51 protein-coding genes and 5 tRNA genes (1 of these 56 cut by a window edge) are annotated in these 57,671 nt (G+C 55.2%); 24 read left to right on the top strand and 32 right to left on the bottom strand.

All coding sequences use genetic code 11. From position 1 onward, the window contains the following. The 19 genes from cpoB to sdhC all read right to left on the bottom strand — a co-directional run. On the bottom strand, positions 1–467 hold the 5' portion of the coding sequence (cpoB, locus tag QMN93_RS06115) for a cell division protein CpoB (RefSeq protein WP_048976319.1). It extends 328 nt beyond the left edge of the window; 467 of the gene's 795 nt are visible here — the first part of the coding sequence; its start codon is at positions 465–467; the stop codon falls past the left edge of the window. Positions 468–476: 9 nt separating this feature from the next. Next, complete coding sequence (pal, locus tag QMN93_RS06110) at positions 477–998, bottom strand: peptidoglycan-associated lipoprotein Pal (RefSeq protein ID WP_003858578.1); 522 nt, start codon at positions 996–998, stop codon at positions 477–479. 35 nt (positions 999–1,033) lie between these two features. Continuing rightward, entirely contained in the window at positions 1,034–2,326 is a 1,293-nt protein-coding gene (gene tolB, locus QMN93_RS06105) for a Tol-Pal system beta propeller repeat protein TolB (RefSeq protein WP_008501103.1), read from the bottom strand. 134 nt (positions 2,327–2,460) lie between these two features. After that, positions 2,461–3,747 carry a cell envelope integrity protein TolA gene (tolA, locus tag QMN93_RS06100; RefSeq protein ID WP_029740419.1) on the bottom strand — a complete coding sequence of 429 codons (1,287 nt, stop codon included), beginning with the start codon at positions 3,745–3,747 and terminating at the stop codon, positions 2,461–2,463. Positions 3,748–3,775: 28 nt separating this feature from the next. Further along, a complete protein-coding gene (gene tolR / locus QMN93_RS06095) occupies positions 3,776–4,204 on the bottom strand; it encodes a colicin uptake protein TolR (protein WP_003858589.1) in 429 nt (142 codons plus the stop codon). Positions 4,205–4,207: 3 nt separating this feature from the next. Continuing rightward, a complete protein-coding gene (gene tolQ / locus QMN93_RS06090; protein ID WP_008501101.1) occupies positions 4,208–4,900 on the bottom strand; it encodes a Tol-Pal system protein TolQ in 693 nt (230 codons plus the stop codon). Continuing rightward, positions 4,897–5,301: a tol-pal system-associated acyl-CoA thioesterase gene (ybgC, locus tag QMN93_RS06085; protein ID WP_003858593.1), complete on the bottom strand. Its 405-nt coding sequence runs from the start codon at positions 5,299–5,301 to the stop codon at positions 4,897–4,899. Before ybgC ends, tolQ begins: the two co-directional genes overlap by 4 nt. Positions 5,302–5,449: 148 nt before the next feature. Continuing rightward, positions 5,450–5,740 carry a cyd operon protein YbgE gene (gene ybgE / locus QMN93_RS06080; RefSeq protein ID WP_010428735.1) on the bottom strand — a complete coding sequence of 97 codons (291 nt, stop codon included), beginning with the start codon at positions 5,738–5,740 and terminating at the stop codon, positions 5,450–5,452. Then, entirely contained in the window at positions 5,740–5,853 is a 114-nt protein-coding gene (gene cydX / locus QMN93_RS06075; protein ID WP_003858598.1) for a cytochrome bd-I oxidase subunit CydX, read from the bottom strand. The genes ybgE and cydX overlap by 1 nt, the downstream gene beginning before the upstream one ends. A 14-nt stretch (positions 5,854–5,867) precedes the next feature. Then, positions 5,868–7,007 (bottom strand): cytochrome d ubiquinol oxidase subunit II, encoded by a 1,140-nt coding sequence (cydB, locus tag QMN93_RS06070; RefSeq protein WP_047061368.1) that lies wholly within the window; start codon positions 7,005–7,007, stop codon positions 5,868–5,870. 15 nt (positions 7,008–7,022) lie between these two features. Next, the gene (gene cydA / locus QMN93_RS06065) at positions 7,023–8,591 is read right to left on the bottom strand and encodes a cytochrome ubiquinol oxidase subunit I (protein WP_023310795.1); all 1,569 of its coding nucleotides are present in this window, start codon (positions 8,589–8,591) and stop codon (positions 7,023–7,025) included. Positions 8,592–9,324: 733 nt separating this feature from the next. Further along, positions 9,325–10,194 (bottom strand): succinate--CoA ligase subunit alpha, encoded by an 870-nt coding sequence (gene sucD, locus QMN93_RS06060; RefSeq protein WP_008501094.1) that lies wholly within the window; start codon positions 10,192–10,194, stop codon positions 9,325–9,327. Continuing rightward, on the bottom strand, positions 10,194–11,360 hold the full coding sequence (gene sucC / locus QMN93_RS06055; RefSeq protein ID WP_023310791.1) for an ADP-forming succinate--CoA ligase subunit beta: 1,167 nt from the start codon (positions 11,358–11,360) through the stop codon (positions 10,194–10,196). Before sucC ends, sucD begins: the two co-directional genes overlap by 1 nt. 83 nt (positions 11,361–11,443) lie before the next feature. After that, positions 11,444–12,664 (bottom strand): 2-oxoglutarate dehydrogenase complex dihydrolipoyllysine-residue succinyltransferase, encoded by a 1,221-nt coding sequence (odhB, locus tag QMN93_RS06050; RefSeq protein WP_008501093.1) that lies wholly within the window; start codon positions 12,662–12,664, stop codon positions 11,444–11,446. Between the two features lie 14 nt (positions 12,665–12,678). Then, positions 12,679–15,486: a 2-oxoglutarate dehydrogenase E1 component gene (gene sucA / locus QMN93_RS06045; RefSeq protein WP_193138923.1), complete on the bottom strand. Its 2,808-nt coding sequence runs from the start codon at positions 15,484–15,486 to the stop codon at positions 12,679–12,681. Between the two features lie 219 nt (positions 15,487–15,705). Next, positions 15,706–16,422, bottom strand: coding sequence for a succinate dehydrogenase iron-sulfur subunit SdhB (gene sdhB, locus QMN93_RS06040; protein ID WP_008501090.1), 717 nt, complete (start codon positions 16,420–16,422; stop codon positions 15,706–15,708). Positions 16,423–16,437: 15 nt separating this feature from the next. Beyond that, on the bottom strand, positions 16,438–18,204 hold the full coding sequence (gene sdhA / locus QMN93_RS06035) for a succinate dehydrogenase flavoprotein subunit (RefSeq protein ID WP_023310789.1): 1,767 nt from the start codon (positions 18,202–18,204) through the stop codon (positions 16,438–16,440). Beyond that, a complete protein-coding gene (sdhD, locus tag QMN93_RS06030) occupies positions 18,204–18,551 on the bottom strand; it encodes a succinate dehydrogenase membrane anchor subunit (protein ID WP_008501088.1) in 348 nt (115 codons plus the stop codon). The genes sdhA and sdhD overlap by 1 nt, the downstream gene beginning before the upstream one ends. Beyond that, complete coding sequence (sdhC, locus tag QMN93_RS06025) at positions 18,545–18,949, bottom strand: succinate dehydrogenase cytochrome b556 subunit (protein WP_020684965.1); 405 nt, start codon at positions 18,947–18,949, stop codon at positions 18,545–18,547. The genes sdhD and sdhC overlap by 7 nt, the downstream gene beginning before the upstream one ends. Before the next feature lie 639 nt (positions 18,950–19,588). On the opposite strand from sdhC, the gene QMN93_RS06020 reads away from it, so the two are divergent. After that, the gene (locus tag QMN93_RS06020) at positions 19,589–20,872 is read left to right on the top strand and encodes a citrate synthase (RefSeq protein WP_023334930.1); all 1,284 of its coding nucleotides are present in this window, start codon (positions 19,589–19,591) and stop codon (positions 20,870–20,872) included. A gap of 152 nt (positions 20,873–21,024) precedes the next feature. On the opposite strand, the gene nei is transcribed toward QMN93_RS06020, so the two are convergent. The 7 genes from nei to QMN93_RS05985 form a co-directional block, all read right to left on the bottom strand. Beyond that, a complete protein-coding gene (gene nei / locus QMN93_RS06015) occupies positions 21,025–21,816 on the bottom strand; it encodes an endonuclease VIII (protein ID WP_182383186.1) in 792 nt (263 codons plus the stop codon). Positions 21,817–21,835: 19 nt separating this feature from the next. Further along, complete coding sequence (gene pxpA, locus QMN93_RS06010; protein ID WP_069303826.1) at positions 21,836–22,576, bottom strand: 5-oxoprolinase subunit PxpA; 741 nt, start codon at positions 22,574–22,576, stop codon at positions 21,836–21,838. Further along, positions 22,563–23,495, bottom strand: a complete 933-nt coding sequence (gene pxpC, locus QMN93_RS06005) for a 5-oxoprolinase subunit PxpC (RefSeq protein WP_073000811.1) — start codon at positions 23,493–23,495, stop codon at positions 22,563–22,565. The genes pxpA and pxpC overlap by 14 nt, the downstream gene beginning before the upstream one ends. Further along, the gene (pxpB, locus tag QMN93_RS06000) at positions 23,489–24,145 is read right to left on the bottom strand and encodes a 5-oxoprolinase subunit PxpB (RefSeq protein ID WP_045887708.1); all 657 of its coding nucleotides are present in this window, start codon (positions 24,143–24,145) and stop codon (positions 23,489–23,491) included. Before pxpB ends, pxpC begins: the two co-directional genes overlap by 7 nt. Before the next feature lie 14 nt (positions 24,146–24,159). Then, positions 24,160–24,903, bottom strand: a complete 744-nt coding sequence (locus QMN93_RS05995; protein WP_023310783.1) for a type 2 GTP cyclohydrolase I — start codon at positions 24,901–24,903, stop codon at positions 24,160–24,162. 10 nt (positions 24,904–24,913) lie between these two features. Further along, positions 24,914–26,326, bottom strand: coding sequence for a deoxyribodipyrimidine photo-lyase (gene phrB, locus QMN93_RS05990; RefSeq protein ID WP_182383185.1), 1,413 nt, complete (start codon positions 26,324–26,326; stop codon positions 24,914–24,916). A gap of 598 nt (positions 26,327–26,924) precedes the next feature. Next, entirely contained in the window at positions 26,925–27,131 is a 207-nt protein-coding gene (locus QMN93_RS05985; RefSeq protein WP_023310781.1) for a YbfA family protein, read from the bottom strand. A 308-nt stretch (positions 27,132–27,439) separates the two neighbouring features. On the opposite strand from QMN93_RS05985, the gene kdpF reads away from it, so the two are divergent. The 9 genes from kdpF (at position 27,440) to potE (ending at position 39,372) form a co-directional block, all read left to right on the top strand. Continuing rightward, positions 27,440–27,529, top strand: a complete 90-nt coding sequence (gene kdpF / locus QMN93_RS05980; protein WP_014069365.1) for a K(+)-transporting ATPase subunit F — start codon at positions 27,440–27,442, stop codon at positions 27,527–27,529. After that, positions 27,529–29,208: a potassium-transporting ATPase subunit KdpA gene (kdpA, locus tag QMN93_RS05975; RefSeq protein WP_193138920.1), complete on the top strand. Its 1,680-nt coding sequence runs from the start codon at positions 27,529–27,531 to the stop codon at positions 29,206–29,208. The genes kdpF and kdpA overlap by 1 nt, the downstream gene beginning before the upstream one ends. 18 nt (positions 29,209–29,226) lie before the next feature. Next, on the top strand, positions 29,227–31,275 hold the full coding sequence (kdpB, locus tag QMN93_RS05970; RefSeq protein ID WP_023310779.1) for a potassium-transporting ATPase subunit KdpB: 2,049 nt from the start codon (positions 29,227–29,229) through the stop codon (positions 31,273–31,275). A gap of 12 nt (positions 31,276–31,287) precedes the next feature. Beyond that, positions 31,288–31,863, top strand: coding sequence for a potassium-transporting ATPase subunit KdpC (gene kdpC, locus QMN93_RS05965; RefSeq protein ID WP_064673652.1), 576 nt, complete (start codon positions 31,288–31,290; stop codon positions 31,861–31,863). Then, a complete protein-coding gene (kdpD, locus tag QMN93_RS05960) occupies positions 31,864–34,551 on the top strand; it encodes a two-component system sensor histidine kinase KdpD (protein ID WP_193138918.1) in 2,688 nt (895 codons plus the stop codon). Beyond that, the gene (kdpE, locus tag QMN93_RS05955) at positions 34,548–35,225 is read left to right on the top strand and encodes a two-component system response regulator KdpE (protein WP_008501074.1); all 678 of its coding nucleotides are present in this window, start codon (positions 34,548–34,550) and stop codon (positions 35,223–35,225) included. Before kdpD ends, kdpE begins: the two co-directional genes overlap by 4 nt. A 279-nt stretch (positions 35,226–35,504) precedes the next feature. Next, entirely contained in the window at positions 35,505–35,609 is a 105-nt protein-coding gene (speFL, locus tag QMN93_RS05950; RefSeq protein WP_003858645.1) for a leader peptide SpeFL, read from the top strand. Positions 35,610–35,863: 254 nt separating this feature from the next. Next, positions 35,864–38,062 (top strand): ornithine decarboxylase SpeF, encoded by a 2,199-nt coding sequence (speF, locus tag QMN93_RS05945; protein ID WP_094934383.1) that lies wholly within the window; start codon positions 35,864–35,866, stop codon positions 38,060–38,062. Beyond that, the gene (potE, locus tag QMN93_RS05940) at positions 38,059–39,372 is read left to right on the top strand and encodes a putrescine-ornithine antiporter (RefSeq protein ID WP_014831099.1); all 1,314 of its coding nucleotides are present in this window, start codon (positions 38,059–38,061) and stop codon (positions 39,370–39,372) included. Before speF ends, potE begins: the two co-directional genes overlap by 4 nt. Positions 39,373–39,476: 104 nt before the next feature. Here potE and pgm read toward each other — a convergent pair whose 3' ends face one another. Further along, the gene (pgm, locus tag QMN93_RS05935) at positions 39,477–41,117 is read right to left on the bottom strand and encodes a phosphoglucomutase (alpha-D-glucose-1,6-bisphosphate-dependent) (RefSeq protein WP_032649535.1); all 1,641 of its coding nucleotides are present in this window, start codon (positions 41,115–41,117) and stop codon (positions 39,477–39,479) included. Positions 41,118–41,141: 24 nt separating this feature from the next. Next, positions 41,142–41,690, bottom strand: coding sequence for a replication initiation negative regulator SeqA (gene seqA / locus QMN93_RS05930; protein WP_008501070.1), 549 nt, complete (start codon positions 41,688–41,690; stop codon positions 41,142–41,144). Between the two features lie 183 nt (positions 41,691–41,873). Between seqA and ybfF the strand changes: the two genes are divergently transcribed. The 4 genes from ybfF (at position 41,874) to fur (ending at position 44,486) form a co-directional block, all read left to right on the top strand. Continuing rightward, positions 41,874–42,647 (top strand): esterase, encoded by a 774-nt coding sequence (gene ybfF, locus QMN93_RS05925; RefSeq protein ID WP_193138917.1) that lies wholly within the window; start codon positions 41,874–41,876, stop codon positions 42,645–42,647. Positions 42,648–42,775: 128 nt separating this feature from the next. Further along, positions 42,776–43,063, top strand: coding sequence for a LexA regulated protein (ybfE, locus tag QMN93_RS05920; RefSeq protein ID WP_028019455.1), 288 nt, complete (start codon positions 42,776–42,778; stop codon positions 43,061–43,063). Between the two features lie 155 nt (positions 43,064–43,218). After that, positions 43,219–43,749 carry a flavodoxin FldA gene (fldA, locus tag QMN93_RS05915; protein WP_008501067.1) on the top strand — a complete coding sequence of 177 codons (531 nt, stop codon included), beginning with the start codon at positions 43,219–43,221 and terminating at the stop codon, positions 43,747–43,749. 290 nt (positions 43,750–44,039) lie between these two features. Beyond that, the gene (gene fur / locus QMN93_RS05910; protein ID WP_014169146.1) at positions 44,040–44,486 is read left to right on the top strand and encodes a ferric iron uptake transcriptional regulator; all 447 of its coding nucleotides are present in this window, start codon (positions 44,040–44,042) and stop codon (positions 44,484–44,486) included. A gap of 140 nt (positions 44,487–44,626) precedes the next feature. Here fur and chiQ read toward each other — a convergent pair whose 3' ends face one another. The 4 genes from chiQ to nagE form a co-directional block, all read right to left on the bottom strand. Next, complete coding sequence (gene chiQ, locus QMN93_RS05905) at positions 44,627–44,953, bottom strand: ChiQ/YbfN family lipoprotein (protein WP_182383956.1); 327 nt, start codon at positions 44,951–44,953, stop codon at positions 44,627–44,629. 47 nt (positions 44,954–45,000) lie between these two features. Beyond that, positions 45,001–46,398, bottom strand: a complete 1,398-nt coding sequence (chiP, locus tag QMN93_RS05900; RefSeq protein ID WP_023310769.1) for a chitoporin — start codon at positions 46,396–46,398, stop codon at positions 45,001–45,003. Positions 46,399–46,844: 446 nt separating this feature from the next. Next, a complete protein-coding gene (gene glnS / locus QMN93_RS05895; protein WP_029740147.1) occupies positions 46,845–48,512 on the bottom strand; it encodes a glutamine--tRNA ligase in 1,668 nt (555 codons plus the stop codon). Between the two features lie 169 nt (positions 48,513–48,681). After that, positions 48,682–50,703, bottom strand: a complete 2,022-nt coding sequence (gene nagE / locus QMN93_RS05890; protein WP_193138916.1) for an N-acetylglucosamine-specific PTS transporter subunit IIBC — start codon at positions 50,701–50,703, stop codon at positions 48,682–48,684. A gap of 328 nt (positions 50,704–51,031) precedes the next feature. Here nagE and nagB point away from each other — a divergent pair, with 328 nt between their 5' ends. The 10 genes from nagB to QMN93_RS05840 all read left to right on the top strand — a co-directional run bounded on the left by nagB (position 51,032) and on the right by QMN93_RS05840 (position 57,669). Beyond that, on the top strand, positions 51,032–51,832 hold the full coding sequence (gene nagB, locus QMN93_RS05885) for a glucosamine-6-phosphate deaminase (RefSeq protein ID WP_023310765.1): 801 nt from the start codon (positions 51,032–51,034) through the stop codon (positions 51,830–51,832). Between the two features lie 55 nt (positions 51,833–51,887). Continuing rightward, a complete protein-coding gene (nagA, locus tag QMN93_RS05880; protein WP_193138915.1) occupies positions 51,888–53,036 on the top strand; it encodes an N-acetylglucosamine-6-phosphate deacetylase in 1,149 nt (382 codons plus the stop codon). An 8-nt stretch (positions 53,037–53,044) separates the two neighbouring features. Beyond that, positions 53,045–54,265 (top strand): N-acetylglucosamine repressor, encoded by a 1,221-nt coding sequence (locus QMN93_RS05875; RefSeq protein ID WP_021242995.1) that lies wholly within the window; start codon positions 53,045–53,047, stop codon positions 54,263–54,265. A gap of 45 nt (positions 54,266–54,310) precedes the next feature. After that, complete coding sequence (nagD, locus tag QMN93_RS05870; RefSeq protein ID WP_023310763.1) at positions 54,311–55,063, top strand: ribonucleotide monophosphatase NagD; 753 nt, start codon at positions 54,311–54,313, stop codon at positions 55,061–55,063. Positions 55,064–55,312: 249 nt separating this feature from the next. Beyond that, positions 55,313–56,977 carry an asparagine synthase B gene (gene asnB / locus QMN93_RS05865; RefSeq protein ID WP_023310762.1) on the top strand — a complete coding sequence of 555 codons (1,665 nt, stop codon included), beginning with the start codon at positions 55,313–55,315 and terminating at the stop codon, positions 56,975–56,977. A gap of 226 nt (positions 56,978–57,203) precedes the next feature. Further along, positions 57,204–57,280: transfer RNA gene (locus QMN93_RS05860), tRNA-Met, on the top strand. A gap of 8 nt (positions 57,281–57,288) precedes the next feature. Then, positions 57,289–57,373: transfer RNA gene (locus tag QMN93_RS05855), tRNA-Leu, on the top strand. Positions 57,374–57,396: 23 nt separating this feature from the next. Beyond that, positions 57,397–57,471 (top strand) — tRNA-Gln (locus QMN93_RS05850). A gap of 32 nt (positions 57,472–57,503) precedes the next feature. Continuing rightward, a tRNA-Gln gene (locus QMN93_RS05845) sits at positions 57,504–57,578 on the top strand. A gap of 17 nt (positions 57,579–57,595) precedes the next feature. Further along, positions 57,596–57,669, top strand: a tRNA-Met gene (locus tag QMN93_RS05840). Positions 57,670–57,671: the final 2 nt, after the last annotated feature.

Raw genomic sequence — 57,671 nt, 5'->3', positions numbered from 1 at the left:
TGATCCTGCACCAGGGCAATGGCCGCGTTGTAGTCCGTATTCGCGTCACCGCTCTGTACAGGCGCACCTGTTGCAGCAGAAGCATCCGCAGCCGGAGCTGATGTCGCCGCACCGGTCTGATCGCCCGCGGCTGGCTGTGCTTGTGCTGCTGCACCACCGCTGCTCAGGCTATCTATCTGCAGCAAAATCTGCTTCTGACGTTCCACAACCTGGTTCAACTGATACTGGCTTTCCTGAATCTGGCCGCGGAGAGAGTCAATATCGTTTTGGTTATCAGAAAGTTGTTGCTGGAGTTGGGTTAAAAGCTGGCTGTGAGCGTTAGAAATACGCTCGAGTTGAGTGACCCGGTCTTCTACCGAGCCTGAGCCGACACTACTGATTGGTGCCTGAGCAAAAGCGGCCCAGGGGGCCGCTATTCCAACCAGTAACGACAGACTCAACAGATGATGTCTGAAGTTACTGCTCATGCAATTCTCTTAGTAAACCAGTACGGCACGACGGTTTTTGGAGTAAGCCGCTTCGTCGTGACCCAGTACTGCAGGTTTTTCTTTACCGTAAGAAACGATGGAGATCTGGTCAGCAGAAACGCCTTTACCCTGCAGGTACATTTTAACAGCGTTAGCACGACGTTCACCCAGGGAGATGTTGTACTCTGGAGTACCACGTTCGTCCGCGTGACCTTCTACGGTGACTTTGTAAGATGGGTTGCTACGCAGGAAGTTAGCGTGAGCATCCAGCATCGCAGCGAAGTCAGAACGGATGTCGTATTTATCCAGATCGAAGTAAACGATGTTGTTCTGCTGCAGCTGCTGCATCTGAAGACGCGCCTGCTCTTCAGAAGACATGTTGCCATTGCCGTTCGCGTCCATACCGGTGCCGGCACCCATCATGCCTTCGCCGCTCTGGTCATTGCTGGCGTTCTTGTTAGAAGAACACGCTGCGATTGCCATTACAGGCAGAGCGATCATCAGCCCCTTCAGCACTTTGTTCAGTTGCATTTCTATGATTCCTTTAGTAATCAATTAATTATTATTTACAGATACGGCGACCAGGCAGGTGATTTTACCTGTCCATCAGTTGCCGGAATACGCGCTTTGAAACGCCCATCTGTAGAAACCAGATTCAGCACAGATCCCATCCCCTGAGAAGAGCTGTAGATTACCATCGTGCCGTTAGGTGCCAGACTTGGCGTTTCATCCAGGAACGTTGACGACAGAACTTGAACGCCACCCGCTACCAGATCCTGTTTGGCAATGTGCTGCTGCCCACCGTTGGAGCTCACCATTACCATAAATTTACCGTCGCTGCTCACGTCTGAGTTCTGGTTCTGCGAACCTTCCCAGGTAATACGCTGCGGAGCACCGCCGTTGATGTTGACTTTATAGATTTGTGGACGGCCAGCCTGGTCAGAAGTAAACGCCAGGTTTTGACTATCCGGGAACCATGAAGGTTCAGTGTTGTTGCTGCGACCGTCGGTCACCTGACGGATCTGGCCAGAGCCAATGTCCATCACGTACAGGTTCAGGCTACCGGTTTTTGACAGCGCAAACGCCAGTTTAGACCCGTCCGGAGAGAAGGAAGGCGCACCGTTGTGACGTGGGAAAGACGCCACCTGACGAACAGCACCGTTTGCCAGCGTCTGGATAACCAGCGCTGAACGGCCACTTTCGAAGGTTACATAGGCCAGTTTAGAACCGTCCGGAGACCAGGCTGGAGACATCAGCGGCTGAGAAGAACGTTTCACCAGGAACTGGTTGTAGCCGTCGTAGTCAGATACGCGCAGCTCATACGGGAACTGACCACCGTTGGTCTGCACCACATAAGCAATACGAGTACGGAACGCCCCTTTAATGCCGGTCAGTTTTTCAAATACCGCATCGCTGGCAGCGTGTGCCGCGTAGCGCAGGTACTGCTTAGTGACCTTGTAAGAGTTCTGTGCCAGAACGGTACCCGGTGCACCACCGGTATCCACCAGCTGCCAGGCCACGTTGTAAGAGCCGTCCGGGTTAGGCGTAACCTGACCCACAACCACGGCATCAATACCCAGTGCAGACCATGCTGCAGGCTGTACTTCCTGCGCGCTGCCCGGCTGCTGAGGCAGACGAGAACGATCTAACGGGTTGAATTTACCGCTGTTACGCAGGTCAGCCGCCACGATGCCACCGGCATCTTCAGGTGCAGCGCCAGGACCGGCCCACTGGAACGGAACAACACCGATTGGGCGTGCCGAGTCCACCCCCTGGGTGATCTCGATACGTACTTCTGCGTGCAGTACTGCTGCCCACAGCATTAAAAAACTAAATGCTACACGTAATGCCTGCTTCATCATATCTCCCTTATCCGGGTAACCTTACCCACGATAATTTAGCAGAATGTTAACAAACTCAAATAGACAAAACTACCAGAACCCTGTGACTAAACCTGGTCTATTTTTCCCCGTTTGCACGGGGAAAATGTAACTTAAGGTTTGAAGTCCAGCGGCGCATTTTTGAAGACTTCGTAAACTGCCTGAGACGGCGGTTTAGGCATCTTCGCCTGACGCGCTGCAGCCAGGGCCGCAGTACATAAAGCCGGGTCGCCACCTTCAGATTTGATATCCAGCAGCATGCCGTCCGGAGCCAGTTTTATACGCAACGTACACGTTTTACCGGTATAGGAAGACGCATCATAGAATCGGCTTTCAATAGCGGATTTAATCTGCGCGGCATAACCGTTGATTTCAGCCCCTGTCGCACCGTTACTCTTAGTGTTACCACTTCCCGTCGGCGCTGCGTTGTTTCCTTTCGCCCCACCGCCCGTTTTCGGTGCATTCTTACCGGAGCTCAAATCGCCCAGCAGATCGTCAACCCCTGCGGCGGCAGCAGCTTTTTCAGCAGCCGCGGCCTTTTTGGCCGCCGCTTTATCAGCAGCAGCTTTCTTATCGGCAGCGGCCTTCTCAGCTGCAGCTTTCTTATCGGCGGCAGCCTTCTCAGCTGCAGCTTTTTTATCGGCAGCGGCTTTTTCAGCGGCGGCAGCTTTTTCTGCAGCCGCTTTCTCAGCAGCAGCCGCTTTCTTCGCGGCCTCGGCAGCAGCTTTCTTCTCTGCTTCCTGAGCGGCTTTTTTCGCGGCTTCCGCTTCGGCTTTCTTCTGAGCATCGGCAGCGGCTTTTTTCGCGGCTTCCGCTTCGGCTTTCTTCTGAGCATCAGCAGCGGCTTTCTTCGCGGCTTCCGCTTCAGCTTTCTTCTGAGCATCGGCAGCGGCTTTCTTCGCCGCTTCTGCCGCTAATTTTGCCTGGGCATCAGCCTGTGCTTTCGCGTCCGCTGCGGCTTTTGCTGCCGCCTCTTCCGCCTGCTTTTGCTGTTCCTGTGCTTTCTTCGCGGCCTCTTCGGCTTGCTTCTGCTGTTCCGCCTGCTCTTTCGCAGCTTCCTGCGCCTGCAAACGCTCTTTCTCAAGCTGCTTCAGACGCTCCTGCTCTGCGGCCTGCTTTTCACGCAGTTCTTCCGCCTGCTGTTGCGACTGTTTTTCTCGCTGCTCTTCAGCCCGTTTGGCACTCGCCTTCTGCTGCTGTTCGCGATTATAGTTCTGTACTACCGCACCGGGATCCACCATCACGGCGTCAATGGAAGACCCTCCACCGCCGCCGGCTGATGCATCAATATGCTCGTCGAACGAACTCCAGATCAGCGCTGCAAAGAGAATCACGTGCAGCACTGCGGAGACGATTATCGCTCGCTTAAGCTTGTCGTTCTGTTCGGTTGCCTTTGACACTATCGGTTCCCAAAAACTACGCGGATGATCAAATAGGTTGGGTCATTAAGCCAACTGACTTAACACCCGCACTATGTAGCAAGTTCAGCGCTTTAATAATTTCATCGTAGGGTACGTCTTTCGCGCCACCGATTAAGAAGACCGTTTTCGGATTTGACTCCAGACGACGCTGCGCTTCAGCAATAACCTGCTCAGGCGGCAGCTGATCCATACGATCTTTCTCTACCACGACGCTGTATTGCCCTACGCCGGAAACCTCAATGATAACCGGAGGATCGTCATTGGTGCTCACCGCCTGTGATTCTGTCGCATCCGGCAGATCCACCTCCACGCTCTGAGTAATGATTGGCGCTGTCGCCATGAAGATCAGCAGCAGTACCAGCAGGACGTCCAGCAGTGGAACGATATTGATTTCGGACTTGAGCTCGCGACGACCTCGTCCACGCGATCTGGCCATGGTTTACCCCTTGTTGCTCTCGGTGCTGGTAAACGCCTGACGGTGCAGAATCGCAGTGAACTCTTCCATAAAGTTGTCGTAGTTCAGTTCCAGTTTGTTCACGCGCTGGTTCAGACGGTTGTAAGCCATAACCGCAGGAATTGCCGCAAACAGACCGATAGCGGTCGCAATCAGTGCTTCAGCGATACCCGGTGCAACCATCTGCAACGTCGCCTGCTTCACCGCGCCCAGCGCGATAAAGGCGTGCATGATCCCCCACACGGTACCAAACAGGCCGATATACGGGCTGATGGAACCGACAGTGCCGAGGAATGGAATATGCGTTTCGAGATTTTCCAGCTCACGGTTCATAGAGATACGCATCGCACGCGAGGCACCTTCTACAACCGCTTCCGGCGCATGATTGTTTGCACGATGCAGACGAGCAAACTCTTTGAAACCGCTATAAAAAATTTGCTCGGAGCCTGTAAGGTTTTCACGGCGTCCCTGGCTTTCCTGATACAGACGAGAAAGCTCAATACCCGACCAGAACTTATCTTCAAACGCTTCAGCTTCACGGCCAGCGGCATTGAGGATACGCGTTCTCTGGATGATGATGGCCCAGGATGCGATTGAAAAACCAATCAAAATCAACATGATAAGTTTAACCAGAAGGCTTGCCTTCAGGAACAAATCAAGGATATTCATGTCAGTCACTGCTTAAACTCCGCGACAATAGACTTAGGAAGCGCACGAGGCTTCATTATGGTTGGATCAACACAAACAATCAGCACTTCAGCTGAGTTCAGTACGGTATTCTCTGCGTTGACTATCCGCTGCGTGAAAACCAGTGAGGTCCCGCGCATTGATGTAATTTCAGTTTGGACTTCGAGCATATCGTCGAGTCTGGCAGGCGCAAAATACTCAAGCGTCATCTTGCGTACCACGAAGGCAACTCGCTCAGCCAACAGCACCTGTTGACTAAAGTGATGATGGCGCAGCATCTCTGTGCGTGCCCGTTCATAAAAAGCAACGTAGCTGGCGTGGTAAACCACACCACCGGCATCGGTATCTTCGTAATAGACACGAACCGGCCATCGAAACAGCGTTGTATTCACTTTACATCCCGGTAATGCAACAAAAGTTAATGCTTTTAAACTTCGCTACTATACGCGCGGGAAAGAGGGTTGGGAATGGGAGAAAGTAAACGGAGAGTAAATTTTTATGGGCTCGGGTAAGCCCATAACGTTAACGGACATTTCTTATTCAGAAGAAGAAGAAAATCAAACCGGCGAGAAGCACCAGATCGGCAATCAGCGGGCAAAAAATTCCCTGCCAGTGAACGGCTTTCGGACGAAAGCCCACGCCGTGGATCACACCTGCGCACACCGCCCACATAATGAGAAAGCCGTGCCAGATTTCAAGCTCGCTGGTTTTCGCTGCAAAGCGCGAAGGGTCCCAGAAGATACAACCTGCCAGCAGTAATGCCATCACTAAAGAAAGCGCCCGTAGCGGGCGCTTATCCATTACCGCGTAAAGCGTCGCGATAATATTCATCAGTGTTTTTCTTCACCCGCTTTGGTCGCTTCGACGTGCTCAAGCGCCAGGGCAGTGATGACACCAAATGCACAGGCAAGAAGCGTCCCTAAAATCCATGCGAAATACCACATATTCAGCTCCTTACTTAGTACATAGAGTGGGTGTTGCTTTCGATATGTTCTTTAGTGATGCGACCGAACATTTTCCAGTAACACCAGGTGGTGTAGAGCAGGATAATCGGTACGAACACGCAAGCAACATACGTCATCAGGTTCAGCGTCAGCTGGCTGGACGTTGCGTCCCACATGGTCAGGCTAGCATTCAGCATGGTGCTGGATGGCATGACGAATGGGAACATCGCAATACCCGCCGTCAGGATGATGCACGCCAGGGTCAGCGAAGAGAACACGAACGCCAGCGCGCCTTTCTCCAGACGAGACGTCAACACGGTCAGCAGCGGCAGCAATACGCCCAGAGCCGGGATCGCCCACAGCGCAGGGGTGTTATTGAAGTTCACCAGCCAGGCGCCAGCCTGACGCGCCACTTCTTTGGTCAGCGGGTTAGACGGTGCCGAGTGGTTAATTGCAGAGGTCACCACATAACCATCAATCCCGTACACCACCCACACACCGGCCAGTGCGAAGCAGACCAGCGTCACCAGCGCAGCGACCTGAGCCGTCGCGCGCGAACGCAGGTGCAGTTCACCAACCGTACGCATCTGCAGATAGGTTGCGCCCTGAGTGATGATCATCGCCACGCTCACCACGCCGGCCAGCAGGCCAAACGGATTCAGCAGCTGGAAGAAGTTACCGGTGTAGTAAAGACGCATGTATTCGTCCAGGTGGAACGGTACGCCCTGCAACAGGTTACCGAACGCCACGCCGATCACCAGCGGTGGAACGAAGCTACCGATGAAGATGCCCCAGTCCCACATGTTGCGCCAGCGGGTGTCTTCAATCTTGGAACGGTAGTCGAAACCAACCGGACGGAAGAATAAAGAGGCCAGCACCAGAATCATCGCCACGTAGAAGCCGGAGAACGCAGCCGCGTAGACCATCGGCCAGGCAGCGAACAGCGCGCCGCCAGCGGTGATCAGCCACACCTGGTTACCGTCCCAGTGAGGGGCGATGGAGTTGATCATGATTCGACGCTCGGTGTCATTACGACCGAGGAAACGGGTGAGCATCCCCACCCCCATGTCGAAACCATCCGTGACGGCAAAACCGATCAGCAGAACGCCAACCAGCAGCCACCAGATAAAACGCAATACTTCATAATCGATCATTTGATGACTCCTGTCTTAGCGTGCCGGCTGAGTAGTCGCAGTGGACTGCTCGTAGTGATAGCGACCGGTTTTCAGGCTGCTTGGGCCAAGGCGCGCGAACTTGAACATCAGGAACAGTTCAGCCACCAGGAACAGGGTGTACAGACCACAAATCAGCAGCATGGAGAAGATCAGGTCGCCCGCTGTCAGGGACGAGTTCGCTACCGCCGTTGGCAGTACCTCACCAATCGCCCATGGCTGACGGCCGTACTCCGCAACAAACCAGCCGGATTCGATCGCGATCCACGGCAGTGGAATACCGTACAGCGCGGTGCGCAGCAGCCATTTTTTCTCGCCGATGCGGTTACGAATCACGGACCAGAAGGACGCCGCAATGATCAGCAGCATGATGATGCCGCAGCCCACCATGATACGGAATGCGAAGTACAGTGGCGCAACGCGTGGAATCGAATCTTTGGTTGCCATCTGGATCTGCGCTTCTGTCGCATCAGAAACGTTCGGGGTATAACGCTTCAACAGCAAACCGTAACCCAGATCTTTCTTCACGTTGTTGAACTGGTCGCGAACGGCCTGGTCGGTAGAACCGGCACGCAGCTGTTCCAGCAGCGAGTAAGCTTTCATACCGTTACGGATACGCTCTTCGTGCTGAACCATCAGCTCTTTCAGACCGGTCACCTGCTTATCAACAGAACGGGTGGCGATGATACCCAGCGCATAAGGGATCTGAATGGCGAAGCGGTTTTCCTGCGCGTCCTGATCCGGAATACCGAACAGCGTAAAGGCAGCAGGCGCCGGTTGGGTTTCCCATTCGGCTTCGATGGCGGCCAGTTTGGTTTTCTGCACGTCACCCATTTCGTAACCGGATTCATCACCCAGAACGATAACAGAGAGGATTGCAGCCATACCGAAGCTTGCAGCGATAGCAAAGGAGCGCTTAGCAAACGCGAAGTCACGACCGCGCAGCATGTAGTAAGAGCTGATGCCCAGTACAAACATCGCGCCGCACACGTAGCCAGAAGCGACGGTGTGAACGAATTTAACCTGTGCAACCGGGTTCAGGACCAGCTCGGCAAAGCTGACCATCTCCATACGCATGGTTTCGAAGTTGAAATCAGACGCGATAGGGTTCTGCATCCAGCCGTTCGCCACCAGAATCCACAGCGCGGACAGGTTCGAACCTAATGCCACCAGCCAGGTCACCGCCATATGCTGGACTTTACCCAGACGGTCCCAGCCGAAGAAGAACAGACCTACAAAGGTGGATTCGAGGAAGAATGCCATCAGACCTTCAATGGCCAGCGGCGCACCGAAGATATCCCCTACATAGTGGGAATAGTAAGACCAGTTAGTCCCGAACTGGAACTCCATGGTCAAACCGGTTGCCACGCCCAGCGCGAAGTTGATACCAAACAACTTGCCCCAGAACTTGGTCATATCTTTATAAATCTGTTTGCCGGAGAGAACGTATACCGTTTCCATAATGGCCAGCAGGAACGCCATACCGAGCGTCAGTGGCACAAACAGGAAGTGGTACATCGCGGTCAAGGCAAACTGTAAGCGCGACAGTTCGACTATATCTAACATCATGACTCCTTGCTCATCGCATGAAGACTCCGAGAGTGAACCCCGTCAGAGAGAGATCCACACGCATGCCCCAATACAAATTATTCGCATCCTTGTCGTCGTTATTACCCTGAAGGAGGATAAAAACGATGACGTGAGGTTACAAATACGTTAATAAAAAACTCAAATTGATCCCGCAAATATAATACGCTGCAAAACCCTTACAATAAACAGGTTTTTATTGAATCACATTTACGTTTTTCGACGGCGATCAATTTATAGCAAAATTACCACTTTTCGGCCATTTTGATCGGGGACAATTTACCGCCTTTTGATGGGTTTTTCCAAGGATTAAACATTGATTTAAATCAAAAACAATCCTTTGTGTTAAATGTGTTTTGATGCGGTGAACATAGTAAAAACCATGTTAAAGATATGTATATAAAATACAATTAAGGTTATCAAGTCGATTGATGAATATAAACAGAATTGATTTTTATTAACTCAGAAGCCCGAATGCCTAATTTATTCAGGACATAAATTTTAGTGCGTTTTTTCGTTTTTTTCCATCCGCTCTCTTTAAGGTAAATAAATAACAATTATTTTACTTTTATCCCCCTCTCTAATTAACACCATTTAGTGACTATTGCATGATGCCCGGCAGGCAATAAAAAAGGCCGCTTTACAGCGGCCAACCATGTCGAAACGGACATTTTTATACTTCAACGCCCCCCTTTCGGGGAGCAGAGAGGACTTACTTAATGATGGATTTCAGTGCTTCGCCGATATCCGCCAGGCTACGAACGGTTTTCACGCCTGCGGCTTCCAGCGCTGCGAATTTCTCATCAGCCGTACCCTTACCACCGGCGATGATCGCGCCTGCGTGACCCATACGCTTGCCTTTCGGCGCGGTCACACCCGCGATGTAACCGACAACTGGCTTGGTCACGTGTTCTTTGATGTAAGCAGCGGCTTCTTCTTCCGCGCTACCACCGATCTCACCGATCATCACGATCGCTTCGGTCTGTGGATCTTCCTGGAACAGCTTCAGGATGTCGATGAAGTTAGAGCCCGGGATCGGGTCACCGCCGATGCCAACGCAGGTGGACTGGCCGAAGCCGTAATCGGTGGTCTGCTTCACAGCTTCATAGGTCAGCGTACCGGAACGGGACACGATGCCCACTTTCCCCGGCTTGTGAATGTGGCCCGGCATGATGCCGATTTTGCATTCGCCCGGGGTGATAACGCCAGGGCAGTTCGGGCCGATCATGCGCACGCCTGCTTCATCCAGCTTCACCTTCACGGTCAGCATATCCAGCGTCGGGATGCCTTCAGTGATGGTGATGATCAGCTTGATGCCTGCATCGATCGCTTCCAGAATGGAGTCTTTGCAGAACGGTGCCGGAACGTAGATCACGGTCGCGGTTGCGCCCGTCGCTTCAACGGCTTCACGCACGGTGTTGAATACCGGCAGGCCCAGATGCGTGGTGCCGCCTTTACCTGGCGTTACGCCGCCAACCATCTGCGTGCCGTAGGCAATCGCCTGTTCGGAGTGGAAAGTCCCCTGGCTACCGGTGAAGCCCTGGCAGATAACCTTGGTATCTTTATTAATTAAAACTGACATTATTTCCCCTCCACTGCGGCAACAACCTGCTGAGCTGCATCCGTCAGACTTTTCGCTGCAATAATATTCAGGCCGCTGTCAGCCAGTTTTTTCGCGCCGAGTTCAGCGTTGTTACCTTCCAGACGCACAACCACCGGAACGTTAACACCCACTTCTTCTACCGCACCGATGATACCGTCGGCGATCAGGTCGCAACGAACGATGCCGCCGAAGATGTTAACCAGAACGGCCTTCACGTTGTCGTCAGAGAGGATGATTTTGAACGCTTCGGTTACGCGCTCTTTGGTTGCGCCACCGCCTACGTCGAGGAAGTTTGCTGGCTCACCGCCGTGCAGCTTAACGATGTCCATGGTGCCCATTGCCAGGCCCGCACCGTTAACCATGCAGCCGATGTTGCCGTCCAGCGCCACGTAGTTCAGCTCCCACTGTGCAGCCTGCGCTTCACGTGGGTCTTCCTGAGACTGGTCGCGCATTTCGCGCAGATCGGACTGGCGGAACAGCGCGTTGCCGTCAGCGCCCAGCTTGCCGTCGAGGCAGATCAGGTCGCCCTGAGTGGTGATCACCAGCGGGTTGATCTCGATCAGCGCCAGGTCGCGCTCCAGGAAGATATTCGCCAGCCCCATGAAAATCTTGGTGAACTGCTGAACCAGCTTGCCTTCCAGGCCCAGTTTGAACGCCAGCTCGCGACCCTGGTAAGGCATTGGGCCTGCCAGCGGATCGATTGCCACTTTGTGGATCAGGTGCGGGGTTTCTTCCGCCACCTTTTCGATTTCCACGCCGCCTTCGGTAGACGCCATGAACACCACGCGACGGGAGCTACGGTCAACAACCGCGCCCAGGTACAGTTCTTTCGCGATGTCGGTCGCCGCTTCAACCAGGATCTGGTTAACCGGCTGGCCGTTCGCATCTGTCTGGTAGGTTACCAGACGCTTGCCGAGCCAATGTTCAGCAAACGCACGAATCTCTTCTTTGCTCTTAACAACCTTCACACCGCCCGCTTTACCACGGCCACCAGCGTGAACCTGACACTTAACTACCCAAGGGCCGGAACCGATTTTAGATGCGGCTTCTTCTGCTTCACGCGGGGTAGTACAGGCATAACCCACCGGAGCCGGTAAGCCATACCGGGCAAACAGCTGTTTGGCCTGATATTCATGTAAGTTCATGTGTTCTATCCATCCTTCAGGTAATCGTTAGGTCGTGCTTTTATTGGCCCGGCAGCCATACGCCGCCGGGCAAGACTGCAAAACTAGACGTCCAGCAGCAGACGGGTTGGATCTTCCAGCAGCTCTTTAATCGCGACCAGGAAGCCCACGGACTCGCGGCCGTCGATCAGGCGGTGATCGTACGAGAGCGCCAGGTACATCATCGGCAGGATCTCAACTTTACCGTCTACCGCCATCGGGCGATCTTTAATGGCATGCATACCCAGGATCGCGCTCTGCGGCGGGTTAATGATCGGGGTAGACATCAGCGAGCCGAATACGCCGCCGTTGGTAATGGTGAAGTTACCGCCGGTCAGGTCGTCTACGGTCAGCTTGCCGTCGCGGCCTTTTACAGCCAGCTCTTTAATGTTTTTCTCGATGTCAGCCATACCCAGGGTATCCACATCACGCAGAACCGGGGTGACCAGGCCGCGTGGAGTAGAAACCGCCATGCTGACGTCGAAATAGTTGTGGTAAACCACGTCATCGCCATCGATAGACGCGTTCACTTCCGGGTAGCGTTTCAGCGCTTCAACTACCGCTTTCACGTAGAAGGACATAAAGCCCAGACGGATGCCGTGACGTTTTTCAAACGCGTCACCGTACTGCTTGCGCAGATCCATGATTGGCTTCATGTTCACTTCGTTGAAGGTGGTCAGCATCGCGGTGGAGTTTTTCGCTTCCAGCAGACGCTCGGCCACGCGCTTGCGCAGGCGAGTCATTGGCACACGTTTTTCGCTGCGGGCACCCAGAGCAGGCTGTGCTGCTGGTGCTGCCGCAGGGGCTTTCGCTTCTGCCTGAGCTGGCGCTTTCGCCAGGTGTTTGTCGATGTCTTCGCGGGTCAGACGACCGCCCACACCGGTGCCTTTGATGGCTGCCGGGTCAAGGCTGTGTTCAGCCAGCAGGCGACGGATCGCCGGGCTGAGAGCGTCGTTAGACTGTTCTTCCAGAGAAGCCTGCTGGCGCTGAGCCGGCGTAGAGGCTTTCTCTTCAGATTTCGCGCTGGACTCTTTGCCCGCGCTGTTGCCTTCACGCAGGCGACCCAGGATCTGACGAGAGGTTACGGTGGTACCTTCATCTTCCAGCACCGCGTCCAGAACGCCATCCGCCGAAGCCGGTACTTCCAGTACCACTTTGTCAGTTTCGATTTCTACCAGCACTTCATCGCGCTTAACGGCATCGCCTGGTTTTTTGTGCCAGGTAGCGACGGTCGCATCTGCTACGGATTCAGGCAGGTCGGGAACAAGAATATCTACGCTACTCATTTTGTATCCTTTAATTAATCGACGTTCAGCGCGTCATTGACCAGATCTTGTTGCTGCTTCTGGTGAACGGACATATACCCTACCGCCGGAGAGGCGGAGGCCGGGCGACCTGCATAACGCAGGGCTGACCCAAATGGAATCACTTCACGGAAATGATGTTGGCTGCAGTACCATGCGCCCTGGTTGAGCGGCTCTTCCTGGCACCAGACAAAATCATGTACGTGAGCATATTGTTTCAGCACTTCCTGCATCGCCTGATGCGGGAACGGATAAAGCTGTTCGATACGCACGATGGCGACATCTTTCTGATCGTTCTTGCGGCGCTGTTCCAGCAGGTCGTAATAAACCTTACCAGAACACATCACCACGCGCTTCACGCCCTGCGGATCCAGCTCGTCAATTTCACCGATGGCTGGCAGGAAGGTTCCGTTCGCCAGTTCTTCCAGGCTCGACACCGCCAGCGGGTGACGCAGCAGGGATTTCGGCGACATCACCACCAGCGGACGGCGCATACCGCGCAGCGCCTGACGACGCAGCATGTGGTAGACCTGAGCCGGGGTGGACGGTACGCAGACCTGCATGTTCTGCTCGGCGCAGAGCTGCAGATAACGTTCCAGACGCGCGGAGGAGTGCTCCGGACCCTGACCTTCATAACCGTGCGGCAGCAACATTACCAGGCCACACATACGGCCCCACTTCTGCTCGCCGGAGGAGATGAACTGGTCGATAACCACCTGCGCGCCGTTGGCGAAGTCACCGAACTGCGCTTCCCAGATGGTCAGGGTGCGTGGTTCAGCGGTGGCATAACCGTATTCGAAGGCCAGAACCGCTTCTTCAGACAGCACGGAGTCCCAGACCTTGAACTGGCCCTGACCGTTGTGCACGTGCTGCAGCGGGGTGTAGGTTGAACCGTTGGACTGGTTGTGAACAACCGCGTGACGGTGGAAGAAGGTCCCACGGCCCGCATCTTCACCGGACAGACGAACAGGAATGCCTTCGTCAACCAGCGTTGCGTAGGCCAGCGTTTCCGCGCCGCCCCAGTCGAACAGCTTCTCGCCTGCCGCCATGGACTGACGGTCAGCGTAGATTTTCTGCACGCGAGACTGCATCTCGATAGCGTCCGGTACGGTGCTGATGCGTTTAGCCAGCTCCTGCAGGCGCTTCATCTCAACCTTGTTCGGGTAGCTCTCATCCCACTCGTGGTTGAGGTACGGCGACCAGGTAAAGGAGTGCATGTTCATCGGGCGCAGCTCTTTGACCACGCATTCACCCGCATCCAGCGCGTCGCGGTAGAGGTTGACCATTTCGGTCGCATCTTCCAGCGTCGTCACTTTGTCGCTCTCCAGCTTGTCAGCATAGATTTTGCGCGGGGTCGGGTGTTTTTTGATTTTCTGATACATCAACGGCTGGGTTGCACTTGGCTCGTCCGCTTCGTTGTGGCCGTGACGGCGGTAGCAGAAGAGGTCAATGAACACATCGCGTTTAAAGGTATTACGGAAGTCCAGCGCCAGACGGGTAACGAAAGCAACGGCTTCCGGGTCATCCGCGTTAACGTGGAAGATTGGCGCCTGCACCATCTTACCGATGTCGGTGCAGTACGGGGTAGAACGCGCGTCAAGCGGGTTAGAAGTGGTAAAGCCCACCTGGTTGTTGATCACGATGCGAACGGTACCGCCCACTTCATAACCACGCGCTTTCGACATGTTCAGGGTTTCCTGAACCACGCCCTGCCCTGTTACCGCCGCATCGCCGTGGATGGTGATCGGCAGCACTTTATTGCTGCTCGGCTCGTCCAGACGATCCAGACGCGCACGCACGGAACCGATAACCACCGGGCTAACGATTTCCAGGTGTGACGGGTTAAACGCCAGCGCCAGGTGAACCAGACCGCCTTCGGTTTCGATATCCGACGAGAAGCCCATGTGGTACTTCACGTCGCCGGTGCCAAGGTGTTCTTTATGTTTGCCCGCGAATTCGTCGAACAGGTCCTGCGGTTTTTTACCCAGCACGTTGACCAGCACGTTCAGACGACCACGGTGCGCCATGCCCAGTACCACTTCACGGGTGCCGCTCTTGCCTGCGTGACGAATCAGCTCTTTGAGCATCGGCACCAGCGCGTCGCCGCCTTCCAGCGAGAAGCGTTTTGCGCCCGGGAATTTCGCGCCCAGATAGCGCTCAAGCCCTTCCGCTGCGGTCAGTTCGTTCAGGAAGCGTTTTTTCTCGTCAGCCGAGAAGGTCGCGTGGCCCGCTACGGATTCGATGCGCTGCTGGATCCAGCGTTTCTCTTCGGTAGAGGTAATGTGCATGTATTCCGCGCCGATGGAGCCGCAGTAGGTTTGCTTGAGCGCGTCAATCAGATCGCCCAGCTTCATCGTGTCTTTGCCGATGGCAAAGGAACCTACGTTAAAGCTTTCCTGGAAATCGGCCTCGGTCAGATCGTGATACGCCGGATCGAGATCGGCCACACGGTCTTGCTGCCACAGTCCCAGCGGATCGAGATTCGCATGCTGGTGACCACGGAAGCGATAAGCGTTGATAAGCTGCAGGACTTTAACCTGCTTCGCATTAGTGTCAGGGTCGGAAATCGCAGAAGAGTAACGTGAGGCATCCTTCGCCAGACGACGGAAATAATCACGTGTTTTGGAATGGAATTGATCCGGTTTGACCCCTGTGCCAGGCAACTGCTGGAACATGGAACGCCAGTTTGCGTCCACTGAGTCAGGATCGGTTAAGAAGTCTTCATAGAGCTGTTCAATCCAGCTCTGGTTCGCACCAGAAAGGAAAGAAGAGTCCAGCCAGGCTTTCATTGCGCCGTTCTGCATCGTGATCCCTTAAGCATTTTTATGCTTACTTTCGCCGTAGAAACTACCACGCACACCACGTGTACGTGCCGGGGTTCACCTGCGAGCTCTTTGTGGCCCGCGAAGGAACCTTTAGAAACTGTCTAGACTTCAGGGCAGTTTTTAAAGGTTTCTGCAAACTGTCCCCTCTCCCTTGGGGAGAGGGTTAGGGTGAGGGGAACAGCGCTCCCCTCTCACTACTTACGCACTGCGCTGCAACAGCATCGACTTAATATGGCCGATGGCGCGCGTCGGGTTCAGCCCCTTCGGACACACACTGACGCAGTTCATGATGCTATGGCAGCGGAATACGCTGAAAGCGTCACTCAGCCCTTCCAGACGGCTATCGGTTTCGGTGTCGCGGCTATCGATCAGGAAGCGATAGGCAGCCAGCAGACCGGCCGGGCCGATAAACTTGTCCGGGTTCCACCAGAACGACGGGCAGGACGTTGAACAGCATGCGCAGAGAATACACTCGTACAACCCATCGAGTTTTTCACGCTGCTCAGGAGACTGTAAGTGCTCGCGAGCGGGTGGATTTTGCCCATTATTCAATAAGTAAGGCTTAATCTTCTCATATTGTGCATAGAATTGCCCCATGTCTACCACCAAATCACGCACGACCGGCAGGCCTGGCAGAGGACGGATAACAATTTTCTGACCAGGACGCTGCAGCGCTGAAATTGGCGTGATGCAGGCCAGGCCATTTTTGCCGTTCATGTTCACACCGTCAGAGCCACAAACCCCTTCACGGCAGGAGCGGCGGAACGACAGCGTAGGATCTTTTTCTTTCAGCTGGATTAAGGCATCCAGCAGCATCATGTCGCGACCTTCTTCCGCTTCCAGGGTGTAGTCCTGCATACGCGGAGCGTCATCAACATCCGGGTTATAACGATAAACTGAGAATTCGAGTTTCATTATCCTGTCTCCGCATTAGTAAGTACGAATCTTCGGCGGGAACGCCGGACGCAGTTTCGGTTCCATGTTGACGCTACGACGCGTCATGGATTCCGACTCTGGCAGATACAGGGAATGGCACAGCCAGTTTTCGTCATCACGATCCGGGAAGTCGAAGCGGCTATGCGCGCCACGGCTTTCGGTACGGAAGTTTGCCGACATCGCCGTCGCGAACGCGGTTTCCATCAGGTTATCCAGCTCCAGGCACTCAACGCGCTGGGTGTTGAATTCGCTGGAGGTGTCGTCCAGACGGGCATTTTTCAGACGCTCGCGGATCGCTTTCAGCTGCTCAAGACCTTTGGCCATCGCGTCGCCTTCGCGGAATACCGAGAAGTTGTGCTGCATGCATTCCTGCAGCGCTTTACGGATTTCCACCGGATCTTCGCCGTTACGGTTACCGTTCCAGCGGTTGAGGCGCTCAAGAGAGGCATCAATTTCGTCGTCGGTTGCGTCACGCAGCGCGCCCTGCTCGGCAATGGATTCCTGCAGATGCAGACCGACTGCACGACCAAACACCACCAGGTCCAGCAGGGAGTTGCCGCCCAGACGGTTTGCACCGTGTACGGATACGCAGGCAATTTCGCCTACCGCGAACAGGCCAGGAATGACCACGTCTTCGCCCTGCTCGTTTACGGTCAGCGCCTGACCGGTCACTTTGGTCGGAATACCGCCCATCATGTAGTGGCAGGTTGGGATAACCGGAATCGGCTCTTTCACCGGGTCGACGTGTGCGAAGGTGCGGGACAGTTCCAGGATGCCCGGCAGACGGGACTCCAGAACTTCTTTACCCAGATGGTCGAGCTTCAGCTTCGCGTGTGGACCCCACGGGCCGTCACAGCCGCGGCCTTCACGGATTTCGATCATGATGGAACGCGCCACCACGTCACGACCCGCCAGGTCTTTCGCATTCGGGGCATAACGCTCCATGAAGCGCTCGCCGTGCTTGTTCAGCAGGTAGCCACCTTCACCGCGGCAGCCTTCTGTTACCAGAACGCCCGCACCGGCGATACCGGTTGGGTGGAACTGCCACATCTCCATATCCTGCACCGGCACGCCCGCGCGGATAGCCATACCGACGCCGTCACCGGTATTGATGTGGGCGTTGGTGGTGGACTGATAGATACGGCCTGCGCCGCCGGTAGCCAGCACGGTAGCGCGGGCTTTGAAGTAAACCACTTCACCGGTTTCGATGCACAGCGCGGTACAGCCGACGATTGCGCCATCGGCGTTTTTCACCAGATCCAGCGCGTACCACTCGGAGAAGATGGTGGTATGGTTTTTCAGGTTCTGCTGATACAGGGTGTGCAGCAGTGCGTGACCGGTACGGTCAGCCGCCGCCGCGGTACGTGCCGCCTGCTCGCCGCCGAAGTTTTTCGACTGGCCGCCAAACGGACGCTGATAGATGGTGCCATTTTCCAGACGGGAGAACGGCAGACCCATGTGGTCCAGCTCCAGAATCGCTTCCGGGCCGGTTTTACACATATATTCGATGGCATCCTGGTCGCCGATGTAGTCGGAACCTTTTACCGTGTCGTACATGTGCCATTCCCAGTTATCTTCATGGGAGTTACCCAGCGCAACGGTGATACCGCCCTGCGCAGACACAGTGTGGGAACGGGTCGGGAAAACTTTAGAGAGCAGCGCACAGGTCTGGCCGCTCTGGGAAATTTGCAGTGCGGCACGCATACCTGCGCCACCGGCACCAATTACAACAGCATCAAATTCTCTGACTGGCAGTTTCATTACACACCCCACACCACAACGAATCCATAAATAACGTAAACCACCAGTGCAACAACAATGGCCAGCTGCAGTGGGAGGCGAATCGCCAGCGGTTTAACGTAATCGGTCAACACCTGCCACATTCCAATCCACGCATGAATAAGGATGGAGAACAGAGCCAGCAGGGTGAACACTTTGGTGAAGGCGGATCCGAAGAACCCACTCCAGATTTCCCACGTCAGCGTGCCGCTGGTCGCGAAGAAACCGATCATATAGATGATGTAAAGAGTGAGAACGATGGCGGTAGCACGGACCAGAATGAAGTCATGTACGCCGTTGCGTCCTAATGCGGAGGCGTTGCTTACCATACGAGAACTCCTGCGAGAAGTGAAAGCACGACAGTAATCACAAATGAAATGTTAGCGGAGCGTTTCCCGGCTTCGAAAGTCTCTTCCAGGTAGCCAAAGTCCATCAGCATATGGCGAACACCCACGACGACGTGGTACGCCAGCGCGGTCAGAATGCCCCACATGATAAATTTCACGAAGAAGCTGTTCATGATGGCGGAGGCCTGGAGGAATCCTTCAGGGGAAGAGAGGCTGGTGCCCAGTAACCACAGCAAAATACCGACCGCCACAAACGTAATCACACCAGAAACACGGTGCAGAATGGACGCTATTGCTGTTACAGGGAACCGGATCGTTTTGAGATCCAGATTGACAGGTCTTTGTTTTTTCACATTTCTTATCATGAATAACGCCCACATGCTGTTCTTATTGTTTCCTTCCTCCGGACTGCGATGCGGGTCAAGCAGCGTTCCTTTTCTATAACTGCGCGTCATGCAAAACACTGCTTCCAGATGCTTAAACGACACGTTACAACGCTGGGTGGCTCGGGATTGCAGGGTGTTCCGGAGACCTGGCGGCAGTATAGGCCGTTCACAAAATCATTACAATTAACCTACATACAGTTTGTCGGGTTTTCTCTGGAACAGTGATCAGGGTCACGATAACAACATCTTTTTAATTTTTAATCATCTGATTTGACAAATGTTAAACAATATTGTTACAAACGTCATCAGAAAAGGCATATAATGCGCAAAAGTTATGAGGTCTCTCTTTCACCTGACAAATAGTTATGTAACAGTGTGATGGTATTGACCGAAGTTATCAGGACAGTTATTAGTGATATACAGGTTTGAATAATTCGGACTGCAAAAACGCTGATTTGCTGTTGTTTCACTGATATTTCATTCGTTTACCTGCAAGGCGCCATAGCTCTGTACCCTGGTTTGTCCTCGTGAGCTGAGCGGTAAGCCAAATAACAATCTGGTAACGGTGATTAACAGCTGAAAGCAAATCCGGTAAAGCGCAGTCTTAAGCATAAGGCGCTAAGGAGACCGTAAATGGCTGATACAAAGGCAACGCTCACCCTAAATGGTGACACTGCTATTGAACTGGATGTGCTAAAAGGCACGCTCGGTCAGGATGTTATTGATATCCGTACGCTGGGCTCTAAAGGTGTATTCACCTTTGACCCTGGATTTACCTCTACCGCATCTTGCGAATCCAAAATCACCTACATTGACGGTGACGAAGGTATCCTGCTCCATCGCGGCTTCCCCATCGATCAGTTAGCCACCGAATCCAACTATCTGGAAGTGTGCTACATCCTGCTGAACGGCGAAAAACCGACGCAGGCACAGTACGATGAATTCAAAACCACCGTGACCCGTCACACCATGATCCATGAGCAGATTACCCGTCTGTTCCATGCGTTCCGTCGTGACTCTCACCCGATGGCGGTGATGTGCGGGATTACCGGTGCGCTGGCGGCGTTCTACCACGACTCACTTGACGTGAATAACCCACGTCACCGCGATATCGCGGCGTTCCGCCTGCTGTCCAAAATGCCTACCATGGCGGCGATGTGCTACAAATACTCCATCGGCCAGCCGTTTGTGTATCCGCGCAACGACCTCTCCTACGCGGGTAACTTCCTGCGCATGATGTTCTCCACGCCGTGCGAAGAGTACGAAGTGAACCCGGTGCTGGAACGCGCGATGGACCGTATTCTGATCCTGCACGCTGACCATGAACAAAACGCCTCTACCTCTACCGTCCGTACCGCGGGCTCTTCAGGCGCGAACCCGTTCGCCTGTATCGCTGCGGGCATCGCCTCCCTGTGGGGACCGGCGCACGGTGGCGCGAACGAAGCGGCACTGAAGATGCTGGAAGAGATCAGCACCGTTGAGCACATTCCTGAGTTCGTGCGTCGTGCGAAAGACAAGAATGACTCCTTCCGCCTGATGGGCTTCGGTCACCGTGTTTACAAAAACTATGACCCGCGCGCCACCGTCATGCGTGAGACCTGCCACGAAGTGCTGAAAGAGCTGGGTACCAAAGATGACCTGCTGGAAGTGGCGATGGAGCTGGAACACATCGCGCTGAACGACCCGTACTTCATCGAGAAGAAACTCTACCCGAACGTCGATTTCTACTCTGGCATTATTCTGAAAGCGATGGGCATTCCGTCTTCCATGTTCACCGTGATCTTCGCCATGGCCCGTACCGTAGGCTGGATTGCGCACTGGAACGAAATGCACAGCGAAGGCATGAAAATCGCCCGTCCTCGTCAGCTGTACACCGGCTACGAGCAGCGTGATTTTAAGTCTGATATTAAGCGCTAACAGAAGTTGGGTGCGGCCTGATGCCCTCACCCCGGCCCTCTCCCACAGGGAGAGGGTGAACACCTTAAAAACGGTAACCCATGGGTTACCGTTTTACTTTTATTGCTGGCAAAAATGTAGGCCGGGTAAGGCGGAGCCGCCGCCCGGCTTTTTTATTTTTGACAGTGTGGACACCAGTAAAAAGGTCTGGAAGAGAGCATAATCCTGTCGATAATCCCGCCGCATCGCTCGCACTTTTTCCCCGCCCGATGAAACACCTTGAACCGGAACAGCGCCCCATGATGCGTGTTCTCATCCACCACGCCGCGCGTGTTGTACGACAGCCGCGGAATATCCAGCAGCGCGTGGGATAACGCCTCCAGCTGTTCATCGCTCAGCTGAGACGCTTTATGCTGCGGCGCCAGCCCGACTTCCCAGAGGATCTCTACCCGCAGGTAGTTACCCAGCCCGGCCAGAAAGGCCTGGTCGAGGAACAGACCGGAAAACTGTCGGTTACGGAATTTAGGTGATAACAGCCGGGCCTTCACGTCGCTTGCCGTCAGGCGCATGTCCAGCACGTCCGGCCCGACCCGCTGCAGAAACGGGTGCGTCAGCAGCTGCTCCGGCGTTAACATTTCGATCTCCGACGCGCTATAGAGCAGGATCGCCTTATCCGCCGTTTGCAGCCTGACGCGCAGCACGCGGGTGGTTTGCGGCTGCTCGTCCGCCTCCACCACGCGCCAGACGCCGTAAAGCTGGTTATGGCTATATAACGTCAGGTTATGGGAAAAGTGCGTGAGCAAGGCCTTGCCGCGCGTTTCAAAATGGGTCACCGTCTGGCCCACCAGCTGTGATTCAAACGGTTTCAGTTGAGGAAAAGCAAACCAGACATCCGTCAGGGGTTTGCCCTTTATCGCCGCCTCCAGGCTATCCGCCGCGCGGCGGATCTCCGGACCTTCAGGCATTTTTGTGTCCTTATCGTCATTATTCGGCGCTGACGAGGATGCCCTCTTCAGAGAACGCTGCCCGCAAGCGGCGCGCGAACTGGAGCGCATGCTCGCCATCGCCGTGTAAACATACCGTATCGGCCTGAACGTTTGCCGGTGTTCCATCCACGGCGGTCACCCGCCCGGCGCGCACCATCTCCAGCGTCTGCGCCAACGATTTGCCTTCATCGGTAATCAGCGCCCCGGCCTGCGTCCGCGGAACCAGGCTGCCGTCCGGCAGGTATCCACGATCGGCAAACACTTCCTGACGCGTGGTCAGCCCCAGCCGTTGTCCGGCGCGAATCAGCTCGCTTCCCGCAAGGCCTACCAGAATCAGCTGCGGATTACAGTCCCACACCGCGCGGGCAATGGCGTCCGCCAGATCCGCATCTTTCGCCGCCTGGTTGTAAAGCATGCCGTGCGGCTTCACGTGGCGCATCACGCCGTTCTGGGCGCGCACCATCGCCTCCAGCGCGCCGATCTGGTAGAGCACCTGCGCGTAGACCGTATCCGGCGGCAGATCCATCGCCGTACGGCCAAAGTTTTCCCGATCGGGAAAGCTGGGGTGAGCCCCAATCGCGACGCCGTTTTTAATGGCATTACGCACGCTCTCCAGCATGGTTTGCGCATCCCCCGCGTGAAAGCCGCAGGCGATATTGACCGAGGTAACCAGGGTCATCAGTTCCGCATCAGCGCTGCTTCCCTCCCCCAGATCGGCGTTCAAATCAATCTTTACCATCAAGCCTCCACGCCAGCTGTTCGAGATAACGCTGCTGATCCTGCCGCGCTTTCAGCGCCTCCTCCAGCGAACACTGCACGAAGTGAATCGGCTGACCGAGGGGAATTTGCGCCAGATGGTAGCGATCCGCTTCAATGATGCAGGCAATGCGCGGGTAACCGCCGGTAGTTTGCGCGTCGTTCATTAACACGATGGGCTGACCGTTCCCCGGCACCTGAATAACCCCCGGCAATAAACCGTGGGAGAGCAGTTCCCGGTCCGTCGTGCGGGTCAGCGGCTGACCCTGCAGGCGGTAGCCCATGCGGTTACTCTGCGGGCTGATCTTCCACGGCGCGCGCCAGAAGGACTCTTTAGAAGCCTCGTCAAACTCATGATATTCCGGCCCCGGTAAGGCACGGATCTGGTTTCCCCACAGCAGCTGTTTTACGCCCTGCGTGGTCGAGAAATGGCGCGCGGAGTCTTTGATTGCCAGCCGATCGCCGTCGCGCAACAAACGTCCTTCGTGACCGCCGATCCCGGCTTTTTGATCGGTACTGGATGAACCCAATACCTCCGGCACGTCGATGCCGCCAGCCACCGCGAGATAGCTACGCACGCCGTGCAGCGGACGTTTTAGCGTCAGGCGCTGCCCGGCTTTCGCCCGCAGCCGCCAGCCGGTCCACACCGCTTTGCCATCCAGCGTCGCATCACACCCTGCGCCGGTTAAGGCAAACCAGGTCTCCTGACCAAACTCAATCACACACTGACCCAGCGTAATTTCTAGCGCCGCCGTGCTGCCTGGGTTGCCCACAAGCAGGTTGGCAATCTCCAGCGAAGGACGGTCAAGCGCACCGCAGTAGCTCACGCCCGACTGGCGCAGACCAAAGCGCCCGGCATCCTGTACGGAGGTGTAAAGCCCGGCGCGAATAAGCGTTAACATACCCCCTCCTTCTGCGGGATAAAGCGAAGGGTATCGCCGGGACGCAGGAGTATTGGCGTCTCCAGCCCGGGTTCAAATAACGGTGTAGCGGTATGCCCAATAAGCTGCCAGCCGCCGGGCGATGTCAGCGGATAAACGCCGGTCTGCTCGCCGCCGATAGCCACCGTTCCCGCCGGCACGCTCAGGCGCGGCTCGGCACGGCGTGGCGTATGCAGCCGGGGAGATAATCCGCCCAGATACGGGAACCCGGGCTGAAATCCCAGGAACCAGACCACGTAGTCAACCGAGCTGTGCAGCTCAACAACCTGCTTTTCTGTTAATCCGCAGTGATCTGCCACCACGCCAAGATCCGGCCCACCCGTACCGCCATAAACGACCGGGATCTCAATGGCGCGCGATTCCGGCTCCAGCGCCTCGCTCTCTTCCCACCAGCGCTGCAAACGCTCAATGGCATCCAGCGCCAGGGTATGCGGGCTACGCAGCACCACGGTGATGTTATTCATCCCCGGAATGGCTTCAACCACCTCCGGTAGTTCGGCCAGACGCTGGGTCAGCCGCCAGATACGCTTTTGCGTGGCAAGCGTCACCGGTGGTTCAAGCTCCAGAACCACGGCGGTTTCACCCAGAAGATAACAACGCGCTCGCTGCACTTAACTACCTCTCGTCAGGCTGGGTTAGGGATATCAATAAAGGTCACATCCAGATCGGTATTTTCCGTCAGCCACTCGCTGAGGGCACGAATGCCGCCGCGCTCGGTGGCGTGATGGCCAGCCGCGTAAAAATGCAGCCCCTGTTCACGCGCCGAATGAATGGTCTGCTCGGAAACTTCGCCGGTGATAAAAGCATCGACGCCGAAACGCGCGGCGCTGTCGATAAAGCCCTGACCGCCGCCGGTACACCATGCGACACGCTTCACCGTATCCGGACCGGTATCACCGCTCCACAGCGGACGACGGCCCAGGCGCGCTTCAATCCATGATGCCAGCTCCAGCCCTGGAACCGGCATCGCCAGCTCGCCCCACGGCACCAGCGGCTCAATTTCACCCATCACGGTAATCCCCAGTAGCTGCGCCAGCTGGACGTTGTTGCCGAGCTCCGGGTGCGCATCCAGCGGCAGATGGTAACCGTAAAGGTTGATGTCATTTGCCAGCAGCGTTTTCAGACGATTGCGCTTCATCCCGCGAATAATCGGCGATTCGTTTTTCCAGAAGTAACCGTGATGAACAATCACCGCGTCGGCGTTCTGACGAACGGCCTCGTCCAGCAGCGCCTGGCTTGCCGTCACGCCGGTGATAATTTTTTGCACCGTCTCACGACCTTCAACCTGGAGCCCGTTCGGTCCGTAATCGCTGAAAGAGGTACTGTTCAGTTTTTCGTTAATCAGGCTTTCCAGTTCGCTGTTTTTCATCATCACTCTCTTATGCTTTGCGGGCAGCTTCGTACGCCGCCAGCGTGGCGACACGCGCCTGTTTATGGTCGACAATCGGACGAGGGTAATCCAGCTTTACACGCTGTTTATCCGCCCATGCCCACGGTTCGTGGATCGCTTTAGCAGGTATAGCGTTAAGTTCAGGAACCCAGCGGCGGATAAACTCGCCGTCCGCATCAAATTTTTGCCCCTGCGTGGTCGGATTGAAAATCCGGAAATAGGGCGCGGCATCGGTGCCGGTAGAGGCTGCCCACTGCCAGCCGCCGTTATTCGCCGCGAGATCGCCATCGATCAGCTGAGAGATAAAATAGCGCTCTCCGATACGCCAGTCGATAAGCAGATCCTTCACCAGAAAGCTGGCGGTAATCATCCGCAGGCGGTTATGCATCCACCCCGTCTCATTAAGCTGACGCATGGCGGCATCGACTATCGGGTAACCCGTCAGCCCTGCTTGCCAGGCTTTCAGCTGCTTATCATTCGATTGCCACTTTACGTTATCGGTCCAGCCAATGAAGGGCCGATGCTTACATAAACCTGGATGAAAGGTCATCAGATGACGATAAAACTCGCGCCAGATAAGTTCATTCAGCCAGACAGACCCTGCGCCCCCCTCCAGCGCCTGCGGCTGCTCCGCCAGCAGACGATGCAAACACTGGCGCGGTGAGATCGCGCCCAGCGCCAGACAGGCCGACAGGCGGCTGGTACCCTCGATGGCGGGAAAATCCCGACGCGCGTCGTAACTGGCTGCGTCCTGCTTGCAGAACTGGCGCAGTTGGGCGATGGCCGCTTTCTCATCGGCGGGGAACAGCGTTTCATCAAACGGCTGCTGAGGGTAATCAAACGTCAGCTCAGGCAGATCCTTTATGGCTTCGCCTCGCACGGCAGGCGCGGCAACGCACTCCGGCAGCGCCTCTTTCAGACGTTTGATAAAGGCATTTTTGAACGGCGTAAAAACTTTATACATCTCGTGGTTGCCGGTCACCACGCTGCCCGGCGCCAGCATCACGCTGTCATCAAACCCTTGACAGACCACCCCTTCCAGCATCTTCTCCAGCTGGCGGTCGCGCTGCTGTTCGTTGAATTCGTACTGATAGTTGTAAAAAAGATGCGTGACGTTGTGCTGCTTACATATCTCCTGCACCGTCTGAAGCTGTGCGGCAAAATCACTCACCTCTTTATAGAGAAGCGGTATGCCTTTCCCGGCAAGCGAGTGCTGCAGATCGTTCAGATACGCCCGGAGCAAGGCCGCCTGCCGGGGGGCCATATCGTGCTGCCGCCACTGCTCGGGCGTGGCCATAAACAGGGCCAGTACGTTAGCGTCTTTGGCGCGGCAGGCTGCCGCAAGGGCGATGTTGTCATGTACGCGCAGGTCCGCGCGAAACCAAACCAGATGGGTGGGCATAAAACTCCAGGCAATTATCCATTATGTCCGTAAGGGCATGCCGTAAAAGGAAAAAGCATGCATTGAACTACTTTGCCATGAAGTGTAGACGGGATGAAATAAAAAAGGCCGCCCGAGGCGGCCTTAGCGCTACTTGTCCTGCGCTATCGTGGTTAACGCGACAAACCCATTAGGTTTATCGCTCTTTACAACGAGTACGCTGGCGACAATGAACGCGATGCAAAAATAGCGTTTCATTATGCGGTCCCTGCTGCTAACCGCTCCACCGTTCACCACCGGTGATAAGTCGGTGGACACAAGCCCGGGTAGGCGGGCTGCTTTACGGCTGTAAGTACACCTTTCCCAGGACCGATGCCCATTTGCGAGATGGCGGAAAGGGACGCAGCATCATAATTAACATCCGCTGCGAAGGTAATATACTCGAATAAAATTAGGAATTTATAAAGGCTTCGAGGGATTGCCATCTGCTTACAGGAGGGTATGATAAAAATCCCGGGTAGGGGCTGCAAGACCACCCAACGGACCGCGAATCCCGAGGGACAAAAAAACCGCCAACAGTAATGTGGCGGTTTTTTTATTGCTATGTGTAGTCTTAGTATCAGTAGAAATCGCAGGTCGCTTTCTCGGCCTGATCCATCCACACCGGCTTCTCGCTGGTTTTCGCCCAGACGCGATGCAGATAGCTGTAAAAACGTGCACGATCTTTCCAGAACAGCATCACCGGCAGAGCCAGCACGCCAGCCACTACGGCGAAAGCGCGGCGCAAGAACACGATATGAGCCGGATACTCTTTATAAAGATCCATATTTTCTCCCCTATAGTTGGCCGGAAACGTCATCCGGAAAATTCAAAATCTGTGACCTGGCTAAAATAATATCGCTTTGTTTGTAATTTTACTACTCATCCGACCACTTATTTTTGCCCATTTAGTGAATATTTACATTCACGCCGTAATTAAGTTACAAAAAAGTTAACAGTTTACTTATCAATAGTTAAATTGTGGGCTTTGCCATTTTTATACTTTTTTTACACCCGCCCTCCCCATTTTTGCGAAATCTTTGCGCCGGAAATCCTACCGTTAGTACAACAACGAAAGTCACCCGGAGGTGGATTGTGAGTGCAGGTCTTATTGCCGGCATCGTGCTGGTGTTCCTGTTATTGGGTTATCTGGTCTATGCCCTGATTAATGCGGAGGCCTTCTGATGGCTGCTCAGGCGTTTCTGCTTATTGCCAGCTTCTTAGTGGTACTGTTCATTCTGGCAAGGCCACTGGGATCGGGACTGGCACGATTGATCAACAACGTTCCTCTGCCCGGCACGGGAAGCGTTGAAAAAGGGATCTGGCGCGTGCTGGGAATAGACGATCGGGAGATGAACTGGCGTCAGTATCTGATCGCCATTTTGCTGCTGAATATCGTTGGGCTCATTGCGCTTTTTGCCATGCTGATGTTGCAGGGCATCCTGCCGCTGAATGCGCAACAGTTACCGGGCCTGTCCTGGCATCTTGCGCTGAACACGGCGGTGAGCTTTGTTACTAACACCAACTGGCAGTCCTACGCCGGTGAAACCACGCTGAGCTATTTCAGCCAGATGGTCGGGTTAACCGTGCAAAACTTCCTCTCGGCCGCCAGCGGTATCGCGGTGATCTTCGCGCTGACGCGTGCGTTTGCGCGTCAGAAAATCAATACCCTGGGTAACGCGTGGGTGGATTTGACGCGCATTACGCTGTGGATCCTGCTGCCAATTGCGCTGCTGATCGCGCTGTTCTTTATCCAGCAGGGCACCCTGCAAAACCTGATGCCTTACGCGCCCTATACCTCGCTGGAAGGTGCAAAACAGCTCCTGCCGATGGGGCCAGTAGCGTCACAGGAAGCCATCAAAATGCTCGGGACGAACGGAGGTGGCTTCTTCAACGCCAACTCGTCGCATCCGTTTGAAAACCCTACCGCACTAACCAATTTTGTGCAGATGCTGGCGATTTTCCTGATCCCCGCCGCGCTCTGCTTCGCCTTTGGTGACGTGGTTAACGATCGACGTCAGGGCCGCACCCTGCTCTGGACGATGTCACTTATCTTTGTGGTCTGCGTGGCGCTGGTGATGTGGGCTGAATGGAGCGGCAACGGCCATTTCATGCAGCTTGGGGCCAACAGCAATATCAATATGGAAGGTAAAGAGAGCCGCTTTGGCATTCTTGCCAGCAGCCTGTATGCGGTAGTCACCACGGCGGCCTCGTGCGGGGCAGTCAACGCCATGCATGATTCCTTTACGGCGCTGGGTGGCATGATCCCGATGTGGCTGATGCAGATTGGCGAAGTCGTCTTTGGCGGCGTGGGCTCGGGTCTTTACGGCATGCTGCTGTTCGTGCTGCTGGCGGTATTTATTGCCGGTTTGATGATTGGCCGCACTCCGGAATACCTCGGTAAAAAAATCGACGTCCGCGAGATGAAATTAACCGCGCTGGCGATTCTGGTTACCCCGGCGCTTGTGCTGCTCGGCACCGCGCTGGCGCTGATGACCGAGGCCGGACGCAGCGGCATCTTTAACCCCGGCATTCACGGTTTTAGCGAAGTGCTGTATGCCGTCTCCTCTGCCGCCAACAACAACGGCAGCGCCTTTGCGGGCTTAAGCGCCAACTCACCGTTCTGGAACTGCCTGCTGGCGTTCTGCATGTTTGTGGGTCGCTTTGGGATCATTGTGCCGGTGTTGGCGATTGCCGGATCGCTGGTGAATAAAAAAATCCAACCGACCACCACCGGGACATTACCGACCCACGGCGCGCTGTTTATCGGCCTGCTGACGGGTACCGTGTTACTGGTCGGCGCCCTGACCTTTATCCCCGCCCTCGCGTTAGGCCCGGTCGCGGAATACCTCTCTTTACGCTGATTTTGCGGAGAAATTGTCATGAGTCGTAAACAACTGGCCCTGTTCGAACCGTCATTAGTTCGCCAGGCGCTCATGGATGCGGTGAAAAAGCTGAGCCCGCGCGTGCAGTGGCACAACCCGGTGATGTTTATTGTCTGGGCGGGAAGCGTCCTGACCACCGCCCTGGCGATTGCCATGGGAACGGGCCACATGCCGGGAAATGCGATGTTTACCGGCGCCATCAGCCTGTGGCTGTGGTTTACCGTGCTGTTCGCCAACTTTGCGGAAGCGCTGGCGGAAGGCCGGAGTAAAGCCCAGGCCAACAGCCTGAAAGGGGTGAAGAAAACCGCCTTCGCGCGCAAGCTGCGTGAACCGAAATACGGCGCGCAGATGGACCACGTTCCGGCGGATGAACTGCGCAAAGGCGATGTGGTGCTGGTGGAAGCCGGTGACATTATCCCTTGCGACGGTGAAGTCATCGAAGGGGGCGCCTCGGTGGATGAAAGCGCCATTACCGGGGAGTCCGCGCCGGTTATCCGTGAGTCCGGCGGCGATTTCGCCTCCGTGACGGGCGGGACGCGCATTCTCTCCGACTGGCTGGTGATCCAGTGTAGCGTTAACCCGGGGGAAACCTTCCTCGACCGGATGATCGCCATGGTGGAAGGCGCCCAGCGCCGTAAAACACCGAACGAGATCGCCCTGACCATCCTGCTGGTGGCCCTGACCATCGTCTTCCTGCTGGCAACCGCGACCCTGTGGCCGTTCTCCGCCTATGGCGGCACCGCGGTCACCATCACGGTGCTGGTGGCGCTGCTGGTCTGCCTGATCCCCACCACCATTGGTGGCCTGCTGTCAGCCATCGGCGTAGCCGGCATGAGCCGTATGCTCGGTGCCAACGTCATCGCCACCAGCGGGCGCGCGGTTGAAGCCGCCGGTGACGTGGACGTCTTACTGCTGGATAAAACCGGGACCATTACCCTCGGTAACCGCCAGGCGTCAGATTTCCTGCCCGCCCCGGGCGTGGATGAAAAAACGCTGGCGGATGCCGCGCAGCTCTCTTCGCTTGCAGATGAAACCCCGGAAGGCCGCAGTATCGTGATCCTCGCCAAGCAGCGCTTTAACCTGCGCCAGCGCGACGTTCAGAGCCTGCACGCTACTTTCGTGCCCTTCACGGCGCAAACCCGCATGAGCGGCATTAACATTCAGGATCGCATGATCCGTAAAGGCTCTGTTGACGCCATCCGTCGCCACATTGAGGCCAACAATGGCCACTTCCCGCCGGAAGTGGACAGCCTGGTCGAAAGCGTGGCCCGTCAGGGGGCGACGCCGCTGGTGGTGGCCGAAGGGGCACACGTGCTGGGAGTGATTGCCCTGAAGGATATCGTCAAAGGCGGCATCAAGGAGCGCTTTGCCCAGCTGCGTAAAATGGGGATCAAAACGGTGATGATCACCGGGGATAACCGTCTTACCGCCGCGGCAATTGCCGCCGAAGCGGGCGTGGATGATTTTCTTTCTGAAGCCACACCGGAAGCAAAACTGGCGCTGATTCGTCAGTATCAGGCGGAAGGCCGTCTGGTGGCGATGACGGGCGACGGCACCAACGACGCCCCTGCCCTGGCGCAGGCCGACGTGGCGGTGGCAATGAACTCCGGTACCCAGGCGGCAAAAGAGGCGGGCAACATGGTCGACCTCGACTCAAACCCGACCAAGCTGATTGAAGTGGTGCACATTGGCAAGCAGATGCTGATGACGCGCGGGTCGCTGACCACGTTCAGTATTGCCAACGACGTGGCGAAATATTTCGCCATCATTCCGGCGGCGTTTGCTGCGACCTACCCGCAATTAAACGCGTTGAACGTGATGCACCTGCACTCTCCGGCATCGGCCATTCTGAGCGCAGTGATCTTTAACGCCCTGATTATTGTCTTCCTGATCCCGCTGGCGCTGAAAGGCGTGAGCTATAAGCCGCTCACGGCCGCCGCCATGCTGCGCCGCAACCTGTGGATTTACGGCCTGGGCGGGCTGGTGGTGCCTTTCATCGGTATCAAGGTTATCGACCTGCTGTTGACGCTGTTCGGCCTGGTTTAAAAGGTGAATCAAATGACGATGTTACGCCCCGCTATACTTCTGTTTATTCTGCTGTCTCTCATTACCGGCGGGCTGTACCCGCTGGTGACCACCGCGCTGGGCCAGTGGTGGTTTAAGGATCGGGCCAACGGCTCGCTGATTATGCAAAACGGTGAAAGCCGCGGTTCGCGCCTGATTGGTCAGAACTTTACGGATGCCCGTTACTTCCAGGGACGCCCTTCCGCCACTGCCGAAAGCCCGTATAATCCAATGGCATCCGGCGGCAGTAACCTTGCGGGCAGCAACCCCGAGCTGGACAAAGCCGTTGCTGAGCGCGTGGCAGCCCTGCGTGCCGCTAATCCGCAGGCCAGCCGTGAGGTGCCCGTAGAGCTGGTGACCGCCTCGGCCAGCGGGCTGGACTACAGCCTGACGCCGGCAGCCGCGGCATGGCAAATCCCGCGCGTCGCCGCGGCCCGTCAGCTGACCGTCGAACAGGTTAGCCGGCTGGTTGCGGAGCACACGCAAAAGCCGCTGGTCAGCTTTATCGGCATGCCCGTGGTGAATATTGTTGAGCTGAATCTGGCGCTGGACGCGCTAAGGAAAAACTAAATGACCGACGAGCCCATGCGCCCGGATCCGGACAGGCTGCTTGAACAGACGGCTGAAGCCCATCGCGGCAAACTGAAAATTTTCTTTGGCGCCTGCGCAGGCGTCGGGAAAACCTTCGCCATGCTGACGGAAGCCCAGCGGCTTCGGGCGCAGGGGCTCGATATTTTGATTGGCGTGGTTGAAACCCACGGACGTAAAGAGACGGCATCGCTGCTGAAGGGGCTGGCTACCCAGCCGCCCCGCCGCATCAGCCACCGCGGTCGGTTAGTTACCGAATTCGATCTTGATGCCGCCCTCGCCCGCCGTCCCGCCCTTATCCTGATGGACGAGCTGGCGCACAGCAATGCGCCAGGCTCACGCCACCCAAAGCGCTGGCAGGATGTTGAAGAGCTGCTTGAAGCCGGCATCGACGTTTTCACGACGGTTAACGTTCAGCATCTCGAAAGCCTGAACGACGTGGTCAGCGGCGTGACCGGCATTCAGGTGCGCGAGACGGTGCCCGACCCCTTCTTTGATTCCGCCGATGAAGTGGTGCTGGTTGACCTGCCCCCTGACGATTTGCGCCAGCGCCTGCACGAAGGCAAAGTCTATATCGCCGGCCAGGCCGAGCGCGCCATCGAACATTTCTTCCGTAAAGGCAACCTGATTGCCCTGCGCGAGCTGGCCCTGCGTCGTACTGCCGATCGCGTCGACGATCAGATGCGCGCCTGGCGCGACCTGCAGGGCCAGGAGCGCGTCTGGCATACGCGAGATGCCATCCTGCTGTGCGTAGGGCACGGCAGCGGCAATGAAAAGCTTGTCCGCACCGCCGCGCGCCTGGCGGCTAAATTTGGCAGCGTCTGGCATGCGGTGTATGTCGAAACGCCGCAGCTGCACGCGCTCCCCGAGAACCAGCGCCGCGCGATATTGAGTTCGCTTCGCCTGGCGCAGGAGCTGGGTGCCGAAACCGCCACTCTTTCCGACCCTCAGGAAGATAAAGCCATCCTGCGCTACGCCCGCGAGCACAATCTGGGAAAAATAGTGATTGGCCGTCGCCAGCATCGCCGCTGGTTTAGCCGCGAATCGTTTGCCGACAAGCTGGCCCGCCGCGCACCGGATCTGGACCTGGTGATCGTGGCGCTGGATGATAAGCCCACGCCGTTACCCAGCCGCGCGCCGGACAGCCGTGCCTTCAGCGATAAATGGCGCATTCAGCTGCGCGGCTGTCTTGTCGCCGTCGTGCTCTGCGCCCTGATTACCGTGATTGCCAGCCAGTGGCTGATCGCATTTGATGCCGCCAACCTGGTGATGATCTACCTGCTTGGCGTAGTGGTGGTGGCGCTCTTTTACGGGCGCTGGCCGTCGGTACTGGCGACGGTGATTAACGTCATCAGCTTCGATCTGTTCTTTATTGCCCCCCGCGGGACGCTCGCCGTGTCGGATGTGCAGTACATCCTCACCTTCGCGGTAATGCTCACCGTCGGGCTGGTAATCGGGAATCTGACGGCGGGCGTGCGCTACCAGGCGCGTATTGCCCGCTATCGCGAACAGCGCACGCGCCATCTCTATGAGATGTCGAAATCGCTGGCGGTGGGCCGCACGCCGCTGGATATCGTGCAGACCAGCGAGCAGTTCATTCGCTCGACGTTTCATGCCAGCAACCTGATTTTGCTCCCGGACGAACACGGCAAGCTGCGCCCGCTGACGTCGGCCTCAGGCATGACGCCCTGGGACGAAGCCATCGCGCGCTGGAGCTTTGATAAAGGGTTACCTGCGGGCGCAGGGACCGACACCTTGCCCGGTGTGCCCTACCAAATTCTGCCGCTGCGCAGCGCCGATAAAAATCAGGGGCTGGTGATTGTTGAGCCCTCAAACCTGCGCCAGCTGATGATCCCTGAACAGCAGCGGCTGCTGGAGACCTTTACGCTGCTGGTTGCCAGCGCGCTGGAGCGGCTTGCCCTCACCGCCAGCGAAGAGCAGGCCCGGCTGGCGAGCGAGCGTGAAAGCATTCGTAACTCGCTGCTGGCGGCGCTCTCTCACGATCTGCGAACCCCGCTCACCGTCCTGTTTGGTCAGTCAGAAATCCTGACGCTGGACCTGGCGGCCGAAGGCTCTAAACACGCCCTTCAGGCCAGCGAGATCCGCCAGCATGTGCTGAATACCACGCGTCTGGTGAATAACCTGCTCGATATGGCGCGTATCCAGTCAGGCGGTTTTAACCTCAAAAAAGAGTGGCTCACGCTTGAAGAGGTAGTGGGCAGCGCCCTGAAAATGCTCGAACCCGGCCTGGGCGGGCGGCATATTGCGCTGAACATGCCCGAGCCCCTGACCTTAATTCACGTTGATGGTCCGCTGTTTGAACGGGTGCTGATCAACCTGCTGGAAAATGCCGGCAAATATGCGGGCGCCAGCGCGCAAATTGGCGTGGATGCGACGGTGGACGACGGCACGCTTCGCCTTGACGTCTGGGATACCGGACCCGGCATTCCCAGCGGGCAGGAGCTGGCAATTTTCGAAAAATTCGCGCGCGGCAATAAGGAGTCGGCCATTCCGGGCGTGGGGCTTGGGCTGGCGATTTGCCAGGCGATCATTGACGTCCATGGCGGGTCCATCTCCGCAGAGAATCGCCCCGAGGGCGGCGCGCGGTTTTGTGTTACACTTCCTCTGGAAACCCCGCCAGAACTTAATGAATTACCAGAGGATTTGTGATCAACGTTCTGATTGTTGAAGATGAGATCGCCATTAGCCGTTTTCTGCGCGCTGCGCTGGAAGGGGACGGTCTGCGCGTTCATGATGCGGGCACGCTTCAACGGGGTTTAATTGAAGCCGCCACCCGCAAGCCGGACCTGGTGATCCTCGATCTTGGTTTGCCGGACGGCGACGGCATCGATTTTATCCGGGAAGTGCGTCAGTGGAGCCAGATGCCGATCCTCGTGCTCTCCGCGCGTACTGAAGAGACGGATAAAATCGCGGCGCTGGATGCCGGTGCAGATGACTATCTGATTAAACCTTTTGGTATCGGCGAGCTTCAGGCTCGCCTTCGCGTGGCGCTGCGTCGCCACAGCGCAACCACGCCAGCTGACCCAACCTACACGTTTGGGGATATCCGGGTTGACCTGGCCGCGCGGCGTATTGTGCGCGGTGAAGAAGAAATCCATCTGACGCCAATAGAATTTCGCCTGCTCGCCGTACTGCTCAACAACCACGGCAAGGTACTCACCCAACGCCAGCTGTTAAGTCAGGTGTGGGGGCCCAACGCGGTGGAACATAGTCATTATTTACGCATATATATGGGACACCTTCGTCAGAAACTCGAAGTTGACCCCGCTCGCCCCCGCCATTTATTAACTGAAACCGGTATCGGTTATCGGTTTATGCTTTGAATAACTATTCATTTTATTTTTAAATAAAAACGAAATCCCTCAGACAATATTTCACAAATAACCCATAAATTATTTTTACGGGCTATTTTCGCTCATTTAAAACATTGACAACACAACCTGTTAACGCATCATCAACAAATCAGAATTTTGATCTGCGATATTCATCCAAAACGAATATTTATTTCTGATTTGATCGGTTAACGGTGATCTACCTCACGGTTAATCGTCTTTCCCTGGATAAAATGACCATGCTTTCAATTACTGAAAGGAAAATGAAACATGGAAAACAACAATCGCTTAATGCCCCATATAAGGCGGACAACACATATCATGATGTTTGCCCACCGAAACTGCTTTGACTTTCATCTCTTTAATGCCCGGTAGTCCTTCGACTTCTGGCGCACTCGCTTACAGGTTATCCTGAAACACCTTATTTTACAGGCCATTGCCTGTGAACTCGTGCGCTCATTCATTTTAATTCAGACTTATCCGCACCGGGCGGACTGAATTTCAATCATCAAAAAAGCAATTCACTGATTTTAATCAGCGGCCACCCTTTGCTTTTTTTCCGGTAAATTATCGATTTCTTTCTTGCAAGAAATCGAGGGACGCTTATTACCTAAAATAAAGAGAGAAAGATGAAAAGTTTAAAAATCGCAGCCAGCCGTGCATGTCCGGATTGCTTTACTACCCAGCGTGAACTGGTAGATGTCCGCGCCTCTGATTATATTGATGTTGCCGCCATTGTTCTGGCGGTCACGGATATTGCCAGCGGTATCCTGGACGAAATAGAAGCCACCGGTTTTGGCATTCCTGTTTTTGTCGCGACCCACAAAGAAGAGTTCATCCCGGCAGACTATTTATCGCGCATTCACGGCGTATTTGAGTATTCAGACACCAGCAACGACTTTTATGGACGCCAGCTGGAAGCGGCAGCCCAGAAGTATGAAACCCAGCTGCGCCCGCCGTTTTTCCGCGCGCTTGTCGACTATGTAAAGCAGGGCAACAGCGCGTTTGACTGCCCGGGACATCAGGGTGGTCAGTTCTTCCGCCGCCATCCAGCCGGTAATCAGTTTGTCGATTTCTTTGGTGAGACGCTTTTCCGCTCCGACCTGTGTAACGCCGACGTGGCGATGGGCGATCTGCTGATCCACGAAGGCGCACCGTGCATCGCCCAGCAGCATGCTGCAAAAGTCTTTAATGCTGATAAGACCTACTTCGTGCTGAATGGCACCTCGTCATCCAACAAAGTGGTGCTTAACGCCCTGCTCACCCCGGGCGACCTGGTACTATTCGACCGTAACAACCACAAATCCAACCATCACGGTGCCCTCCTCCAGGCTGGCGCAACGCCGGTCTATCTGGAAACCGCGCGCAACCCGTACGGCTTTATTGGCGGCATTGACGCCCACTGCTTTGAAGAAAGTTATCTGCGCGAGCTGGTGGCAGAGGTGGCGCCAGGCCGTGCACGCGATGCGCGTCCGTTCCGCCTGGCGGTGATCCAGCTGGGTACCTACGATGGCACCATCTATAACGCCCGTCAGGTGGTGGATAAGATTGGGCACCTGTGTGATTACATCCTGTTTGACTCGGCCTGGGTGGGTTACGAGCAGTTTATTCCGATGATGGCCGACTGCTCTCCGCTGCTGCTGGAGCTGAACGAAAACGATCCGGGGATCCTGGTCACCCAGTCCGTACATAAGCAGCAGGCCGGCTTCTCGCAGACCTCGCAAATTCATAAGAAAGACAGCCATATCAAAGGGCAACAGCGCTATGTCCCGCACAAGCGGCTGAATAATGCCTTTATGATGCACGCCTCCACCAGCCCGTTTTATCCGCTGTTCGCTGCGCTGGACATTAATGCCCGTATGCATGAGGGCCAGAGCGGCCGCAACATGTGGATGGACTGCGTGGTGAACGGTATCGAAGCGCGCAAGCTGATTCTGGAGAACTGCCGGTATCTGCGCCCCTTCGTGCCGGAAACGGTGGATGGCCTCCCGTGGGAAAGCTGGGACACGGCGAAAATTGCGACCGATCTGCGCTTCTTCCACTTCGTACCGGGTGAAAACTGGCACGCTTTTGAAGGCTACGCTGAGCATCAGTATTTTATCGACCCGTGCAAGCTCCTGCTGACCACGCCGGGTATTAACGCCCGCACCGGGGAGTATGACGACTTCGGCGTGCCCGCCACTATCCTCGCCAACTTCCTGCGTGAAAACGGCATCGTGCCGGAAAAATGCGATCTCAACTCGATCCTGTTCCTGCTCACGCCTGCGGAAGATATGGGCAAACTGCAGCAGCTGGTGGCGCAGCTGGTGCGCTTCGAAAAACTGCTCGAGAGCGATGTTCCGCTGAAAGACGTCCTGCCATCTCTCTACAAACAGCATCCGGAACGTTACGCGGATTACACCCTGCGCCAGATCTGCCAGGAAATGCATGACCTGTACGCCCGCCACAACGTGAAACAGCTGCAGAAAGAGATGTTCCGCAAGTCTCACTTCCCACGCGTGATGATGAACCCGCAGGACGCAAACTACGCCTATCTGCGCGGTGAGGTTGAACTGGTCTCTCTGCGCGATGCGGAAGGCCGCATCGCCGCCGAAGGCGCCCTTCCTTATCCACCGGGGGTGCTGTGCGTGGTCCCAGGGGAAGTCTGGGGCGGTTCCGTGCTGCGCTACTTTGCCGCGCTGGAAGAAGGCATCAACCTGCTGCCGGGCTTCGCGCCGGAGCTGCAGGGTGTGTACGTCGAGGAGTGTGAGGGTCGCAAACAGGTTCGCTGTAACGTCATCAAACAACCCGCCGCTCAGCCCGCGCTGCTGAAAGGAGAGAAATTATGAGTAAGTCCAATAAGATGGGCGTGGTGCAGCTGACCATCCTCACCATGGTGAACATGATGGGCTCCGGGATTATCATGCTGCCCACCAAACTGGCAGAGGTGGGTACCATCTCTATCATCTCCTGGCTGGTGACGGCAGTCGGTTCAATGGCGCTGGCATGGGCGTTCGCCAAGTGCGGAATGTTCAGCCGTAAGTCAGGGGGGATGGGGGGCTACGCCGAATACGCCTTCGGCAAGTCGGGCAACTTTATGGCCAACTATACCTACGGGGTGTCGCTGCTGATCGCCAACGTGGCGATTGCCATCTCCGCCGTGGGTTACGGTACGGAGCTGTTTGGCGCGACGCTCAGCCCGGTGCAAATAGGGCTGGCGACCATCGGGGTGCTGTGGATCTGTACCGTAGCTAACTTTGGCGGCGCGCGCATCACCGGGCAGCTCTCCAGCATCACCGTCTGGGGCGTGATTATCCCGGTTGTCGGCCTGTGCATCATCGGCTGGTTCTGGTTCAGCCCGACACTCTACGCCAACTCCTGGAACCCGCACCACGTGCCGTTCTTTACCGCGGTCGGCTCTTCTATCGCCATGACGCTCTGGGCCTTCCTGGGTCTGGAATCCGCCTGTGCGAACGCGGAAGTGGTAGAGAATCCGGAAAAGAACGTGCCGATTGCGGTCCTCGGCGGAACGCTGGGCGCGGCGGTGATCTATATCGTCTCGACTAACGTGATTGCCGGTATTGTGCCAAACATGGATCTGGCAAACTCTACGGCGCCGTTTGGGCTGGCCTTCGCGCAGATGTTCACGCCTGAGGTCGGGAAAGTGATCATGGGGCTGATGGTGATGTCCTGCTGCGGTTCACTCCTCGGCTGGCAGTTCACCATCGCACAGGTGTTTAAATCATCGGCTGATGAAGGTTACTTCCCAAAAATCTTCTCCCGCGTGACCAAAGCGGATGCGCCGGTGCAGGGCATGCTGGCGATTGTTATCTTCCAGAGCGGATTGTCGCTGATGACCATTAGCCCGTCGCTGAACAGCCAGTTCAACGTGCTGGTCAACCTGGCGGTGGTGACGAACATCATTCCGTATATCCTGTCGATGGCAGCGCTGGTGATCATTCAGAAGGTAGCGAAGGTGGATCCACGCAAAGCGCGTGCGGCCAATATCGTGGCGCTGATCGGGGCAATCTACAGCTTCTATGCACTCTACTCATCCGGCCAGGAAGCGATGCTCTACGGGGCAATGGTGACCTTTATGGGCTGGACGCTGTACGGTCTGGTGTCACCACGGTTTGAATTGAAGAACAAACATAGTTAGGTAAAAGCAAAACGGCAACCCAGGGGTTGCCGTTTTTAGTGTTTTCTCCCTCTCCCTGTGGGAGAGGGCTGGGGTGAGGGCATCAGCCCTCCCCCGAACATCACTTACGCGTTTTTCAGCACTTCGCTGACAATCTCTACCGCTTCTTTCTCAATCTGCTGACGGTGCTCAGCGCCGAGGAAGCTTTCGCAATAGATTTTGTACGCATCTTCCGTACCGGACGGACGCGCGGCGAACCAGCCGTTCTCAGTCATCACTTTCAGACCACCAATGGATGCGCCGTTGCCCGGTGCAGCCGTCAAACGCGCGGTGATCGGATCGCCCGCCAGGGTGCTTGCGCTGACCATCTCCGGAGAGAGTTTGGACAGGGCCGCTTTCTGGGCTGACGTCGCGCTCGCCTGAATACGGTTATAGCTTGGTGCACCAAAGCGTGCCGCCAGGTCGTTGTAGTGTTCCTGCGGGTTTTTACCGGTGACCGCGGTGATCTCCGCCGCCAGCAGGCACATGATGATGCCATCTTTATCGGTTGACCATGGCGTGCCGTCGAAACGCAGGAAAGATGCGCCCGCGCTCTCTTCACCGCCGAAGCCGAAGCTGCCGTCGTGCAGACCGTCAACGAACCATTTGAAGCCGACCGGCACTTCCACCAGCTTGCGGCCCAGCGCCTCGACCACGCGGTCGATCATCGCGGAGGAAACCAGCGTTTTACCGACGGCCACCTCTTTGCCCCACTGCGGGCGGTGCTGGAACAGATAGTTAATTGCAACAGCCAGATAGTGGTTCGGGTTCATCAGCCCGGCAGGGGTGACGATACCGTGACGGTCATAATCCGGATCGTTAGCAAACGCCAGATCGAATTTATCACGCAGCGCCAGCAGGCCCGCCATCGCGCACTCGGAGGAGCAGTCCATACGGATCGCGCCGTCTTTATCCAGATGCATAAAGCGGAAGGTCTGATCGACGTGATCGTTCACGATGGTCAGATCCAGCTTGTAGTGCTCGGCGATACGTTTCCAGTATTCGATACCGGAGCCGCCCAGCGGATCCACGCCCAGCTTCAGGCCGGCTTTCTGGATGGCCGCCATATCGACGATATCCGCCAGCCCTTCCACGAACGGCTGAACCAGATCCTGCTCTTTCACGTGACCGGACGCCATGGCAGCATCCAGAGAAATACGCTTCACGCCTTTCAGACCGTCAGCCAGCAGCGCGTTCGCACGATCTTCCACCACTTTGGTGACGTTAGTGTCGGCCGGGCCACCGTTAGGCGGGTTGTATTTGATACCACCGTCTTCCGGCGGGTTGTGGGATGGCGTGATAACGATACCGTCCGCCAGCGCGCCACCTTTTTTGTTGTGCACCAGGATGGCGTTAGAGACCGCAGGCGTTGGGGTGAAGCCATTGTTCTCCTGAACAATCACATCGACGCCGTTTGCCGCCAGCACTTCCACAACAGAGATGAACGCGGGTTCAGACAGGGCATGGGTATCTTTCCCCACGTAGCACGGACCGGTAACGCCGTTTTTAGCGCGCTCTTCCGCAATGGCCTGAGCAATGGCCAGAATATGCGGTTCGTTAAAGCTGTGGCGCGCCGCGCTGCCGCGGTGACCAGATGTACCAAACTTCACTGCGTGTTCTGCGTTGCCCACGACCGGTTTCAGCACGTAATACTGCGCGGTCAGCTGAGCGACGTTAATCAAATCGCTTTGTTGTGCAGGTTGGCCTGCACGGCTGTGATTTGCCATTACCGGGTCCTTCTGATGCAAGGGTTAAATTGTACCGCAAACCTTTTCAATCAATTCCGCCGGGAACTGCATGGACTGCATGATGTGTTCAATCATGCTGCACTTGCGGCCCGTATTGGTATTGGTGATCACCCAGTACGGGGTGCCAGGAACATGTTTGGGTTTGGTTTGATTGCCATTTTGCAGCAACGTCTGCTCGTCGCCCGCGAAATAGACGCGAGTACGGCCGTGAAGCGACTCGGTCGCTTCAGCAAACGCTTTGTTATCCAGTGAGTAAAGTGTAGACAGCACCAGCATAAAGCGGTTAACCGCCTTTTTCTGCTCCGCGTATTCATCGGAGAGCAGCAGCTCGCGCATCGCGCGCACTTTATCTTTTGCCGGCGTCACGGCAGGTTTTGCTTGTGCAACAACGCTCGGCTGAGACACGACATCTTTGGTGACTGGGGTAGCAGGCTGTGAAGCGGCGGAAATTTTAAGCATGCGCCGTAAAATGTCGGACGCGCTCTCCCCGATATGCCGCGTCTGGCTGGCAATATACTGATAGAGTTCGTCATCAACTTCGATTGTTTTCATCTTAATCCAGTGCGATATCTTATCTGAATACAAGTCATTGGGATTATAAGGTCAAATCCCAACAGCGGATAGCGTCAAACCAGGTTGGCCGCAAAAGTCAGATTAAACTGGAACCTTGCAGCCGGGCGGCAGAATGGTCAACATGATACCCTAACCTGACATACGTAAAAAAAGAACTTTGCCATGAAATTGAATACCCGAGCGCAAACTGCACAATCGCCGAACAATAATTCTCCCATCGTACTGGTTCACGGGCTTTTTGGCAGTCTGGATAATCTGGGCGTGCTGGCGCGCGATCTGGTTAGCGACCACGATATTTTACAGGTCGATATGCGCAATCACGGTCTTTCCGGACGTTCCGACGAGATGACCTACGCGGCGATGGCGCAGGATCTGCTGGATACGCTGGATGCCCACGACCTGCAAAAGGTGACCCTCATCGGGCATTCAATGGGTGGCAAAGCGGTGATGGCCCTGACGGCACTGGCCCCGGACCGTATTAGCGGCCTGGTGGTGATTGACGTCGCGCCCGTGGATTATGACGTCCGCCGTCACGACGAGATTTTTGCCGCCATCAATGCGGTCACAGAAGCGGGTGTCGCGACGCGCCAACAGGCGGCTGCCGTCATGCGTGAGCATCTTGATGAAGAAGGCGTCGTGCAGTTCCTGCTGAAGTCATTTGTTGACGGCCAATGGCGTTTTAAAGTGCCGGTGCTCTGGGAGCAGTACAATAACATCGTGGGCTGGGAAACCGTCCCCGCCTGGCCACACCCTACTCTCTTTATTCGCGGCGGAAACTCACCTTACGTTACCGACGCGTACCGCGACACGCTGCTGGCCCAATTCCCGCAGGCTCGCGCCCACGTGATTGCCGGTGCCGGGCACTGGGTGCATGCGGAAAAACCGGATGCTGTGCTGCGCGCCATTCGCCGCTATCTTGCTGATACTGCAAATTGATTAAAAAGAAAGCGACTGGAAGGCTGCGGGCTTCCAGTCGTTGGCGTGCCGTTTTTGGTGATGTATGATGGCGCGCTTATCGCCCGGGCATTAGCAGGGCGGCGTGTTTCCCCCGAAGTCTCAGAATCATGGCCAAAGAACAAACGGACCGTACGACACTAGATCTGTTCGCGAATGAGCGTCGCCCGGGACGACCCAAGACGAATCCGCTTTCGCGCGATGAACAGCTGCGTATCAATAAACGCAACCAGCTTAAACGCGATAAAAATCGTGGGCTTAAGCGTGTCGAACTGAAGCTTAACGCCGACGCCGTCGACGCGCTGAACGAGCTGGCTGACGCGCGAAATATCAGCCGCAGCGAGCTCATTGAAGAGATGTTGCTCGTCCAGCTTGAGACGTTACGCAGCCAGGCATAAGTCTGAAAATCCCCTTTCTCACCCTTTTCATGTAGCACAGAGTGCAGTCCTGCGCGATAGCTGTTTCCGCAGGGTTGCCAGTTCTGCTATTATTGCCCTTATCCGTGGCCGAATTGCGCCACCATACTATTAAGTTTCAAGAGGTTATTTTACTCATGGCAATCATCGGCATTTTCTTTGGCAGTGATACCGGCAATACCGAAAATATCGCAAAAAACATTCAAAAACAGCTCGGTAAAGACGTTGCTGATGTGCATGACATCGCCAAGAGCAGCAAAGAAGATCTGGAGGGCTATGACATTCTGCTGCTGGGTATCCCAACCTGGTACTACGGTGAAGCCCAGTGCGACTGGGATGATTTCTTCCCAACGCTGGAAGAAGTGGACTTCAACGGTAAGCTGGTCGCCCTGTTTGGCTGTGGCGATCAGGAAGACTACGCCGAATACTTCTGTGACGCGCTGGGCACCATCCGCGATATCATTGAGCCGAACGGCGCGGTTATCGTCGGCCACTGGCCGACCGCCGGTTACCACTTCGAAGCGTCTAAAGGCCTGGCCGATGACGATCACTTCGTGGGTCTGGCCATCGACGAAGACCGTCAGCCAGAACTGACCGCAGAGCGCGTTGAGAAGTGGGTGAAGCAGATCCGTGAAGAACTGCACCTGGATGATATTCTGAACGCCTGATTTTATCGCGGCGCAGCTGCGGTTGCGCCCATGCTCCAGGTCAAACCGATTAAATTAATCGCTACAATCTTTTAACTTTTTCGCCCAGACCTGTACAATGTCTCCCTGATAAAACGTGGTTTTCCATTGAGCAAGTTTGTTGGTGATACCACGTTTTTATAAGCATATTTTGCCTGAGACTTGCAGTTTTCATTTAGCCATGGCAGTTCTATAATGAGACGCATTATCCCGGGTGCATTTTCTGTCACTTCCTACAGAAGTGAATCGTTTAGCAACAGGACAGATTCCGCATGACTGACAACAATACCGCATTAAAGAAGGCTGGCCTGAAAGTTACGCTTCCTCGGTTAAAAATCCTTGAAGTGCTTCAGGGTCCAGACAATCACCATGTCAGTGCGGAAGACCTTTATAAACGTCTTATCGACATGGGTGAAGAGATTGGGCTGGCTACCGTCTATCGCGTGCTGAACCAGTTTGATGACGCGGGCATTGTTACCCGTCATAATTTCGAAGGCGGTAAATCCGTTTTCGAACTGACCCAGCAGCAGCACCACGATCACCTGATCTGCCTCGATTGCGGCAAGGTCATTGAATTCAGCGATGATTCCATCGAAGCGCGCCAGCGTGAAATCGCGGCGCGTCATGGCATCCGCCTGACGAACCACAGCCTGTACCTTTACGGTCACTGCGCTGAAGGCGACTGCCGCGAAGACGACCACGCGCACGACGCGAAATAATAAGATTCATACTCTGAGCCAGCCGCAAGGTTGGCTTTTTTTTGCCTGAAAAAAGCCCGGTGGCGCTGCGCTTACCGGGCCTACGGGCTATGACACCTTTGTAGGCCCGGTAAGCGCAGCGCCACCGGGCGTAAAGCAACTTATTTATTGTTGTTGCGTATCTCGTTCCAGATCTTATCGCAACGCTTCGCCACTTCCTGATCGTTACCGGTTTTACGCGCCTGAATGCAGGCCTGGTAATCCATCACGCGGATGTTCTCCTGCGTCGCGAACTGCTCGTGCGCTTTCTCTTTCTTCAGCACGTTCAGCACGCTCTGACAGGCTTCAATCTTTTCCGGCGAACCTTCCGCAGTATTAATGCAGGCGCTATACGCCTCCTTCAGACGGGTGTCCTCTTTCGGCGCCTGCGTCTGAGCACACGCCACCAGCCCTGATGCCAGCAACGCGACGATTACGATTTTTTTCATCATGTGCAGTCTCCATGCCGGCGGGACTCAGCCCGCCGGTGCGTTCATCAGAAGATGGTGAATGGGGCAATAACCATGAATTTCACGTCACGCTCATCCTGGAAGATGTTGCCGTAACCGCCCGCATAGCTCGGGATATCGGAGTGGTTGTCATACTGGGTGAAGTGCAGTTTGAACATCGTGCCTTTCGCACGGCCATCCTGCAGGGTATAGATAGCATCAAGGCTGTAGGAAGACTCTTTCAGGCGATAGTTGGGATCGTAGTATGCGTCCGGCGTGGCCATATCGGCAGGTTTTGCGTCCCAGGCGTAAGCGTAAGAAGCGCCCACCGCCCAGCCAGGCAGGTTCCAGTTTTTCAGGTCATACATTGCGCCGAAGAAGACCGCCTTCTCGCCGTCGGCGTTGAAGTCTGAGCGGTTATCCCACCAGATATCAAGACGACCGTTGGAGGAGGCGTAGGTCGGGGTCATACGCTGCAGGAAGTAGCCCTGCTGCCCTTCCGCCTTCACCCATGTGCCTTCCAGACGCAAATCAACCTGACCGACCTTGTAGCCGAAGGTTAACGCCTGCAGCCACGCGGTGCCGTCATAAATGTCGTTGACGCCACCGTTGCTGACCTTGTCGCGCGTACCGTAGAACTGGTAGCTGGTGCTCAACGGGCTACCCGCGACATCGAATTTATAGCTGGCCTTGGCAAAATACTGATCGACATAGCCTTGTGCCTGACCGAATGCCGCTTCAAGCACCAGATCGTTTTTGAAGTCGTACTTCGCGCCCAGCGAGTGCAGGTAATCGACTTTGGTTTTTTTATCGTTCTGGTAGAACTTGTCCATTTCGATGTGCCACGGTGCTTTGTACTCGTTGGTCCACATATAGGAGAAGCTCAACGCACCCGCATCACCGTAGTCAAAGTTCGCCCCGGCTTCGGCACCCTGATAGGTACCCGGCATAAAGCTCCAGTGCGGTGCTAACAGAGTCTGGCCAGTTGGCTGAATATAACCACCGCGCGCCCAAACCGGACCGTATTTAAATTTTGCAGCGGCTTTGTAAAGGCTGATACCGCTCTTATCCCCGGACCAGTCTTCTTTATAGGCTTTGTTGCTGGAGGAGAAGGCAATTTCGTTCGGGTGGGCGCTGTCGCCGTTTTCCGCCATTTCAATCGCGGTAAACGCAGCAATATCCAGACCGAACATATCCGCGGCATAGCCTGACTGGAAGTCCAGGTTGGCGTTCCAGGTGGAGTGAGAAAGGTTGGTTTTGTATTTGTCTTCGGTGACGTCTTTACGGTCACGTTCACGCTGCCAGTAATAAATACCGCCCGTGAGGGTAGAATCATCGATAAAGCCCGCCGCTTTCGCCTCTGGTGTCACCACCAGGCCCGACATTGCTGTCACACCGGCAATAGCCAGCGCCAGCGCACTACGTTTGCCACTGAACGTACGCATAGATTATTCCTCTTTGACGAATTAAAACGCCTGAAGCGGCGTAAATAAAAAAGACCAAATGGTCAGGGGTAGCTTTAAATACCCTCGAATTAACTACCGTCTTTAGGTTATTTTTCGCGACGCGAATTATCAATGCTTTTTAGCGGACAAAAGTCAGGACTATGACGAAGTGCACATAATTGGTAGCGCTTTGTAACATTTGTGAGGAGACGAGGAATGGCGGGGAATTATCAAGTATTTCAGTAGCTAGACGTGAGAATTCTTTCCTTTTTTATAACCTTTTTAATTTCCGCAATGATACAAACTTTTTTTTGAAAAATAAGTAGCACCTCATTGACCTGATATTTTTATGACGCCTTTTTAGGCCCTGGCTTAATACCCTGATCGTAAAATAAAAAAACGCCGCATAGTGCGGCGTTTGTCTCTCATTGACCAGACCAGCAATATTATTCGCCGATCTTCGTCCAGGTATCACGCAGGCCTACGGTACGGTTGAATACCGGTTTTTCCGCCGTGCTGTAACGGCTGTCCAGGCAGAAGTAACCTTCACGTTCGAACTGGAACGCTTTGCCCGCTTCAGCGGCTTTCAGAGAAGGCTCCGCATAACCCTGCTTGATCACCAGAGATTCCGGGTTGATGGTCGCCAGGAAGTCTTCCGCTGCACCTGGGTTAGGCACGCTGAACAGACGATCGTACAGACGAATTTCTACCGGCAGCGCGTGGGAAGCGCTCACCCAGTGAATCACGCCTTTCACCTTGCGGCCATCCGCCGGATCTTTGCTCAGCGTTTCAGCGTCATAAGAACAGAAGATGGTGGTGATATTCCCTTCAGCATCTTTCTCTACGCGCTCGGCTTTGATGACGTAGGCATTACGCAGACGCACTTCTTTACCCAGCACCAGACGCTTGTACTGCTTGTTGGCTTCTTCGCGGAAGTCAGCGCGGTCAATCCAGATGTCACCGCTGAACGGCACGTCACGGCTACCCATTTCCGGTTTGTTCGGATGGTTAGGCATGGAGACCAGCTCGCTTTCACCCTGCGGATAGTTTTCGATAACCAGCTTCACCGGGTCGATAACGGCCATCGCGCGCGGGGCGTTTTCGTTGAGATCTTCGCGAATGCAGGATTCAAGGGAGGCCATCTCTATGGTGTTGTCCTGCTTGGTCACGCCGATGCGTTTGCAGAACTCACGAATAGAGGCGGCAGTGTAACCACGACGGCGCAGACCAGAGATGGTTGGCATACGTGGGTCATCCCAGCCTTCAACGTGCTTGTCGGTCACCAGCAGGTTCAGCTTACGCTTGGACATCACGGTGTATTCCAGATTCAGACGAGAGAACTCGTACTGGCGCGGATGTACAGGAATGGTGATGTTGTCCAGAACCCAGTCGTACAGACGACGGTTGTCCTGAAACTCCAGCGTACACAGGGAGTGCGTAATGCCTTCCAGCGCATCGCTGATGCAGTGGGTAAAGTCGTACATCGGGTAGATGCACCACTTGTTGCCGGTCTGATGGTGTTCCGCGAACTTGATGCGGTACAGCACCGGATCGCGCATCACGATGAACGGAGACGCCATGTCGATTTTGGCACGCAGGCACGCTTTGCCTTCTTCGAAGCCACCGGCACGCATTTTTTCAAACAGCGCAAGGTTCTCTTCCACGCTGCGATCGCGGAACGGGCTGTTTTTGCCCGGGGCGGTCAGCGTACCGCGATATTCACGGATTTCATCAGCAGACAGTTCGTCAACATACGCCAGACCCTTGTTGATCAGTTCAACCGCGTAGGCGTACAGCTGATCAAAATAGTCAGAGGAGTAGCAGATATCGCCAGACCAGTTGAAGCCCAGCCATTGCACGTCATTCTTGATGGACTCAACGTATTCGATGTCTTCTTTTACTGGATTGGTGTCATCGAAACGCAGGTTGCACTGTCCCTGGTAGTCTTGTGCAATGCCAAAGTTCAGGCAGATGGACTTCGCATGCCCGATATGCAGGTAGCCGTTCGGCTCCGGCGGGAAACGGGTATGAACTGTGGTGTGCTTACCACTGGCCAGATCTTCATCGATGATCTGACGAATAAAGTTACTCGGGCGGGCTTCTGCCTCACTCATCGTGGATTCCTCAAAGCGTAAACAACGTATAACGGCATATGATCTTATAAGCCGGACGTAGTGACAACCCTTAAAACGTCTCTGAAGAAAATAATGGGGGCGTTTGCTGCAAAAAAAAGCGGCGGAGGATATCCCCCGCCGCTTAAGGCATGACTCTACTCAGGAGCGATTACTTGCCTTTAATCTCATACAGCGGTGTTTGACCCGCAACAACCTGACCTTTCGCCTGAATGACCAGGCCACTGAAGTCATCGATGTTGCTGCAAACGACCGGGCTTATCATTGAGCGCGCGTTGGCGTTCAGGAAGTCCAGATCCATTTCCAGAATCGGCTGCCCGGCCACCACTTCAGCGCCCTCTTCCACCAGGCGAGTAAAGCCCTGACCGTTCAGCGCAACGGTATCGATACCCATATGGACAACGATCTCCGCGCCATTTTCGGTTTCGAGGCAGAACGCGTGGTTGGTGTTGAAGATTTTCACGATGGTACCGGCCGCCGGAGACACAACGGTTTTTTCCGTTGGTTTCACCGCCACACCGTCACCAACCGCTTTGCTGGCGAAGGCTTCATCAGGCACCTGCTCAATCGCAACGACTTCACCGGTTACCGGTGAAACCAGCGCGGCTACCGTTTTGGCGTTCGGTACCGCCTGCGGTTTTGCAGCCGCTGGCGCGGCGGCGGGGGCGGCAGAAGCGTCTGCTGCGGCTACCGGACCGGTGGTTTTCATGGCGTTAGCAATTTTCTCTGCCACGAAGCCAACGATAATCTGCACGCTGGTTTTGTTCAGGCGAATAACACCGGAAGCACCCAGACGTTTAGCCAGCGCTTCGTTCACCAGGGAAGAGTCTTTGACGTTCAGACGCAGACGAGTGATACAGGCGTCGATACCGGTCAGGTTGTCAGAACCGCCAACAGCGGCGATGTACTGACGCGCCAGGCCTGAAACGTCCTGATCCTGAGCACCGCTCACGTTCACATCCTGACCATCCGCTTCGCTACCGGCCACGGCCAGTTCACGACCCGGGGTCATCAGGTTGAATTTGGTGATAGTGAAACGGAACACCATGTAGTAGATCGCGAAGAACACCAGACCTTGCGGGATCAGCATCCACCAGTGGGTCGCCAGCGGGTTACGGGACGACAGCACCATATCCACCAGACCGGCGCTGAAGCCGAAACCGGCAATCCAGTGCATGCTGGCAGCGATGAACACGGAGATACCGGTCAGCACGGCGTGGATCACATACAGAACCGGCGCCACGAACATGAAGGAGAACTCCAGCGGCTCGGTGATACCGGTGAAGAAGGCCGCGAACGCCCCCGCCATCATGATACCCAGCACTTTCGCTTTGTTCTCTGGACGCGCGCAGTGGTAGATAGCCAGCGCAGCACCCGGCAAACCAAACATCATGATCGGGAAGAAGCCCGCCTGGTAACGACCGGTGATACCGACAACCGCTTTACCTGCTTCGATGGATTGTGCGCCACCCAGGAAGTTAGGGATATCGTTAATACCGGCAACGTCGAACCAGAATACGGAGTTCAGCGCATGGTGCAGACCGACCGGGATCAGCAGACGGTTGAAGAACGCGTACACGCCCGCACCGACAGAACCCAGCTTCTGGATGTGCTCACCGAAGTTCACCAGACCGTCGAAGATCATCGGCCAGACGTACATCATGATGAACGCAACAACGATCATCACAAACGAGGTCAGGATAGGAACCAGGCGGCGACCGCTAAAGAAGGAGAGTGCTTTTGGCAGCTCTACGCTGCTGAAGCGGTTATACAGTTCGGCGGAGATGATACCCACAAGGATACCGACAAACTGGTTGCTGATCTTACCGAACGCCGCCGGAACCTGGTCCGCCGGAATTTTTTGGATCATGGCCACCGCTGCAGGCGAGCAGAGGGTGGTTAACACGAGGAAACCGACAAAACCGGTCAGCGCAGCGGCACCGTCTTTGTCTTTGGACATACCGTAAGCCACACCAATCGCGAACAACACGGACATGTTGTCGATAATGGCGGAACCTGACTTGATAAAGAACGCCGCCAGCGCGCTGGTATTACCCCAGCCGTTGGGGTCGATCCAGTAGCCGACACCCATCAGGATGGCTGCGGCAGGCAGCGTGGCGACCGGCACCATAAGCGCGCGGCCAACCTTTTGTAAATAACCTAGAATACTCACTTTCTTCCCCCTATGAGACCCCGTTTAAGGCATGTTCTCAGCTCTGTTTTTTATTGTGTCACGAACTATAGATACAGTTGATGCTTCACTGGCATTGTGAGTGTGTGAAAAATTAATTCGTATCGCAAATTAAACGCGTACTTTTTGTGATTTTTGTCACCAAATATCGTTATTTACCCTCCCTTATACTGGCTAACAGCGAAAACTTATTTTATCATTCAAAAAATCAAGACGGATTGATCCGGCCTGAAAGTTTCCAGGTTACGCTTAAGTATCAGGTTCCGATAGCCATCCGCCCACTCTTCTACTTTAACTCTTGAGGTGAACAATGAGACTGATTCCCCTGGCAACTGCTGAACAAGTCGGTAAATGGGCCGCTCGCCATATCGTTAACCGTATTAACGCCTTTAAACCGACCGCCGATCGTCCTTTCGTTCTTGGACTTCCGACAGGCGGCACGCCGCTGACCGCCTATAAGGCGCTGGTTGAAATGCATAAAGCAGGCCAGGTTAGCTTTAAACATGTTGTGACCTTCAATATGGATGAATACGTTGGCTTACCGAAAGACCACCCGGAAAGCTACCATAGCTTTATGCACCGCAATTTCTTTGATCACGTTGATATTCCATCTGAAAATATTAACCTGCTGAATGGAAACGCGCCTGATATTGACGCAGAATGCCGTCAGTATGAAGAAAAAATCCGTTCTTACGGTAAGATCCACCTGTTCATGGGTGGTGTAGGTAATGATGGTCATATCGCGTTTAACGAACCGGCGTCATCTCTGGCTTCCCGCACCCGTATTAAAACGCTGACCCATGACACGCGCGTGGCAAACTCCCGCTTCTTTGACGGCGATGTTAACCAGGTTCCAAAATACGCCCTGACCGTAGGCGTAGGCACCCTGCTGGATGCCGAAGAAGTGATGATTCTGGTGCTGGGCGGCGTGAAAGCGCAAGCGCTCCAGGCAGCCGTTGAAGGCAACGTTAACCATATGTGGACCATCAGCTGCCTGCAGCTGCATCCGAAATCAGTCATCGTCTGCGACGAACCGTCCACGATGGAGCTGAAGGTTAAAACGCTGAAATACTTCAACGAGTTAGAAGCTGAGAACATCAAAGGTCTGTAATTGAATAACCGCCTCTTCATCAAGAGGCGGCCGCTTTTTTTAACCGGGGGTCGTTATGTACGCTTTAACCCACGGTCGGATTTATACCGGCCATGAAATTCTGGATGACCATGCGATTGTTATCGCTGATGGTCTGATTGAACGTGTTTGTCCGCTGGCAGAACTGCCGCCGGAGATTGAACAGCGCTCACTCAATGGAGCAGTAATCTCCCCCGGTTTCATCGACGTACAGCTCAACGGCTGCGGCGGTGTGCAATTCAATGACACTGCGGATGCGGTGACGGTCGAAACGCTGGAGATCATGCAGAAAGCCAACGAGAAATCGGGCTGCACCAGCTATCTGCCAACGCTCATCACCAGCAGTGATGACCTCATGAAGCAGGGTATCCGCGTGATGCGCGAATACCTGGCCAAACACCCTAACCAGGCGCTGGGTCTGCACCTTGAAGGGCCATGGCTGAATATGGTCAAGAAAGGAACGCATAACCCGAATTACGTGCGTAAACCTGATGCGGAGCTGGTTGACTACATGTGTGCGAACGCCGATGTGATCGCCAAAGTGACGCTGGCGCCTGAAATGACGGGTACGGATGTCATCAGCAAACTGGCTGGTGCCGGGATTATCGTTTCAGCAGGCCACTCAAACGCGACGCTGAAAGAAGCGAAAGCCGGTTTCCGCGCGGGCATTACTTTCGCGACGCACCTTTACAACGCTATGCCGTATATCACAGGCCGTGAACCGGGTCTGGTCGGGGCGATTCTGGATGAGCCAGACGTTTACTGCGGCATTATTGCTGACGGCTTACACGTCGATTACACCAACATTCGCAACGCTAAGCGGCTGAAAGGTGACAAGCTTTGTCTGGTGACGGATGCCACCGCACCGGCAGGTGCAAATATTGAGCAGTTCATTTTTGCCGGTAAAACAATATACTACCGCAATGGACTGTGTGTGGATGAAAACGGTACGCTGAGCGGTTCCTCTTTAACCATGATTGAAGGGGTGCGTAACCTGGTTGAACATTGCGGGATTGCGCTTGATGAAGTCCTGCGTATGGCCACCCTTTATCCGGCGCGCGCAATGGGCGTGGATAAACAGCTCGGCGAAATTGCACCAGGTATGGTTGCAAACCTGACGGCATTCACACACGATTATAAAATTATTAAGACCATCGTTAATGGTAACGAGGTCGTCACTGAGTAAGTAAAAGTATGACACCTGGCGGACAAGCTCAAATCGGTAATGTCGATCTCGTTAAACAACTTAACAGTGCGGCGGTATACCGCCTGATTGACCAGCACGGACCAATCTCGCGAATTCAGATAGCCGAACAGAGCCAGCTTGCTCCCGCCAGCGTGACAAAAATTACCCGCCAGCTCATTGAGCGCGGTCTGATCAAAGAAGTCGATCAGCAGGCCTCCACCGGGGGCCGCCGCGCCATCTCCATTATTACCGAAACCCGCAATTTTCAGGCCATTGGCGTCCGTCTGGGCCGTCATGACACCACGCTCACGCTGTACGATCTGAGCAGTAAAGCGATTGCGGAAGAGCACTACCCTCTTCCGGAGCGCACTCAGGAGACGCTTGAGCATGCGCTGCTGAATACCATTGCGCAGTTTATTGAAAGCTGTCAGCGCAAGATCCGTGAACTCATTGCCATCTCCGTGATTCTGCCAGGACTGGTCGACCCGGAAAGCGGCGTGATCCGCTATATGCCGCACATTCAGGTTGAAAACTGGGGGCTGGTCGACGCGCTGGAAAAGCGTTTTAAGGTGACCTGCTTTGTGGGCCACGACATTCGCTCTCTGGCGCTGGCAGAGCACTACTTTGGTGCGAGCCAGGACTGTGAAGACTCTATTCTGGTGCGCGTTCACCGCGGAACGGGCGCGGGTATTATCTCTAACGGCCGTATTTTTATTGGTCGCAACGGTAACGTTGGCGAGATCGGCCACATTCAGGTTGAACCCCTCGGGGAGCGCTGCCACTGCGGCAACTTCGGCTGCCTTGAAACGATTGCCGCCAACACGGCCATCGAGCAGCGCGTTCGCCATCTCCTTGAACAGGGTTATCAAAGCCGCGTCACGCTGGACGATTGCAAGATAGGCACCATCTGCAAAGCCGCCAATAAAGGCGACGCGCTGGCCTGCGAAGTGATTGAGCAGGTAGGCCGCCATCTGGGGAAAACCATCGCCATCGCCATTAACCTGTTTAACCCCCAGAAAGTGGTGATCGCCGGTGAAATTGTGGAGGCGGAAAAGGTGCTGCTCCCCGCCATTGAAGGCTGTATTAACACCCAGGCGCTGAAAGCATTCCGCCAGAACCTCCCGGTGGTTCGTTCAAAGCTTGACCATCGCTCGGCGATTGGCGCGTTCGCGCTGGTCAAACGCGCCATGCTCAACGGAATTCTGCTGCAGCATTTGCTGGAAAGTTGATCGGACCTTATAGTAACGCCTTCTTTTTTTGATGTCGGACTGTCCATGACCATTAAGAATGTAATTTGTGATATCGACGGCGTGCTGATGCACGACAACGTTGCCGTGCCGGGTGCTGCGGAGTTTCTTCACCGCATCATCGACAAAGGAATGCCTCTGGTTCTGCTCACGAACTACCCTTCCCAAACCGGTCAGGACCTGGCTAACCGCTTTGCCACGGCGGGCGTCGACGTTCCGGACAGCGTGTTTTATACCTCGGCAATGGCCACGGCGGATTTTCTGAAGCGTCAGGAAGGGAAAAAAGCCTACGTGGTGGGTGAAGGTGCGCTGATACACGAGCTGTACAAAGCTGGCTTTACCATCACTGACGTGAACCCGGACTTTGTGATTGTCGGCGAAACGCGCTCCTTCAACTGGGAGATGATGCATAAGGCAGCATACTTTGTCGCCAGCGGTGCGCGCTTTATCGCGACCAACCCGGATACGCACGGCCGTGGTTTTTATCCAGCCTGCGGCGCGCTGTGCGCCGGTATCGAAAAAATCTCAGGTCGTCAGCCGTTTGTAGTCGGTAAACCGAGCCCGTGGATCATTCGTGCCGCGCTCAACAAGATGCAGGCCCACTCTGAAGAAACCGTTATTGTCGGCGACAACCTGCGCACCGATATTCTGGCCGGATTCCAGGCGGGTCTGGAGACGATTCTGGTCCTCTCCGGCGTCTCTCAACTTGATGACATTGATTCGATGCCGTTCCGGCCAAGCTGGATTTACCCCTCCGTCGATGAAATCGACATCATCTGATACCGAACCACGCCTCAGGGCGTGGTTTTTCATTTATGGCCTACAAAAATAAAGTCTCATCTAACAAAAAGCACGTTTCATTGCAAAATCATCAATAAAAGAATTTCTGGCGTGCTCTTTTTTCACTATTCCGCAATCACTATTGCACTATTTCCGTTTTCACCCGTAAAACGCTTGCGCGCCCTGCCCCTTTGCGGCATTTTCATAAGCAAGCAACATTACAAAGCAACAGGGTTAACGGAGAAGGTTATGTGTTCAATTTTTGGCGTACTGGATATTAAAACTGACGCGGGCGAACTGCGTAAAAAGGCACTCGAACTGTCCCGCCTGATGCGCCATCGCGGTCCGGACTGGTCAGGCGTTTACGCCAGTGACAAAGCGATTCTGGCTCACGAACGTCTGTCCATTGTTGACGTCAACGCCGGTGCACAGCCGCTGTATAACGAGAAAAAAACGCACGCACTGGCTGTCAACGGTGAAATCTACAACCACCAGGCGCTGCGCGCCGAATACGGCGACCGCTACGCGTTCCAGACCGGTTCTGACTGTGAAGTGATCCTGGCGCTGTATCAGGAGAAAGGGCCCGAGTTCCTGGACGACCTTCAGGGCATGTTCGCCTTCGCCCTGTACGACAGCGAAAAAGACGCTTACCTGATTGGCCGTGACCATATCGGCATTATCCCGCTGTATATGGGCCACGATGAGCACGGCAACTTCTACGTGGCCTCTGAAATGAAAGCCCTGGTGCCGGTATGCCGCACCATTAAAGAGTTCCCGGCGGGCAGCTATCTGTGGAGCAAAGACGGCGAGATCCGCTCCTATTACCAGCGTGACTGGTTCGACTATGATGCGGTAAAAGACAACGTCACGGACAAAGCCGAGCTGCGCCAGGCCCTTGAAGACTCCGTGAAAAGCCACCTGATGTCTGACGTGCCCTACGGCGTGCTGCTCTCCGGCGGTCTGGACTCCTCCGTGATCTCCGCGATCACCAAGAAATTCGCGGCCCGTCGCGTGGAAGATCAGGAGCGCTCAGAAGCCTGGTGGCCACAGCTGCACTCTTTTGCCGTTGGCCTGGAAGGCGCACCTGACCTGAAAGCCGCGCAGGAAGTGGCGAACCACCTCGGCACCGTGCACCATGAGATTCACTTCACCGTGCAGGAAGGTCTGGATGCGATCCGCGATGTGATCTATCACATTGAAACCTATGACGTGACCACCATCCGCGCCTCAACGCCGATGTACCTGATGTCGCGCAAGATCAAAGCGATGGGCATCAAGATGGTGCTCTCCGGTGAAGGTTCTGACGAAGTGTTTGGCGGCTACCTGTACTTCCACAAAGCGCCGAACGCCAAAGAGCTGCACGAAGAGACCGTGCGTAAGCTGCAGGCGCTGCACATGTTCGACTGTGCGCGTGCCAACAAAGCGATGTCGGCCTGGGGCGTGGAAGCGCGCGTGCCGTTCCTGGATAAGAAATTCCTCGACGTCGCGATGCGCATCAACCCGCAGGACAAGATGTGCGGCAACGGCAAAATGGAAAAACATATTCTGCGCGAGTGTTTTGAATCCTACCTGCCGGCGAGCGTGGCATGGCGTCAGAAAGAGCAGTTCTCTGATGGCGTAGGTTATAGCTGGATCGACACCCTGAAAGAGGTCGCGGCGAAACAGGTTTCTGACCAACAGCTGGAAACCGCGAGCTTCCGCTTCCCGTACAACACGCCAGGCTCGAAAGAAGCTTATCTGTATCGTGAAATTTTTGAAGAGCTGTTCCCGGTACCGAGCGCCGCGGAGTGTGTACCGGGTGGCCCGTCCGTCGCCTGCTCTTCTGCCAAAGCGATTGAATGGGATGAATCTTTCAAATCCATGAACGATCCGTCAGGACGCGCGGTAGGCGTTCACCAGTCAGCCTACAAATAATCACTCAGATCGCAATCAGGCCCCTCAGGGGCCTGATTTTTTTGCCTCACATTTCACCGTCTAAATCTGATTAATAACCAATAATTGCCGAATATTCGGCCACGCTGTTCGCAACCTAACCAAACAGTCACATTCCGGCTATTTTCGTTGAAAAAGGTGTTGACGCTGCAAGGGTCTATACGCATAATGCGCCCCGCAACGCCGATAAGGTAACGCGAAAAAAGATGGCTACGTAGCTCAGTTGGTTAGAGCACATCACTCATAATGATGGGGTCACAGGTTCGAATCCCGTCGTAGCCACCATCTTTTTTGCGGGAGTGGCGAAATTGGTAGACGCACCAGATTTAGGTTCTGGCGCCGCAAGGTGTGCGAGTTCAAGTCTCGCCTCCCGCACCATTCCCGGGTAAGCGTTGCACGGATGGGGTATCGCCAAGCGGTAAGGCACCGGTTTTTGATACCGGCATTCCCTGGTTCGAATCCAGGTACCCCAGCCATATTTCTTCGATTTTGCGGTTCTCCGCGGTATTGGGGTATCGCCAAGCGGTAAGGCACCGGTTTTTGATACCGGCATTCCCTGGTTCGAATCCAGGTACCCCAGCCATCGAAGATTGCAGTACTGGCTACGTAGCTCAGTTGGTTAGAGCACATCACTCATAATGATGGGGTCACAGGTTCGAATCCCGTCGTAGCCACC

This window comes from Enterobacter sp. R-1.6.2 (assembly GCF_035064085.1).
Classification (GTDB): domain Bacteria; phylum Pseudomonadota; class Gammaproteobacteria; order Enterobacterales; family Enterobacteriaceae; genus Enterobacter; species Enterobacter asburiae_B.
Note: the sequence above shows the minus strand (reverse complement) of the source record. Positions and strands in the feature narration are given on the sequence as shown.

Excerpts from the sequence above, each read along its gene's own strand:
- pal (WP_003858578.1), bottom strand. The coding sequence starts at position 998 with ATGCAACTGAACAAAGTGCTGAAGGGGCTGATGATCGCTCTGCCTGTA.
- tolB (WP_008501103.1), bottom strand. The coding sequence starts at position 2,326 with ATGAAGCAGGCATTACGTGTAGCATTTAGTTTTTTAATGCTGTGGGCA.
- tolR (WP_003858589.1), bottom strand. The coding sequence starts at position 4,204 with ATGGCCAGATCGCGTGGACGAGGTCGTCGCGAGCTCAAGTCCGAAATC.
- ybgE (WP_010428735.1), bottom strand. The coding sequence starts at position 5,740 with ATGAATATTATCGCGACGCTTTACGCGGTAATGGATAAGCGCCCGCTA.
- cydX (WP_003858598.1), bottom strand. The coding sequence starts at position 5,853 with ATGTGGTATTTCGCATGGATTTTAGGGACGCTTCTTGCCTGTGCATTT.
- cydB (WP_047061368.1), bottom strand. The coding sequence starts at position 7,007 with ATGATCGATTATGAAGTATTGCGTTTTATCTGGTGGCTGCTGGTTGGC.
- cydA (WP_023310795.1), bottom strand. The coding sequence starts at position 8,591 with ATGTTAGATATAGTCGAACTGTCGCGCTTACAGTTTGCCTTGACCGCG.
- sucD (WP_008501094.1), bottom strand. The coding sequence starts at position 10,194 with ATGTCAGTTTTAATTAATAAAGATACCAAGGTTATCTGCCAGGGCTTC.
- sucC (WP_023310791.1), bottom strand. The coding sequence starts at position 11,360 with ATGAACTTACATGAATATCAGGCCAAACAGCTGTTTGCCCGGTATGGC.
- odhB (WP_008501093.1), bottom strand. The coding sequence starts at position 12,664 with ATGAGTAGCGTAGATATTCTTGTTCCCGACCTGCCTGAATCCGTAGCA.
- sucA (WP_193138923.1), bottom strand. The coding sequence starts at position 15,486 with ATGCAGAACGGCGCAATGAAAGCCTGGCTGGACTCTTCTTTCCTTTCT.
- sdhB (WP_008501090.1), bottom strand. The coding sequence starts at position 16,422 with ATGAAACTCGAATTCTCAGTTTATCGTTATAACCCGGATGTTGATGAC.
- sdhA (WP_023310789.1), bottom strand. The coding sequence starts at position 18,204 with ATGAAACTGCCAGTCAGAGAATTTGATGCTGTTGTAATTGGTGCCGGT.
- sdhD (WP_008501088.1), bottom strand. The coding sequence starts at position 18,551 with ATGGTAAGCAACGCCTCCGCATTAGGACGCAACGGCGTACATGACTTC.
- sdhC (WP_020684965.1), bottom strand. The coding sequence starts at position 18,949 with ATGTGGGCGTTATTCATGATAAGAAATGTGAAAAAACAAAGACCTGTC.
- QMN93_RS06020 (WP_023334930.1), top strand. The coding sequence starts at position 19,589 with ATGGCTGATACAAAGGCAACGCTCACCCTAAATGGTGACACTGCTATT.
- nei (WP_182383186.1), bottom strand. The coding sequence starts at position 21,816 with ATGCCTGAAGGTCCGGAGATCCGCCGCGCGGCGGATAGCCTGGAGGCG.
- pxpA (WP_069303826.1), bottom strand. The coding sequence starts at position 22,576 with ATGGTAAAGATTGATTTGAACGCCGATCTGGGGGAGGGAAGCAGCGCT.
- pxpC (WP_073000811.1), bottom strand. The coding sequence starts at position 23,495 with ATGTTAACGCTTATTCGCGCCGGGCTTTACACCTCCGTACAGGATGCC.
- QMN93_RS05995 (WP_023310783.1), bottom strand. The coding sequence starts at position 24,903 with ATGAAAAACAGCGAACTGGAAAGCCTGATTAACGAAAAACTGAACAGT.
- phrB (WP_182383185.1), bottom strand. The coding sequence starts at position 26,326 with ATGCCCACCCATCTGGTTTGGTTTCGCGCGGACCTGCGCGTACATGAC.
- QMN93_RS05985 (WP_023310781.1), bottom strand. The coding sequence starts at position 27,131 with ATGGATCTTTATAAAGAGTATCCGGCTCATATCGTGTTCTTGCGCCGC.
- kdpA (WP_193138920.1), top strand. The coding sequence starts at position 27,529 with ATGGCTGCTCAGGCGTTTCTGCTTATTGCCAGCTTCTTAGTGGTACTG.
- kdpB (WP_023310779.1), top strand. The coding sequence starts at position 29,227 with ATGAGTCGTAAACAACTGGCCCTGTTCGAACCGTCATTAGTTCGCCAG.
- kdpC (WP_064673652.1), top strand. The coding sequence starts at position 31,288 with ATGACGATGTTACGCCCCGCTATACTTCTGTTTATTCTGCTGTCTCTC.
- kdpD (WP_193138918.1), top strand. The coding sequence starts at position 31,864 with ATGACCGACGAGCCCATGCGCCCGGATCCGGACAGGCTGCTTGAACAG.
- speFL (WP_003858645.1), top strand. The coding sequence starts at position 35,505 with ATGGAAAACAACAATCGCTTAATGCCCCATATAAGGCGGACAACACAT.
- speF (WP_094934383.1), top strand. The coding sequence starts at position 35,864 with ATGAAAAGTTTAAAAATCGCAGCCAGCCGTGCATGTCCGGATTGCTTT.
- potE (WP_014831099.1), top strand. The coding sequence starts at position 38,059 with ATGAGTAAGTCCAATAAGATGGGCGTGGTGCAGCTGACCATCCTCACC.
- pgm (WP_032649535.1), bottom strand. The coding sequence starts at position 41,117 with ATGGCAAATCACAGCCGTGCAGGCCAACCTGCACAACAAAGCGATTTG.
- seqA (WP_008501070.1), bottom strand. The coding sequence starts at position 41,690 with ATGAAAACAATCGAAGTTGATGACGAACTCTATCAGTATATTGCCAGC.
- ybfF (WP_193138917.1), top strand. The coding sequence starts at position 41,874 with ATGAAATTGAATACCCGAGCGCAAACTGCACAATCGCCGAACAATAAT.
- ybfE (WP_028019455.1), top strand. The coding sequence starts at position 42,776 with ATGGCCAAAGAACAAACGGACCGTACGACACTAGATCTGTTCGCGAAT.
- fldA (WP_008501067.1), top strand. The coding sequence starts at position 43,219 with ATGGCAATCATCGGCATTTTCTTTGGCAGTGATACCGGCAATACCGAA.
- fur (WP_014169146.1), top strand. The coding sequence starts at position 44,040 with ATGACTGACAACAATACCGCATTAAAGAAGGCTGGCCTGAAAGTTACG.
- chiQ (WP_182383956.1), bottom strand. The coding sequence starts at position 44,953 with ATGAAAAAAATCGTAATCGTCGCGTTGCTGGCATCAGGGCTGGTGGCG.
- chiP (WP_023310769.1), bottom strand. The coding sequence starts at position 46,398 with ATGCGTACGTTCAGTGGCAAACGTAGTGCGCTGGCGCTGGCTATTGCC.
- glnS (WP_029740147.1), bottom strand. The coding sequence starts at position 48,512 with ATGAGTGAGGCAGAAGCCCGCCCGAGTAACTTTATTCGTCAGATCATC.
- nagB (WP_023310765.1), top strand. The coding sequence starts at position 51,032 with ATGAGACTGATTCCCCTGGCAACTGCTGAACAAGTCGGTAAATGGGCC.
- nagA (WP_193138915.1), top strand. The coding sequence starts at position 51,888 with ATGTACGCTTTAACCCACGGTCGGATTTATACCGGCCATGAAATTCTG.
- QMN93_RS05875 (WP_021242995.1), top strand. The coding sequence starts at position 53,045 with ATGACACCTGGCGGACAAGCTCAAATCGGTAATGTCGATCTCGTTAAA.
- nagD (WP_023310763.1), top strand. The coding sequence starts at position 54,311 with ATGACCATTAAGAATGTAATTTGTGATATCGACGGCGTGCTGATGCAC.
- asnB (WP_023310762.1), top strand. The coding sequence starts at position 55,313 with ATGTGTTCAATTTTTGGCGTACTGGATATTAAAACTGACGCGGGCGAA.